Source organism: Domibacillus sp. F004 (assembly GCF_057814295.1).
Genome location: NZ_JBVATB010000006.1, coordinates 57,672 through 115,342 on the forward strand (window position 1 = coordinate 57,672; position 57,671 = coordinate 115,342).

Annotated in this window: 57 protein-coding genes, 3 pseudogenes and 3 riboswitches (2 of these 63 cut by a window edge); of the genes and pseudogenes, 37 read left to right on the forward strand and 23 right to left on the reverse strand. The window is 40.3% G+C overall.

Features of this window, described 5'->3' with window-relative positions; translation table 11 throughout:
• Together ACZYRN_RS14715 and ACZYRN_RS14720 are read left to right on the forward strand one after the other, a co-directional pair.
• Positions 1-676 carry the 3' portion of an SDR family NAD(P)-dependent oxidoreductase gene (locus ACZYRN_RS14715; protein WP_488912371.1) on the forward strand. Its footprint begins 95 nt before the window's first position, so only the last 676 of its 771 coding nucleotides appear in the window; its start codon lies beyond the left edge, outside the window; its stop codon occupies positions 674-676.
• A gap of 127 nt (positions 677-803) precedes the next feature.
• A complete protein-coding gene (locus ACZYRN_RS14720) occupies positions 804-1,757 on the forward strand; it encodes a zinc-binding dehydrogenase (RefSeq protein ID WP_488912373.1) in 954 nt (317 codons plus the stop codon).
• 575 nt (positions 1,758-2,332) lie between these two features.
• Here the strand turns inward: ACZYRN_RS14720 and ACZYRN_RS14725 are convergent.
• Positions 2,333-3,718, reverse strand: a complete 1,386-nt coding sequence (locus ACZYRN_RS14725) for a purine-cytosine permease family protein (RefSeq protein ID WP_488912374.1) — start codon at positions 3,716-3,718, stop codon at positions 2,333-2,335.
• Positions 3,719-4,115: 397 nt separating this feature from the next.
• Here ACZYRN_RS14725 and ACZYRN_RS14730 point away from each other — a divergent pair, with 397 nt between their 5' ends.
• Positions 4,116-4,298, forward strand: a complete 183-nt coding sequence (locus ACZYRN_RS14730; protein WP_488912375.1) for a hypothetical protein — start codon at positions 4,116-4,118, stop codon at positions 4,296-4,298.
• 396 nt (positions 4,299-4,694) lie between these two features.
• Here ACZYRN_RS14730 and ACZYRN_RS14735 read toward each other — a convergent pair whose 3' ends face one another.
• A complete protein-coding gene (locus ACZYRN_RS14735; RefSeq protein WP_488912377.1) occupies positions 4,695-4,952 on the reverse strand; it encodes a hypothetical protein in 258 nt (85 codons plus the stop codon).
• Positions 4,953-5,109: 157 nt separating this feature from the next.
• Between ACZYRN_RS14735 and ACZYRN_RS14740 the strand changes: the two genes are divergently transcribed.
• Together ACZYRN_RS14740 and ACZYRN_RS14745 are read left to right on the forward strand one after the other, a co-directional pair.
• Entirely contained in the window at positions 5,110-5,502 is a 393-nt protein-coding gene (locus ACZYRN_RS14740) for a hypothetical protein (RefSeq protein ID WP_488912379.1), read from the forward strand.
• Between the two features lie 75 nt (positions 5,503-5,577).
• Positions 5,578-6,255 (forward strand): thermonuclease family protein, encoded by a 678-nt coding sequence (locus tag ACZYRN_RS14745; RefSeq protein ID WP_488912381.1) that lies wholly within the window; start codon positions 5,578-5,580, stop codon positions 6,253-6,255.
• A gap of 50 nt (positions 6,256-6,305) precedes the next feature.
• On the opposite strand, the gene ACZYRN_RS14750 is transcribed toward ACZYRN_RS14745, so the two are convergent.
• Genes ACZYRN_RS14750 through ACZYRN_RS14760 form a run of 3 tightly spaced genes read right to left on the reverse strand, consistent with a single transcriptional unit; the run spans position 6,306 to position 8,309 of the window.
• Positions 6,306-6,869 carry a DUF3267 domain-containing protein gene (locus tag ACZYRN_RS14750; protein ID WP_488912382.1) on the reverse strand — a complete coding sequence of 188 codons (564 nt, stop codon included), beginning with the start codon at positions 6,867-6,869 and terminating at the stop codon, positions 6,306-6,308.
• 37 nt (positions 6,870-6,906) lie between these two features.
• Positions 6,907-7,506: a class I SAM-dependent methyltransferase gene (locus ACZYRN_RS14755; protein WP_488912383.1), complete on the reverse strand. Its 600-nt coding sequence runs from the start codon at positions 7,504-7,506 to the stop codon at positions 6,907-6,909.
• Positions 7,503-8,309: an arylamine N-acetyltransferase family protein gene (locus ACZYRN_RS14760; protein ID WP_488912384.1), complete on the reverse strand. Its 807-nt coding sequence runs from the start codon at positions 8,307-8,309 to the stop codon at positions 7,503-7,505. The genes ACZYRN_RS14755 and ACZYRN_RS14760 overlap by 4 nt, the downstream gene beginning before the upstream one ends.
• A 73-nt stretch (positions 8,310-8,382) precedes the next feature.
• On the opposite strand from ACZYRN_RS14760, the gene ACZYRN_RS14765 reads away from it, so the two are divergent.
• The 9 genes from ACZYRN_RS14765 to ACZYRN_RS14805 all read left to right on the forward strand — a co-directional run bounded on the left by ACZYRN_RS14765 (position 8,383) and on the right by ACZYRN_RS14805 (position 16,468).
• A complete protein-coding gene (locus tag ACZYRN_RS14765) occupies positions 8,383-9,375 on the forward strand; it encodes a zinc-binding dehydrogenase (protein WP_488912385.1) in 993 nt (330 codons plus the stop codon).
• Positions 9,376-9,421: 46 nt separating this feature from the next.
• A riboswitch (TPP riboswitch) is annotated at positions 9,422-9,527 on the forward strand.
• Positions 9,528-9,609: 82 nt separating this feature from the next.
• Positions 9,610-10,905, forward strand: a complete 1,296-nt coding sequence (locus ACZYRN_RS14770) for an acetylornithine deacetylase (protein WP_488912386.1) — start codon at positions 9,610-9,612, stop codon at positions 10,903-10,905.
• A complete protein-coding gene (tenA, locus tag ACZYRN_RS14775) occupies positions 10,892-11,566 on the forward strand; it encodes a thiaminase II (protein ID WP_488912387.1) in 675 nt (224 codons plus the stop codon). The genes ACZYRN_RS14770 and tenA overlap by 14 nt, the downstream gene beginning before the upstream one ends.
• Positions 11,559-12,320, forward strand: a complete 762-nt coding sequence (locus ACZYRN_RS14780) for an ABC transporter ATP-binding protein (RefSeq protein ID WP_488912388.1) — start codon at positions 11,559-11,561, stop codon at positions 12,318-12,320. Before tenA ends, ACZYRN_RS14780 begins: the two co-directional genes overlap by 8 nt.
• Positions 12,317-13,060 (forward strand): ABC transporter permease, encoded by a 744-nt coding sequence (locus ACZYRN_RS14785; RefSeq protein WP_488912389.1) that lies wholly within the window; start codon positions 12,317-12,319, stop codon positions 13,058-13,060. The genes ACZYRN_RS14780 and ACZYRN_RS14785 overlap by 4 nt, the downstream gene beginning before the upstream one ends.
• On the forward strand, positions 13,057-14,073 hold the full coding sequence (locus ACZYRN_RS14790) for an ABC transporter substrate-binding protein (RefSeq protein WP_488912390.1): 1,017 nt from the start codon (positions 13,057-13,059) through the stop codon (positions 14,071-14,073). Before ACZYRN_RS14785 ends, ACZYRN_RS14790 begins: the two co-directional genes overlap by 4 nt.
• Positions 14,074-14,145: 72 nt before the next feature.
• A complete protein-coding gene (locus tag ACZYRN_RS14795) occupies positions 14,146-14,835 on the forward strand; it encodes a phosphoribosylaminoimidazolesuccinocarboxamide synthase (RefSeq protein WP_488912391.1) in 690 nt (229 codons plus the stop codon).
• Positions 14,836-14,856: 21 nt separating this feature from the next.
• Positions 14,857-14,985 (forward strand): hypothetical protein, encoded by a 129-nt coding sequence (locus tag ACZYRN_RS14800; RefSeq protein WP_488912392.1) that lies wholly within the window; start codon positions 14,857-14,859, stop codon positions 14,983-14,985.
• A gap of 151 nt (positions 14,986-15,136) precedes the next feature.
• Entirely contained in the window at positions 15,137-16,468 is a 1,332-nt protein-coding gene (locus ACZYRN_RS14805; RefSeq protein WP_488912393.1) for a DUF2252 domain-containing protein, read from the forward strand.
• A 164-nt stretch (positions 16,469-16,632) separates the two neighbouring features.
• On the opposite strand, the gene ACZYRN_RS14810 is transcribed toward ACZYRN_RS14805, so the two are convergent.
• The 4 genes from ACZYRN_RS14810 to argJ all read right to left on the reverse strand — a co-directional run bounded on the left by ACZYRN_RS14810 (position 16,633) and on the right by argJ (position 19,092).
• Complete coding sequence (locus ACZYRN_RS14810) at positions 16,633-16,947, reverse strand: DMT family transporter (RefSeq protein WP_488912394.1); 315 nt, start codon at positions 16,945-16,947, stop codon at positions 16,633-16,635.
• Positions 16,944-17,297 carry a DMT family transporter gene (locus ACZYRN_RS14815; protein ID WP_488912395.1) on the reverse strand — a complete coding sequence of 118 codons (354 nt, stop codon included), beginning with the start codon at positions 17,295-17,297 and terminating at the stop codon, positions 16,944-16,946. Before ACZYRN_RS14815 ends, ACZYRN_RS14810 begins: the two co-directional genes overlap by 4 nt.
• Positions 17,290-17,853: a TetR/AcrR family transcriptional regulator gene (locus tag ACZYRN_RS14820; RefSeq protein WP_488912396.1), complete on the reverse strand. Its 564-nt coding sequence runs from the start codon at positions 17,851-17,853 to the stop codon at positions 17,290-17,292. Before ACZYRN_RS14820 ends, ACZYRN_RS14815 begins: the two co-directional genes overlap by 8 nt.
• Positions 17,854-17,943: 90 nt before the next feature.
• Positions 17,944-19,092: a bifunctional glutamate N-acetyltransferase/amino-acid acetyltransferase ArgJ gene (gene argJ / locus ACZYRN_RS14825; RefSeq protein ID WP_488912397.1), complete on the reverse strand. Its 1,149-nt coding sequence runs from the start codon at positions 19,090-19,092 to the stop codon at positions 17,944-17,946.
• 167 nt (positions 19,093-19,259) lie between these two features.
• Between argJ and ACZYRN_RS14830 the strand changes: the two genes are divergently transcribed.
• Complete coding sequence (locus ACZYRN_RS14830; protein WP_488912398.1) at positions 19,260-19,718, forward strand: N-acetyltransferase; 459 nt, start codon at positions 19,260-19,262, stop codon at positions 19,716-19,718.
• 292 nt (positions 19,719-20,010) lie between these two features.
• Here ACZYRN_RS14830 and ACZYRN_RS14835 read toward each other — a convergent pair whose 3' ends face one another.
• The gene (locus tag ACZYRN_RS14835; RefSeq protein ID WP_488912399.1) at positions 20,011-20,898 is read right to left on the reverse strand and encodes a LysR family transcriptional regulator; all 888 of its coding nucleotides are present in this window, start codon (positions 20,896-20,898) and stop codon (positions 20,011-20,013) included.
• A 126-nt stretch (positions 20,899-21,024) separates the two neighbouring features.
• Here ACZYRN_RS14835 and hutG point away from each other — a divergent pair, with 126 nt between their 5' ends.
• The 8 genes and pseudogenes from hutG to metE all read left to right on the forward strand — a co-directional run bounded on the left by hutG (position 21,025) and on the right by metE (position 29,483).
• A complete protein-coding gene (hutG, locus tag ACZYRN_RS14840; RefSeq protein ID WP_488912400.1) occupies positions 21,025-21,996 on the forward strand; it encodes a formimidoylglutamase in 972 nt (323 codons plus the stop codon).
• Positions 21,993-23,186, forward strand: coding sequence for a sodium/glutamate symporter (gltS, locus tag ACZYRN_RS14845; protein ID WP_488912402.1), 1,194 nt, complete (start codon positions 21,993-21,995; stop codon positions 23,184-23,186). The genes hutG and gltS overlap by 4 nt, the downstream gene beginning before the upstream one ends.
• Positions 23,187-23,439: 253 nt before the next feature.
• Entirely contained in the window at positions 23,440-24,912 is a 1,473-nt protein-coding gene (locus ACZYRN_RS14850) for an alpha-amylase (RefSeq protein ID WP_488912403.1), read from the forward strand.
• 56 nt (positions 24,913-24,968) lie between these two features.
• Positions 24,969-25,072: riboswitch (SAM riboswitch) on the forward strand.
• A gap of 48 nt (positions 25,073-25,120) precedes the next feature.
• A riboswitch (cobalamin riboswitch) is annotated at positions 25,121-25,309 on the forward strand.
• Between the two features lie 211 nt (positions 25,310-25,520).
• Positions 25,521-25,724: pseudogene (locus tag ACZYRN_RS14855) on the forward strand (DUF7010 family protein); the annotation flags it as partial.
• 19 nt (positions 25,725-25,743) lie between these two features.
• Positions 25,744-25,938 carry a DUF7010 family protein gene (locus ACZYRN_RS14860; RefSeq protein WP_488912404.1) on the forward strand — a complete coding sequence of 65 codons (195 nt, stop codon included), beginning with the start codon at positions 25,744-25,746 and terminating at the stop codon, positions 25,936-25,938.
• A 97-nt stretch (positions 25,939-26,035) separates the two neighbouring features.
• Entirely contained in the window at positions 26,036-26,935 is a 900-nt protein-coding gene (locus ACZYRN_RS14865) for a LysR family transcriptional regulator (protein WP_488912405.1), read from the forward strand.
• A gap of 99 nt (positions 26,936-27,034) precedes the next feature.
• Positions 27,035-27,204, forward strand: a pseudogene (locus ACZYRN_RS14870) (5-methyltetrahydropteroyltriglutamate--homocysteine methyltransferase); the annotation flags it as partial.
• A gap of 17 nt (positions 27,205-27,221) precedes the next feature.
• Positions 27,222-29,483, forward strand: a complete 2,262-nt coding sequence (gene metE, locus ACZYRN_RS14875) for a 5-methyltetrahydropteroyltriglutamate--homocysteine S-methyltransferase (protein ID WP_488912406.1) — start codon at positions 27,222-27,224, stop codon at positions 29,481-29,483.
• 83 nt (positions 29,484-29,566) lie between these two features.
• Here metE and ACZYRN_RS14880 read toward each other — a convergent pair whose 3' ends face one another.
• Both ACZYRN_RS14880 and ACZYRN_RS14885 read right to left on the reverse strand, forming a co-directional pair.
• Complete coding sequence (locus ACZYRN_RS14880; RefSeq protein WP_488912407.1) at positions 29,567-29,878, reverse strand: DMT family transporter; 312 nt, start codon at positions 29,876-29,878, stop codon at positions 29,567-29,569.
• The gene (locus ACZYRN_RS14885) at positions 29,878-30,234 is read right to left on the reverse strand and encodes a DMT family transporter (protein ID WP_488912408.1); all 357 of its coding nucleotides are present in this window, start codon (positions 30,232-30,234) and stop codon (positions 29,878-29,880) included. Before ACZYRN_RS14885 ends, ACZYRN_RS14880 begins: the two co-directional genes overlap by 1 nt.
• 237 nt (positions 30,235-30,471) lie before the next feature.
• On the opposite strand from ACZYRN_RS14885, the gene ACZYRN_RS14890 reads away from it, so the two are divergent.
• Together ACZYRN_RS14890 and ACZYRN_RS14895 are read left to right on the forward strand one after the other, a co-directional pair.
• Complete coding sequence (locus ACZYRN_RS14890; protein WP_488912409.1) at positions 30,472-32,379, forward strand: sigma-54 interaction domain-containing protein; 1,908 nt, start codon at positions 30,472-30,474, stop codon at positions 32,377-32,379.
• Positions 32,376-32,568, forward strand: a pseudogene (locus ACZYRN_RS14895) (hypothetical protein); the annotation flags it as partial. The gene ACZYRN_RS14890 and the pseudogene ACZYRN_RS14895, both read left to right, overlap by 4 nt.
• Positions 32,569-32,687: 119 nt before the next feature.
• On the opposite strand, the gene ACZYRN_RS14900 reads toward ACZYRN_RS14895, so the two are convergent.
• From ACZYRN_RS14900 to ACZYRN_RS14915, 4 genes are all read right to left on the reverse strand, one after another.
• On the reverse strand, positions 32,688-33,518 hold the full coding sequence (locus ACZYRN_RS14900) for an STAS domain-containing protein (protein ID WP_488912410.1): 831 nt from the start codon (positions 33,516-33,518) through the stop codon (positions 32,688-32,690).
• A gap of 226 nt (positions 33,519-33,744) precedes the next feature.
• A complete protein-coding gene (locus tag ACZYRN_RS14905; protein ID WP_488912411.1) occupies positions 33,745-35,394 on the reverse strand; it encodes a glutamine--tRNA ligase/YqeY domain fusion protein in 1,650 nt (549 codons plus the stop codon).
• 78 nt (positions 35,395-35,472) lie between these two features.
• The gene (gene putP / locus ACZYRN_RS14910) at positions 35,473-36,939 is read right to left on the reverse strand and encodes a sodium/proline symporter PutP (RefSeq protein ID WP_488912412.1); all 1,467 of its coding nucleotides are present in this window, start codon (positions 36,937-36,939) and stop codon (positions 35,473-35,475) included.
• Positions 36,940-37,053: 114 nt separating this feature from the next.
• Positions 37,054-37,383, reverse strand: a complete 330-nt coding sequence (locus ACZYRN_RS14915) for a hypothetical protein (RefSeq protein WP_488912413.1) — start codon at positions 37,381-37,383, stop codon at positions 37,054-37,056.
• Between the two features lie 141 nt (positions 37,384-37,524).
• Here ACZYRN_RS14915 and ACZYRN_RS14920 point away from each other — a divergent pair, with 141 nt between their 5' ends.
• Positions 37,525-38,145, forward strand: a complete 621-nt coding sequence (locus ACZYRN_RS14920) for a DNA-3-methyladenine glycosylase (protein ID WP_488912415.1) — start codon at positions 37,525-37,527, stop codon at positions 38,143-38,145.
• A 36-nt stretch (positions 38,146-38,181) separates the two neighbouring features.
• On the opposite strand, the gene ACZYRN_RS14925 is transcribed toward ACZYRN_RS14920, so the two are convergent.
• A complete protein-coding gene (locus ACZYRN_RS14925) occupies positions 38,182-38,391 on the reverse strand; it encodes a hypothetical protein (protein ID WP_488912417.1) in 210 nt (69 codons plus the stop codon).
• Between the two features lie 94 nt (positions 38,392-38,485).
• Between ACZYRN_RS14925 and ACZYRN_RS14930 the strand changes: the two genes are divergently transcribed.
• Complete coding sequence (locus tag ACZYRN_RS14930) at positions 38,486-39,628, forward strand: DEAD/DEAH box helicase (RefSeq protein WP_488912418.1); 1,143 nt, start codon at positions 38,486-38,488, stop codon at positions 39,626-39,628.
• A 52-nt stretch (positions 39,629-39,680) separates the two neighbouring features.
• On the opposite strand, the gene ACZYRN_RS14935 is transcribed toward ACZYRN_RS14930, so the two are convergent.
• A complete protein-coding gene (locus ACZYRN_RS14935; RefSeq protein WP_488912419.1) occupies positions 39,681-40,361 on the reverse strand; it encodes a Dph6-related ATP pyrophosphatase in 681 nt (226 codons plus the stop codon).
• Positions 40,362-40,547: 186 nt separating this feature from the next.
• On the reverse strand, positions 40,548-42,104 hold the full coding sequence (locus ACZYRN_RS14940; protein ID WP_488912420.1) for an ABC-F family ATP-binding cassette domain-containing protein: 1,557 nt from the start codon (positions 42,102-42,104) through the stop codon (positions 40,548-40,550).
• Positions 42,105-42,233: 129 nt separating this feature from the next.
• On the opposite strand from ACZYRN_RS14940, the gene ACZYRN_RS14945 reads away from it, so the two are divergent.
• Both ACZYRN_RS14945 and ACZYRN_RS14950 read left to right on the forward strand, forming a co-directional pair.
• Entirely contained in the window at positions 42,234-43,277 is a 1,044-nt protein-coding gene (locus ACZYRN_RS14945) for an STAS domain-containing protein (RefSeq protein ID WP_488912421.1), read from the forward strand.
• 111 nt (positions 43,278-43,388) lie between these two features.
• On the forward strand, positions 43,389-44,714 hold the full coding sequence (locus ACZYRN_RS14950) for a hemolysin family protein (protein ID WP_488912422.1): 1,326 nt from the start codon (positions 43,389-43,391) through the stop codon (positions 44,712-44,714).
• Between the two features lie 118 nt (positions 44,715-44,832).
• On the opposite strand, the gene ACZYRN_RS14955 is transcribed toward ACZYRN_RS14950, so the two are convergent.
• On the reverse strand, positions 44,833-46,521 hold the full coding sequence (locus tag ACZYRN_RS14955) for a methyl-accepting chemotaxis protein (RefSeq protein ID WP_488912423.1): 1,689 nt from the start codon (positions 46,519-46,521) through the stop codon (positions 44,833-44,835).
• A 198-nt stretch (positions 46,522-46,719) separates the two neighbouring features.
• On the reverse strand, positions 46,720-48,900 hold the full coding sequence (locus ACZYRN_RS14960; protein WP_488912424.1) for a GDYXXLXY domain-containing protein: 2,181 nt from the start codon (positions 48,898-48,900) through the stop codon (positions 46,720-46,722).
• Positions 48,901-49,306: 406 nt separating this feature from the next.
• On the opposite strand from ACZYRN_RS14960, the gene ACZYRN_RS14965 reads away from it, so the two are divergent.
• The 6 genes from ACZYRN_RS14965 (at position 49,307) to ACZYRN_RS14990 (ending at position 52,711) form a co-directional block, all read left to right on the forward strand.
• The gene (locus ACZYRN_RS14965; RefSeq protein ID WP_429822004.1) at positions 49,307-49,483 is read left to right on the forward strand and encodes a hypothetical protein; all 177 of its coding nucleotides are present in this window, start codon (positions 49,307-49,309) and stop codon (positions 49,481-49,483) included.
• A gap of 22 nt (positions 49,484-49,505) precedes the next feature.
• Entirely contained in the window at positions 49,506-49,691 is a 186-nt protein-coding gene (locus tag ACZYRN_RS14970) for a hypothetical protein (protein WP_488912425.1), read from the forward strand.
• Between the two features lie 20 nt (positions 49,692-49,711).
• Complete coding sequence (locus ACZYRN_RS14975) at positions 49,712-49,849, forward strand: winged helix-turn-helix domain-containing protein (RefSeq protein WP_244886863.1); 138 nt, start codon at positions 49,712-49,714, stop codon at positions 49,847-49,849.
• Between the two features lie 31 nt (positions 49,850-49,880).
• A complete protein-coding gene (locus ACZYRN_RS14980) occupies positions 49,881-50,210 on the forward strand; it encodes an IS630 family transposase (protein ID WP_488912426.1) in 330 nt (109 codons plus the stop codon).
• A 2-nt stretch (positions 50,211-50,212) separates the two neighbouring features.
• Positions 50,213-50,509 carry a hypothetical protein gene (locus ACZYRN_RS14985; RefSeq protein WP_488912427.1) on the forward strand — a complete coding sequence of 99 codons (297 nt, stop codon included), beginning with the start codon at positions 50,213-50,215 and terminating at the stop codon, positions 50,507-50,509.
• Positions 50,510-50,776: 267 nt separating this feature from the next.
• Entirely contained in the window at positions 50,777-52,711 is a 1,935-nt protein-coding gene (locus tag ACZYRN_RS14990; protein WP_488912428.1) for a primary-amine oxidase, read from the forward strand.
• A 111-nt stretch (positions 52,712-52,822) separates the two neighbouring features.
• Here the strand turns inward: ACZYRN_RS14990 and ACZYRN_RS14995 are convergent, their stop codons facing one another.
• Positions 52,823-55,012, reverse strand: coding sequence for a DNA topoisomerase III (locus ACZYRN_RS14995; protein ID WP_488912429.1), 2,190 nt, complete (start codon positions 55,010-55,012; stop codon positions 52,823-52,825).
• A 318-nt stretch (positions 55,013-55,330) separates the two neighbouring features.
• Here ACZYRN_RS14995 and ACZYRN_RS15000 point away from each other — a divergent pair, with 318 nt between their 5' ends.
• A complete protein-coding gene (locus ACZYRN_RS15000; protein WP_488912430.1) occupies positions 55,331-55,579 on the forward strand; it encodes a CPCC family cysteine-rich protein in 249 nt (82 codons plus the stop codon).
• A gap of 323 nt (positions 55,580-55,902) precedes the next feature.
• Entirely contained in the window at positions 55,903-56,811 is a 909-nt protein-coding gene (metA, locus tag ACZYRN_RS15005) for a homoserine O-acetyltransferase MetA (protein ID WP_488912431.1), read from the forward strand.
• A gap of 158 nt (positions 56,812-56,969) precedes the next feature.
• On the opposite strand, the gene ACZYRN_RS15010 is transcribed toward metA, so the two are convergent.
• Positions 56,970-57,671: the 3' portion of a carbon-nitrogen family hydrolase gene (locus ACZYRN_RS15010; protein WP_488912432.1), read on the reverse strand. 75 nt of this gene lie beyond the right edge of the window; only the last 702 of its 777 coding nucleotides appear in the window; its start codon lies beyond the right edge, outside the window; it ends in the stop codon at positions 56,970-56,972.

Below are 57,671 nucleotides of genomic sequence, written 5' to 3' on the forward strand. Positions count from 1 at the left end.
AACCCTTGTGGATTTAAATGAAGCTGCTGTGAAAGCGGTTGCAGAGGAACTTAACTTAGGTGAAGATCGCGTCCTGACATTAAAGGCAGATGTTTCAAAAGAAGCAGAAGTAAAGAATTATGTTGAGCAAACTGTGACAAAATTCGGTCGCATTGATGGATTTGCGAATAATGCAGGGGTTGAAGGTCCAGCAAAAATTTTAGAAGAAATTACAGAACAAGATTTCGATTTTGTATATAACATTAACGTAAAAGGTGCTTTCTACGGTTTAAAATATGTAATGCCAATTATGAAACAGCAAAAAGCAGGTTCGATTGTTAACACTGCTTCCGTAGCAGGATTAATTGGTTCGCCAAATATGATGCTGTACAATTCGTCGAAACATGCATTAATGGGTATGAATAAAGTAGCGGCGTTAGAAGCTGCTCCATATAATGTACGTGTGAACACAGTAAACCCAGGAGTTATTAATACACAAATGATGCGTAATATTGAATCAAAAGTTGCACCAGGCGCAGCAGAAGCAGCACAAGCAGCTTATAACGATGCAGTGCCAATGAAACGCTATGGTGAACCTGAAGAAGTAGCGAACGTGATCGCGTTCTTACTTTCTGATGAAGCTTCTTATGTTAGCTCATCTTCATTCACTGTTGATGGTGCATTATACAACGTTTAATTCATTGAATAATGAGTGCATGAAGCTGGCTCAAAAGCTAGATTGCACTGAAATATTAAGAGCTTATTTTTTGAATTATTAATTAATCCAATATAATAAAATAGTAAAACAATTTGGAGGCGATAGTATGAGAGGTTGGCAATTTACAGGTACAAATATTCCACTAGAATTGATTGAAAAAGAAGATCCAAAAGCGATTCCAGGTCAAGTTGTTATTGAAGTGAAAGCTGCTGGTCTATGCCATTCAGATGTTGCAGCATTACAAGATCCAGGCTGGATGCCACTTTTCCCTAATGGTCCGGTTATTATGGGGCATGAGTTTGCAGGGGTTGTTATTGAAGTGGGTGAAGGTGTTGAAGATATTAAAGTAGGAGACCGCGTTGGCGTTAACCCAATGGATAGAGCAACAAAAGTAACTGCTGGGTACAACTATGATGGAGGGTATGCAGAAAAAGTGCGTGTTCCTGCACATCAATGCGTAATCATTCCTGAAGGCGTTTCATTTGTAGAAGGGGCAGCTTCAACAGATGCTGGAATCACAGCTTATCGTGCACTTTTCAGTATTGGACAAGCAAAAGAAGGTACAAAATTAGGAATTATCGGTATTGGTGGACTTGGTCAATTTGCTCTACAAATGGCACAAATTAAAGGTTGCGAAGTGTACGCTACAGATGTCTCTCCAGAGGCTCGAAAACTTGCTGAAGAACTAGGTGCTAATAAAGTTTACGACACGATTCTTGATATGAAAGAAGCGGAATGTGACGTCATTGTTGACTTTGCTGGTTTCGGACAAACAACTACCGATGCACTAGAAGCTATAAGACCACAAGGAACAGTTGTAATTGTTGGTATGGGTAAACTAGAATCTAATATTAATACTTATTTAATGATCACAAAAGAAATTAAGCTTTTAGGAAGTAATGGCGGGTCAGTAGAAGACTTAAAAGGTGTATATGATTGCTTCGCTACTGGGAAAATGAATCCAAATCTTATCACAATCCCATTTGAAGAAGTTGATAAAGGTATAGAAAAACTAAAAAATCACGAAGTAAAAGGCCGCTTAGTAGCTGTATTTGAATAAATGTAAGTTTTCTTTGTAATAAAGGCAGAGGTTGAGACTAAACCCGCCAGCACTCATGTGTTGCCACATACACTCCGCACATGTGGAGGCAGTAGCTGTTCTAACATTGTAATGGTAAAATCTATGGATTAAAAGGTGTATATAATCGCAACTATGAGCCTTAGGAATTTTTTGAGGGTGAAAAGAATAGTCTTATTTGGATTGTAGGAATTAATCAGGGATTCAATGAGGAGCAATGAAATTTTAATTCGTTATATCCAAAAATTGATCGAAAAGGAAGCACGAAACAATGGAATAAGGATCTGAATTTTCCAGTAGGAGCAACTTTAGCTAATCTATTAAGTGCGGCAATTGCTTATTTAAGACAAGACAGGGGGGAGGTATCCTCCTGTCTTTTTTAACTAAGCAAGAAGAGTAGAGGAAAAGCAATACACCTATATTAATTTATAAAAACCTGCTTCATTATCATTTTTCCCTGTCATAAAACACGAATCATGGTTACAGTACCTTGAAAAGATTTAAAATTTATCATTGTCATACCTTAATAAAAAGAAGTCCATATCAAATAAAAATTCTTATACAATATAATCTTCCTTAGGGATATCATTGGGCTCGTTTTGGGTGTAATATTTCCCTTTTGTAAAAAACGCCAAAAGTACTGTGAGTACAGCTGCCAGAATCGCGGCAAAGAAGGCGGCCGTACTTTGTAGAAACGTTCCCATATACCCTAATGCAGCAATGGTTCCTAATCCGCTTGATACGAGCAAAGACACGACTCCAACGGGATTCCATTTATACAAATACTCCTGTCGGGCTTCATAATAACCGGGTCCGATCTTTAATAATTTTTTCACAAATATGGCGTCACTGACTAATATGGCCGCCCAGGCTAAGAGAAAGACTCCCTGGAATGTCATGACTGTATCCAAATGATCCACGATGCCGCCCAGCATTAAAGCGATCGCAGATATCCCTGTTACAACAACCCAAAGCCGTCTGCTCGGTGTAAAATTAAAGACATTTTCAAAGAAGCTGGCCAGTGATAAGGAGCCGCTATATATATTTGTCACGTTAATTCTCAGCTGAGTTAACATGGTGAATAATACGCCGCCGATCCCAAGAAGCAGGACGATGTAAACACCTGGATTTGGCTCGCCTAGACGAACACCAAACCATATACCGAGGCCGCCCATGATACCAAAACAGAAAATCTGTGGAATAAATCCAATCGCCACTGATCCGACCTTAATATCTTTCGGTTTAAGGAAGCGGGCGTAGTCCGAAGCTAGAAGGGCTGTCAGGCCCATAATCCCGTGATGTATGCCGATGCAAAGCAGCAAGGCCTTTCCTCCGACTTGAACGCCATCCGGCAGATAGGTCCAAAAATGCCCTTCGTATAATGAAGGTGTATAGATTGATACAATAATGGCAGCTACTAGAAAAATAACGAAAATGGGTAAAGACCACTTTTGCAGCTTATCCAGTTGTTTTATACCAAACCAATTCAAAGGGATAACAATGGTTCCGAAGAAAACAATTAGCACCCATTCTGGTATGACGGGGAAGAAGGTATGAACAGCAGAAACTAAAATTAAGCCTTCAAATGCACAATACATAATGAAGTTTGTTGCATAAATGAACGAGGTTAACGATGCGCCTATATAACCGAATCCGCCGCCTCTAGATAATAAGTTGACGTTCATACCGGATTTTGCCGAAAGATACGCAATGAATGTTCCTAGTATACCGGCAACGATGATCGCGTAAATGGAGGATATGATGGCATTAATGGCTCCGAATTGAAGCGCCATAACACTTCCCATTTGAAAGTAGAAAATGGCTGTTGCTATGCCAAAGGTAATGTTGGTTATACTTAACCAACCCATATTCCTTTTTTCTCGTGGCACCCTATCTAATGAATAATCATCCTCCACTGCTTCTGCCGCTTTGTGATCTTCCATATTATCAACTCCGCTTTATGTATAATTTGGTAAGCTGTCTTCTGCCTTTTGATCACAGATACGTATCCTGCTTCTATTCCTTTCTTGCCTAAACCTTAGAAATAATGGCATATACTCCGAGAGTGATGAAATGTTGACGATATCTTCAGATACATTAAAATCGAAAACAGTATGAAAAATGATTATTTCATGTATCAGGATGGAATTTCATATCCTCCCTACGTACATAATAATTATAATCTCTCCTATATTGTTTGAAAAAAATCCTTTTCCTTAAAAAATTAATTACGGATTTTTTATTATTAGACATTTTAAAAAGATGGTTACTGGCACCTTAACTCATGACGTATATTTCTACCTTCAATTCTTATACTAAAGAAAAGAAGGAGGGATACTTATGGCGAAACGGACTAAGAAAAATGATGCGGAGCAAAAGAATAAAAAAGGATTTGACTCCAGCAAAACAGATTCAGAATTTGGCAAAGAATTTGGCAGTGCAAATGCTAATCGTGCTCACAAAGAAAAGGCGAAAAAAGAAAGAGCATCCAAAAACCAAGGGGAATGGAACGGAATGCATTGATGTAACTTTGCGGTTCCTGATAACAAAAAGAAAAAAAGCCCTCATTTCCGAACGAGTACAGTCATTCGGAGGTGAGGGCTATTAATAATGAATAAGTAACTAGTGTGTTTGTTTATTCTTGCGATTGTTTGCGGCAAAGTGCTTTTGCACGAAACGCGGCTGATACTTTAAAGGTGGAAATTGAGTGAATGTTTTAAGAAGCATTTGATTTAATTTCCGCCATGGTTTACATAGTTTCTTGTGTAATCTGAGTAGTTATTACACCTGGAAAATTTCTTTTAAAGATTTAAAAGAATACATAAATTCATTCAGGTTCATTTAAGGGGAATGACAAATGAGAATTTTATGGGAAAAGATGAAGGAAATTCGTTTAAAATAGCAATCATAGACCGATAATCACGGTTTGTTCATACGTTCTAATTGTTGCTGTAAAGAGACCATTTGCTGCTGTAGCTGTTCAAGCTGCTGTTCAACGCTGCTATAATGAAGCATTTGCCGTTGCTGTGCTTGTTTTTCTTCTATCTGTTCTTCCGCTTCTTGTTCAAGTGCGATCCCTTGACCAAGAAGGGAGATAATCTCCCCAATCATAACGAACCATTGCCCGGCATATTGTAAAATATCAGCGAATTGATCGTTATTCTGTTCATTCGTCATATTGGACCGCATCCTATCCGGTTTATTTTCATTACTATAGATTATGCAGATTGGCGTTGAATGTCATTGGATTGGATGTGCAAGGAACAGAAGGAAATTAACGTCTTTATACCAAAATAATGTATAATAGAGAAGACGGAAAAGGAGGTATTTTTTTATGGGGATGTTAACAGTAAAAGAGCAAGTACTTCTTGCGTATTATGTCCAATACTACTTAGAGAACAAGCCAGATGTGATGTATGAATTACATGAGCGAATGAGCGAGAACATGGAACCAGCCACCTATGAAATTGCGATGAATGATTTGTTTGATAAAGGGCTTATCAATGGTCTTGAGAAAATTCGTAAATATGATGAGACAGACGGGTATATAATTAGACCGATGATCACGAATGAAGGTGTTTTATATATTAACAATGTACTTGGTATTCAGCCGTATGCAAGCGATGGGAGCAAGTTAAAGTACGTAAAAAACAGCCTGCTAACAAGCAATCTTGCGTTAACGGTACCTGTCATTGCAGAGTACATCGAAGAGTCTGTGAGCGAATAACCGCCTTTATAGGCGGTTATTTTAATGGTTTTAATGTTAAAATGTAAGAAGAAACGGAAGAAAAGAGGAAAAAGTGTGAAGCGATTTACATATGTGACAGCGGTCATAATGAGCAGTCTTCTTGTTTTATCCGCTTGTACGGAACAAGATGTCACTGATTTACTTGAAGTGACCGATGATGTGCTGACAGCGATTGAAAAGGAGCAGAGCCAAGAAGAATCAAATAAAGTCGATAAAGAAGAGCCAGTGAATGAATCAACAAATCTATTAAAATCGAAAGGTACGATAGATCCTATTCCAGCTACACTTGTCAGACCTGTGGATGGTGATACAGCCGTATTTGCCTTTGATGCGGATAACGATGGGAAAGAAGAAGAATTCAGTGCCCGTTTTTTGTTAATTGATACACCGGAGACGAGGCATCCGAAGCTTGGGAAGCAGCCTTTAGGCGACGAGGCGAAAGAACGGACGGCACAACTGCTTAAGCAGGGGGAAATTACACTTGAATTTGATGTTGGCCAGCGTCTAGACAAGTATAGCCGAATACTCGTTTATGTATATGTAGACGGGAAAAGCGTGCAGGAAACGCTTCTTGAAGAAGGAATGGCAAGGGTTGCATACGTGTATCCACCGAATACACGCTACCTGGATGAACTAGAAGCGAAACAGAAAGTCGCTAAAAACAAAGGCATCGGTGTATGGTCCATTGACGATTATGTAACGAATCAGGGATTTAATTCGGACAAATCATAAAGGCATTTACCGAATGTAAAGTTCATTCACTCATAACCAAAGCCCTTCTGTCAGTTGAATACAGATGGGTTTTGGTTATACACATATAACTTCGGTTCATTTATATCATCAATAATAAAGGCCTCTTTTTTAATTTTCCGCAGCTGATTGTACATTGAAAAATCACCGGCTGCACCGCCAATTAAAAAAGCGGCGGCAATCATGAGAACGGAGCTGTTTAAGCATATGCCGATAATAAATGGCAGCATACCGGTCATCCAAAATGGAAGCAATAATGCTTTTTTCATTGCTTTGTTCACAATTACTTTTTTCGTGCCGGCGTATGCAATACCGAGCTCGCGGTTAACGCCGTACACGAGGTCGCTTTTTTTGCATTTCCCCCAGATCATAAAGCCGATCAAATGGCACACTTCATGTAAAATAATTAGTGCGGTATACAAAACCACCCATAAACAGAAATTCCAGAATGAAATGTCAAATCCACTTTCTAAATGAAAGAAAGCCATCAAAGCAGCACCAACGATTATGGCCGCGACTGTAATAATAAGCGCTTGAATGTGTATTCTTTTTATATTAAATGTAATTGTATGATCTGGTTCATACGGTAAATTCATGTCAGCAACACCCTCCTGCGGAAACAACGTTGAATCATTATTGAGGCTTTTGCAATACACATTGAATGACATGGCTTGTGCCCTGGTGCAGCCGGCCTTCGTTCCGTTCCGCTTCGCCGGTGAAAAAGTATTTACTATACCAACCCTCAAATTCTTTCAGTATTTGAGCAGGTGTGCATAACAAATCTATCGTCCGTGGTCCGCCGGATTTAAAACGAAGCTGATCCGTTGTAAATAATTCAGCAATATACAGGCCGCCAGGTTTAATAGATTGTTTAATACCTGCCATAGTCCGGTTAAAAACGGGCTTAGGAAAGTGGCCGAATACATGAATGATAGCATCCCATTTGTTTTCTGGCCATTCAGCGTCGGTAAGATCACGGAGTTCCGTATTTACAACGACGCCATTCTCTATTGCTAGTTTCTCCGTTTTATCGATGCCGGACTGTGCATAATCCCATGTGCTGACTTTGAAGCGTTTGCCGGCTAGGAAAACGGCGTTTCGACCTTCGCCTTCAGCAATTGAAAGAACTTCACCACCTTTTTTAATGAATGGAGCGGCAGTTCGGATAAATTCATTCGGTTCTTTTCCATATACATATTCATCTGCTTTAAAGCGCTCGTGCCACCTATTCATTTATGCTCGCCTTCTTTACTTTCGTTACTTTGTTCATCATGAAATTCCGTAATTGCATATAACTCGGCTTCTTTCACAATAGATGGCGAGCAGTAACGGGTGACTGCTTTTAAAAAATCATCGTCATGTTCAAATTCAACTATTTTTTCTGATCCGTCCGTCCGTTTCAAACGAAGCCGATCCCGTGAGATTGAAAACGTTCCGCCATCTATAATGCCGGCGATCACCGGAGCTTTTGTAAAAGTCGATCGCTCATCGTAGTGAATCTTCTCCTTCATTTTCGTTAATTCGTTCCAGTTCATAGGCTCAGGAGAAAAACCATAACGTACAATCCATTCATCGTTTACGAGCTGTTCCATCGCCAATGTGCCTTTTTCTGTCGTAACCGTCCGAAATCTGAATGTCCCGGCTGGTGATGACACAGGTTCACCGTCCAGTAAAAGTGGAGAAAGCGGCAGCCGGTTACCGAAGCCGCTCTCAACAAGATAAAGGTATCCATCTTGTTTCAGCAATACAGTCGCATGTGTATGATCAATTGCCCAAACCCCTTCATTTTTAACGGTGCCGGTCATGAGCTGTACGTCAAAACCGAGCTTTTTTAACGTTAAAAATAACAGAGCGTTCAGTTCATAACATAAACCTCCACGCTGATTGTCGATTAGTTTCTCTTTCAGGAATTCTGGCGTGATTTCCTGTTCATATTTATTTAAAACATCTAGGTTTTCAAAAGGAAACAATTCTGCAAAGCGTTTCAAGATAAACGAAAGATCATGCCCTGTGAATTGTTTGAAAAATGAATCCATTCCGCTTCAATCCTTTCAAATTATGATTGATATGTTAAAATTATAGCACAGGGACTTAATTGGAGGGGATATTATGAAAGCAGTCGTTCACGAAGGACAAGCAGGAATGGCAGGGCTTACATACCGTGAGATGGAAGAAGGATTGCCAACACGAGGAGAAGTGAGGGTGAAATTAAAAGCAGCGGGATTAAACCATCGTGACCTGTTTGTTTTGCATCGGCATAAAGAAAACGAGCCGCCGCTCATTATTGGATCGGACGGAGCGGGTGTCATTGATGCAGTCGGCGAAGGGGTGACATCTGTTCAAGTGGGCGATAAAGTCATCATTAACCCGGGTCTTGGATGGAAGGAAAACAGCGATGCACCGCCGGAGGGCTTTGAAATTGTCGGCTTGCCGTTTCATGGCACATTTGCGGAATCGATCGTTATTCCAGCTGAAAATGCTGTCTTAAAACCGGCGCACCTGTCATGGGATGAAGCAGGTGTATTATCACTTGCGGCACTGACAGCATACCGGGCGCTCTTTACTCGTGGCCAGGTAAAAGAAGGCATGAATGTTCTCATTCCTGGTATTGGCAGTGGTGTGGCAACCTTCCTTTTACAGTTCGCAAAAGCAGCAGGTGCCCGCGTTTTTGTTACATCCCGTTCGGAATCAAAACGGCAAAAAGCAATGGAACTTGGTGCGGATAAAGCGATCGATTCAGAAAGTGACTGGGCAGAAGCGCTGGGCAATCAAAAAATGGATCTCGTCATCGAATGCGTTGGTGCAGCGACATTCAACAAATCGCTCAGCCAGCTTCGTAAAGGCGGGACAATTGTTACATTTGGGGCTTCTGCAGGCGACGAAGTAACGTTTAACTTGCGTGCATTCTTTTACGGCCAATTCAACATGCTTGGTTCGACAATGGGCAGTGGGGAAGAGCTTAAGGAAATGATTCAATTCATCGAAAAGCATACGTTACATCCCATTGTGGATCAAGTATACCCGCTTGCTCAATTTGAACAGGCGTTTACACGCATAGACAAATCGGAGCAGTTAGGAAAGATTGCATTTGCCATTGAATAAATTGCTTTAGTGTGATAAAACTACTAATGAGTTTAAATTAAATAGGAATCACCGCTGGGGGTGCTCATAATGGAGCTGAGAGAGGCGAACTGCTTTAACCCTTATAACTTGAACCGGATAATGCCGGCGTAGGGAAGAGGTGTCGAATCGTTGTATCACTCTATTATAACGTCATCACATCCGTTTCTTCCCTGCGAAGAGACGGATTTTTTATGTTTCGGAAAGGATTACACTATGGAGATAATACACAAATTACATAAGGAGATCGATGAACGAAAAGATGAATTGATCGATCTGCTAAAAACATTGATATCGTTTAAAACACCGGCGCCGCCTGCGAGAAATACAAGTGAGGCACAGCAATTCATGGCCGACTTTCTTACAGAACGAGCGTTTAAGATTGATAAGTGGGATGTGTATCCGAACGATCCCAATGTTGTGGGTACGCTAAAAGGCACAGACAGCGGAAACTATCAAAGTCTGATTATTAATGGTCATATAGATGTAGCGGAAGTTAGTCCTGATGAAAAGTGGGAAACGGATCCGTTCACACCGATTGTGAAAGACAGCGCGATTATTGGACGAGGCGCTGCCGATATGAAAGGCGGCCTTGCTGGGGCACTATTCGCGATTCAGCTGCTGCATGAAGCAGGTATTCAACTCCCTGGCGATCTAACATTTCAGTCGGTTATTGGTGAAGAAGTTGGTGAAGCGGGTACGCTTGAATGCTGCAAACGTGGCTATACGGCTGATTTTGCACTCGTCGTTGATACGAGCGACTTACATATTCAAGGGCAGGGCGGCGTCATTACCGGCTGGATTACGCTGAAAAGTGAGCAGACGTTTCACGATGCGACGCGCCGGCAAATGATTCATGCGGGTGGCAAGTTGATGGGTGCCAGTGCGATTGAAAAAATGATAAAAGTGATCAATGGTCTGCAAGAATTGGAGCGTCATTGGGCAGTCATGAAAAGCTACCCGGGCTTCCCGCCTGGCACGACAACAATTAATCCAGCGGTGATTGAAGGAGGGAGGCATGCGGCATTTATCGCTGATGAATGCCGTCTTTGGATTACTGTTCATTTTTATCCGGATGAAACGCATGAACAAGTGGCGAAAGAAGTGGAAGACTATATTCGTAACTTAGCGAAAGGTGATCTTTGGATGCGGGAAAACCCGCCGATTTTTGAATGGGGAGGCACATCTATGATTGAAGAACGCGGTGAAATATTTCCATCGTTTGAAGTGGATCCTAATCATTCAGCTGTTCAATCACTTATTCAATCCCATGCATCTGTTTTCGACGAAAAACCGATTGTCGATGTGTCACCATCTGTTACAGACGGCGGCTGGCTCGGTTCATCGGGGATACCAACAGCCATTTATGGACCCGGTTATTTGCGTCATGCTCATGCGGTAAACGAGCAGCTTGCGGTTAACGAACTCATCGACTACACGAAAGTAATGATTCAATTTATTTATGATTGGACGAATAAGAAAAAGGAGAAAGAAATCAATGAAATTCAGTGAACAATTACATGAAAAATTGCAGCCGATATGGCGTCAAAACCACGATCATCCTTTTGTGAAAGGAATAGCAGACGGTACGCTTGATCCGGAAAAGTTCCGTTTTTACATGGTACAGGACTATTTGTACTTAATTCAATATGCAAAAGTATTCGCACTTGGTGCCGTTAAGGCGGATGACCTTCATACAATGGGCAAATTCGCGGCGCTCCTAGACGGAACATTAAACGAAGAAATGGCACTCCACCGGCAATACGCGGCCCGATTCGGTATATCAGAAGGAGAGTTAGAGACTGCCAAACCGTCGCCTATCACCCTTGCCTACACACACTATATGCTGCATGCGGCTCAGAACGGTACACTTGCAGAAGTGATTGCGGCTGTTCTCCCATGTGCATGGAGTTACTGGGAAATTGGCAAAGAACTTTATAAGATCCCAGGTGCCGCGGCCCACGACCTGTATGGGGAATGGATTCACATGTATGCGTCAGAGGAATTTGGCCAAATGGCACAATGGTGCATTGATCTTTTAGATGAGCATACAGTTGGTAAATCAGCAGCGGAACTTGCGAAATTAGAAGAAATTTTTTTAAATACAACCCGTTTTGAATACATGTTCTGGGATATGGCATATAACGGAGTGATGTGGCCCGGCGATGCGTAAACCGGTGCTCGAATTCCGAGATGTGTCTTTCTCATACGGTGGCAAAAAACCGATACTTGATCATCTTAATATGACCATTTACGACCATGAATTTATTACAATCATCGGTGCAAGCGGCTCGGGCAAAAGTACGATGTTTCGTCTCATTACCGGGCTTGAAACTCAAAGTGAAGGTACAATTCTGATCAATGGTGAAAGTCATCAAAATCGCCATGGTAAAGTCGGCTACATGCCGCAGAGAGATTTATTAATGCCATGGCGGACAGTGATGGACAACGCTGCCTTGCCTTTAGAACTTAGCGGTATGAACAAAAAAGATGTACAAAAACTCATTTTACCTCTTCTAGATGAATTTGGATTAAGTGGCGTTGAAAACAAATTCCCTGGTGAGTTATCCGGTGGAATGAAACAGCGCGTCTCGTTTTTACGCTCAATCTTAACAGGCTCAAATGTTCTGTTACTTGACGAACCGTTTAGCGCACTCGATGCGATTACACGGCTGTCGATGCAGGAATGGCTTTTAGATCAGTGGGCAAAACGTGAAAAAACAATATTGTTCATCACACATGATGTGAATGAAGCGCTCTTTTTATCAGATCGCATTTTCGTGTTTCAAGAAGCACCGGTGCACAAGTTACAAGAAGTCATCGTACCATTGGGCCGTCCGCGGTCATTACGAGATTTAAACGATTCGGCTGTTTTGAAATGGAAAGATGAATTAATTGAACAGCTGCGAAGAGGGGTGACCATATGAAACAGTATCTCCCGGCGGCTGGTCTTATTGTCTTCCTTCTACTTATTTGGGAAGTGGTCGCTCGTTCAATTAATTTACTGTTCATCTTGCCATCGCCGTCAGGAGTCGTTTTGAAGCTGTGGGAACTGAAAGAAGTGCTGCTGCTTGATCATCTGCCATCGACGCTTGCGATCATTTTAATTGGCCTTGCGATTTCGATTGTGCTTGGTGTCGGGCTTGCAGTGTGGATGAATATGAGCAAAATTGCGGAACGTGCATTTTACCCGATTATTATTTCATCGCAAATGATACCAACGATTGCAATCGCGCCGATTTTTATTATGTGGTTTGGCTATTCCATTTGGAGCAAAGTAGTCGTAACAGTGCTGATTACGTTTTTTCCGATTACAGTCAGCACGTTTGACGGGTTGAAATCGAGCAGTAAAGAGCTTCGTGAATTGCTTCTCACAATGGGGGCAGGGAAAAAAGAGATTTTCTTTAAACTGCAAGTTCCGTCTGCCAAGCCGTATTTTTATTCTGGATTAAAAGTAGCGGTCACCCTTAGTGTGATCGGGGCAGCGATCGGTGAATGGCTTGGTGCACAATCCGGGCTTGGCTATTTTAGCCGAAGAATGATGACGCAGTTTGATGGAGCAGCCGTATTTGCACCGATTGTCTTATTATCGGCTGTCGGCATTATATTGTTTGTTATTGTAAAAATTCTTGAAAATAAATCATTAAAATGGAGGAAAACAGAATGAAAAAGTGGATGAAACCAGCAGCCGTAATAATGACAGCAATGATGCTTTCAGCATGTGGCGGTAACACGGGGGAAGAAACAGAACCATCAGGCGGAAGTGAGGAAAAGCTGAAAGATGTTAGTATTATGCTTGACTGGTATCCAAATGCCGTGCACAGCTTTTTGTATGTCGCGGATGAAAAAGGATATTTTAAAGAAGAAGGCATTGATCTTGATATTCAATTTCCGGCTAACCCGACTGATCCAATTAATTTAGCCGCATCTGGACAAGTGACGCTTGGCATTACCTATCAGCCGGATGTGATTGTGGCACGGACAGAACAAGGAGTCGGTGTGAAGTCAGTTGGCGCTATTGTACGCGAGCCGCTCAATCGTGTTGTGTCGCTTGCGGAAAGCAATATTAAATCACCGAAAGATCTGGAAGGAAAAACAGTTGGTTACACAGGCATTCCGCTAAATGAATCAATTGTGCAGACGATGGTGAAAGAAGATGGCGGCGATCCATCGAAAGTGGAATTGATCGATATTGGGTTTGAACTTAATTCAACACTCATCAGCAAAAAAGCGGATGCTGTTGTCGGTGCATACATTAATCATGAAGTGCCGATGCTTGAGTTTGAAGGATATCCGACAGCGAACTTTGATTTAACTGAATACGGCGTGCCGTCATTTTATGAATTAATTGCTGTGACAAGTGATAAAACGTGGGAAGAAGATCCGCAGTTAATTGAAGCATTCTGGCGCGCAGCAGAAAAAGGATTTAATGACATGGAAGCGAACCCGGATGAAGCATTGAAAATATTAATGGACAATCAGGAAAAAGAGAATTTCCCGCTTGAAGAAAAAGTGGAAAAAGAAAGCATGGATATTTTGCTGCCAATGATGGCATCGGATAAAGGCTTTGGTTATCAGGAAAAACAGCCGTGGATCGATACAGCAAATTGGATGAAAGAAAATGGATTGATTAAAAAAGATCCAAAGATAGAAGAGCTATTCGTCAACATGCCAGAATAAAATCTTTTTTCCGAAAGATATCTCTTGTATAATGAAAATTGTTCGAAATTTTCCGATGAGAGGAATGGCAAAATGGAGCGTATTTATACGGGTAAAACGAAAGATGTATTTAAATTGGAAGATGGCAATTTTTTATTAAAATTTAAAGATGATGTGACGGGCGAAAACGGTGTTTTTGATCCGGGTGCAAACACGGTCGGTTTGACAATTGAAGGTGCTGGACAAGCCGGCCTTCGTTTAACAAAATTCTTTTTTGAAAAACTTCAGGAAAAGGGCATTAACACACATTATGTCGATGCGGACATTGAAGAAGCGACGATGACAGTCAAACCGGCGAACGTGTTTGGCAAGGGACTTGAAGTCATTTGCCGCTACCGGGCAGTAGGCAGTTTTCTTCGCCGCTACGGCGCGTACGTAACAGACGGACAGGAATTGGATGCATTTGTTGAAGTAACAATTAAAGACGATGAGCGTGAAGATCCGCCGATTACAAGCGATGCACTTGATATGCTCGGTATTTTGACGAAAGAAGAATATGCCGTGTTAAAAGAGCAAACACAAAAAATTGGTGCCGTTGTGAAAGAGGAATTAGCGAAAAAAGGGCTTGATTTGTATGATATTAAATTCGAATTTGGCCGTGAACAAGGAACAGATACGATCTTGTTAATCGACGAAATTTCCGGTGGAAATATGCGTGCATACAAAGATGGGGAATATATTGAGCCACTCAAACTTGAGCAGTTAATGCTTGCTGGCGAATAAAGAAAACAGCCTGACCGAAATATGGTTTTCGGACAGGCTGTTTTCTTTTATAACTTGCGCCCGATTGCACCGGAAGCGGAAAAAGCACGTCTCGATATTTTGGAACTATCATGGAAGGATGAAACACGTAAGGGCGGGATTTTTAATTGAAATCCGTATATTTGAGCACAGCTATAATTGTCCATCACCTATCTGAAATTTAGTTTTCAGTCTAGTCCTCCTCACAAGTGCATATTTTTAAGCCGTGTTCTTTTTTTGTTATGATAGAATGAAAAGGATGAGATGGAGGAGGGAGATAAAGATGATTGGAAACTGGGTGGATGAGGTACAGAAAACGCGGCGAGCGCTTCGATCGAATATACTTGAAACAGTGCTCAATGAATTTGATGCGCGTATTACTGGATTAAATCATGAAAAAAGAAAGCATAAATATAGACAAATGACAGAAAATCCATTTCGCTTCTTCCGTGGAAGTGCATACTTATTTTATTATGATGTGACGAAAATTCCATTTTCTTTTCATACACCGGATGATAAACCTACTTGGATTCAAGGAGATATGCATATTGAAAATTTCGGTGCGTTTCAAAATAGCCAAGGTGACATTGTATATGATGTAAATGACTTTGACGAAGGCTATTTAGGCTCGTATGTTTACGATTTGCTGCGCATGACTGTGAGCATTGCCTTGTACTGTGAGCAGTATGGTTTTGAAAATGAGGAAGAAAGGATGCAGATATTTCTCGAATCATATTACAAACAGCTGAAAAAGTTTGTGAAGGGAAAAGAAGATCCGGTTACCTTTTTTTACACAGCAAGGAACACGAAAGGACCGATTCGGGAAGTGCTGAAAAAATTAGAGAAGCGTGATTCAGCACGTCTCCTGGAGCGCTGGACGGTAAAAGAAGACGCTACACGTGTATTTGAGCTGTCTGAAGAGTTTGTGCAAGTAACGCAGAAAGAACGAGAAAAAATCGAAGCGGTTTGGCCAGACTATATTGAAAGTCTAGATCCAGAAGATCGAAAAAAAAGCTTGTTTTATGATATCAAGCATATTGTTCGCAAACAAGGTTCCGGTACTGCGTCTATTGGACTCGATCGCTATTATATTTTAATAGAAGGAAAACAGGACTGCGATCAGCAAATGGATGACATTATTTTGGAAATGAAAGAAGTGCGCGCACCTGTCCCGGCGTATTTTGTTCCATATAATGAAGAGTTCTGGGCAAAATACAGCCATCAAGGGGAGCGTGTTGTTACAACACAAAAAGCAATGCATCATTATGATGATCCGCTGCTGGGCTATGTGACGATTGATAACCAGCATTTTTATGTGCGTGAACGGTCGCCTTATAAAAAAAGGGTAAAGCCTGAGAATATTGGAAATGTAAAAGAATTCGATCAAGTACTCGATATATTTGGCGGTATTACAGCTAAGATTCATGCCCGCGCAGATGCCGATGTTGAACATGAACTGCTTGCTTACCATAGTGAGGAAGAAATTTTAAAGGCGATTGGAGACGATTACGATGCATTCGCGGCACAACTCATCTTTTTATCAAACGCCTACAAAGAACAAGTTAAACAGGACTATGTATTGTTTTGTGGCTGGCTTAATTATAAGTTTACTTGATACTCCTGCCTTTAAAGATGAATTTACAGCTTGTTCGTGCCATCTGCCGCATATTCGCTAATTGTTCTAAGTGAGTGACAGAAATCTTATTTTCTTTAAAAAATAAGAAAAAGCTGTCCGAATACAGACAGCTTTTTATAAGAAACTCACGTACATATATTTATTTAGGAGACTACTTTTAATCCAACGACAGACATAATAATGATCGCAATAAAAGCTAAACGTTTTGCATCACGTGGTTCATTGTAAATAAGCATGCCAATAATCGTGCTGCCGACTGTACCAATTCCCGTCCATACTGCATAAGCTGTCCCCATTGGAATTGCTGTCATCGCAACGGATAAAAAAACAAGACTAAAACTGAAGCCGCCGATAAGAACGACCCACGACAGCACATTTTTTCGTGCGTTTATCATCGACATGCCGGTCACACCGGCTACTTCAAACAGCCCGGCTAGAATTAACAGAGACCACATCATGAGACAGACACATCCTTTTCGTCCTTTTCATCCTTTTCAGCTGTCACGACCTTTAATCCAATAATACCGATGACTAGTGCAGCAATCAATGCAATTTTTATCCAGCTTACGGGTTCCCCAAACATCGTCATTTCAAGAATGACTGCGCCGGCAGTGCCAATTCCGACGAAAACGGCGTATACGGTCGTCGGGGGCAAGTGACTTGAGCAATAAATGAGCAGCCAAAAACTGGCCGTTAACGCGATCATTGTTAATATCCACTCAATAAAATTGTCGGCATACTTCAGTCCGGCTACCCAGCCGACTTCGGAAAAACCCGCTAGAAAAACAAGAAACCATTTATTAGTCATGTTCGTTTCTTCCTTTCTTAATACTGCTCCAAAAAAAGCGCCACGATACATCAAGGCGTTTTTCTGTGCGTTCACGGCTTCCATAACAAAGCTCAACTAAAATACTATCAAGAATAATTGTATACATCGCTGCCGCGTCGGCAACGTCAATGCTTCGGATTGTTCCCGCTGCAATTCCATCTTGCAAAATGTCTTTTGATATTTCTTCCAGGGTATCTAAATAGTCATAATACCGTTTTAAAATATCTTCTTTTAAATGGTCCGGCGGAAAAAATGAGCTCGTAATTAAAAAGCGAAATAACGCATCATTCGCATGCCGTTTTACATAATAGTCGAGAAGGTTAAAAAGAGAAGATTGTTCCTGCAAAATATGCAGTTCAGTTGCAAAAGTATCGTCAATAAGTGTTAAAAACAAATGTTCTTTGCTTTTAAAATGGGCATAAATAGACGGTTTTTTAATTCCTACAAGTTCACTGATTTGTGCAAGGGATGTTCCCGCATATCCATGCTCCGCAAAGAGAGCTGCCGCTGCTGTCTTAATCTTATCTGCACTCAAAAAAAACACCTTCCTACCGTTCGTTAGTTTTAATTTAACAGCCTTTATGAAAAAAAGCAATTAAAAAAACCGCGTAGTGCGGTTTTTTTTTTAAGTCGTATATTCACCATTAATTTTCACATACTCATACGACAAATCACAGCCCCATACGGTTGAAGTTCCTGGGCCGTCACCGAGTGAAATTCGGATCAATACTTCATTGTTTTTTAAATAATCTTCCAATTCAGCGCGTTTATCTTCCATTGGCATTCCATCTTTAAATACGTATACATCTGCAAAAGAGACCGAGACAGCATTCGTATTTAGTTTATCGTTTGAGTTGCCGATCGTCGACATAATACGGCCCCAGTTTGGATCTTCACCAAAAATGGCTGTCTTTACAAGTGGTGAATTAATAATTGATTTGCCTATTTTTTTCGCTACAGCGTCGTCATCGGCACCAGTCACCTGCACTTCAACTAATTTTGTCGCCCCTTCACCGTCACGGGCAATTTCTTTTGCAAGATCAATGCACAGCTCTGTTAAAACAGACTCAAATTCCACGAGGTCTATGTCTCCAGCGAGTCCATTTGCCATGATCACAACCGTGTCACTGGTGCTTGTATCACCGTCGACTGATACGCTATTAAACGAAACATCAACCGCACGTTTCAGCATTTTTTGCAAATGAACGGGTTCAATTTTGGCATCCGTCAAAATATAGCTGAGCATTGTCGCCATGTTCGGTTCAATCATGCCAGATCCTTTTGCCATCGCAGAAATGGTTATATTGCCAACTTGTCTCGTGCGAAATTTCGGATATGTATCTGTCGTCATAATCGCTTTAGCTGACTGCTCAAGTCCATTTTCGGTTAACTGATTTTTTAAGCCGGGAATGGCTGTCAATATTTTCTCAACCGGGAGCGGTACACCAATAATCCCTGTTGAAGAAGGAAGGACATCGTGTGGATGAATAGCCAGTTCTTGTGCGACAGCCTCTGTTACTTTTCGCGCATCATCAAGCCCTTTTTTGCCTGTTGCCACGTTTGCATTTTTGCTGTTGACAGCAATCGCCTGCAAATATCCGTCCGCAATACTTTCTTTGCCGATTACAATTGGTGCCCCACAAAACTGATTTTTCGTGAACATCGCAGCTGCAGAAGCACGCACGTCTGAAAATAAAATAGTGAAATCAAGTGTATGATCTTTAATGCCGGCATTGATCGAGCATGATTTAAAGCCTTTTGGAAAAGTATTCAAATGAAATCCTCCTAGTCACAATATAGTGGTTTTATTATACAACGTAACATTGATATACGGGAAGAGTATTTGAATAAATATTCAAATTAAATGAATAATAGACTTGACATATGTGTGAAAGGAAGTAAAATATAAAGATAACTTAAAGAAGGAAAGGGTGAGAAATCATGATCGAAGTACGCAAAGCGGTGCTGGCTGACGTGGAGCAAGTATTTGAACTCGTGAATCAATATGCAAATGAAGGGCTGATGCTGCCACGAACGTACGATTCACTTGTATTAAATTTACAGGCGATCGTTGTCGCAGAAGAGGACGGTGAGATCCTAGGCATTGCCAGCCTTGCAATACTAGGTCATGATCTCGCCGAAATTCGTTCGCTCGGTGTAAAGGAAAAAGCAAAAGGACGCGGCATTGGAAAAATGCTCGTCGAACGAGTTGTCGAAGAAACAAAAAAAATAGGCATACCGAAGCTTATTTCGCTTACGTATCAAGTCGCCTTTTTTGAAAAATGCGGTTTTGAAGTCATTCAAAAAACAGAAATGCCGCAAAAAGTATGGACGGATTGTGTCCATTGTCCAAAGTTTCCAAGCTGTGATGAAATTGCGATGGCAATTAAAACAGCATAGTGATCAAGAACGGCTTTCCTGCATTGAGGAAGCTTTAGCTTGTAGACAGAGTCTTTATTTTAAAGACAAAGTCTGCAGGCTTTTTTATATAATTGGAGAACTTACAAAATTAGTTTAGCTCCCGCTTACCTTGCCCAATCATGAATCTTTTCATTAAAGGCAACGAGCAATACTTGGTCATGAACTAAATATGTGCGAGGAGTTGCTTCTGGCTTAACTCTCTAATGCCCAGCCGGGAGAGTTTAATTGCCATTAAACTAAACAGCTGCTGTTTGGTAAATATCAAAAATGATTACGATGTGTGAAAAAAACCACGAATCTCTTTGCAAAATGAGTGAACAAATGGAGGGAGGTAGCGACTTTTAAAATAAGCGAGATAAACCGTTCTCTGGAGTTCATCGGAATCAATTTGACGTGTGCGAATAGCTGGGAAATGAGAATAATTAATGTAATTTTCTGGAATTATTGTCACGCCAAGCCCTTCCTCCACTAAACTACAAATTGTTTCGAAACGCTCACTTTCATACATGACATTTGGCTCCGCGCTTTCTTTCTCAAACGCATTCAAAATATCCTGCCTTGTTTGAAAACCAATTGTACTAATAATAAACGCTTCATTTTCCAAATCCTTCATGGATATAGTCTTCTTTTCTCCTAATGGATTTTTTTCATGTAAAAGGAGAACAAGCCGTTCCCGGTAGATTGGGATGGTGTTTACATCCTGATGGATGATCTGCTGGTTTGTGATAACAATATGTGTTTCATAATCAAGTAACGATTTTTGTACTACCTCTCTTCCAAGCACTTCACTTAATTGAATTTGGACTGACGGATAGCTGCGTTTAAATTGAAGAATCACTTTTGGCAGCCAATGCTTCGCTGATTCGATCATCCCAATTGAAAGTTTTCCATTTCCAATTTCCTGTATCTCTTCCATCTCTTTTTGTAAGCGGTCATACTGTTTTAAAAACTCAACAGACCGCTTATACATCACTTCTCCTGAATCAGTTAAACGCAAGCTTCTCGTGTTTCTTTCCAAAAGTGGAAAGCCGATTTCATTTTCAAGTTTCATTATCGCATTGCTTAATGAAGGCTGTGAAAGATGAAGCTTTTCAGCTGCTTTGGAAAAATTCTTCTCATTTACCACGGCGACAAAATAACGCATTTGACGGAAATCCATTTAACCACCTCATATATAGTTAATAACTATTAATTTATAATTTTATTATATTATAAATTATAAATTACACGCTATATAATATAAAAAACAGCTACTTTATCTGTATTTTCAGAAAGGAAGATAATAATGTACGAATTGCCGAATCAAGACAACTGGAGCGGACGAATTGATCATCTGCAAAAAAAAAGCTCTTTCCGTATTCATCAAGTCGTTAACATGCTTGATATAAATAACGTGTCCGCAAAAAAGAAAGCGCATACTAATTGTGCTCTTATCGGTTTTCAATGTGAAGAAGGTGTTAGAAGAAACAAAGGCCGGATTGGTGCAGCGAAAGCGCCTGATGCGATTCGACGTGAATTGGCTAAACTGCCTTGGCATGGATTAGATGAATCTTTTTTATTAGATGCTGGAAATATAATCTGTCAAGATGATCAACTTGAGCTTGCTCAACAAGAAGTTGGAAAGTGCATCACCACTTTATTGAAAGAAAAAAAAACACCGATTATTTTAGGCGGAGGCCATGAAACCTTTTACGGTCACTATCTTGGGGTCAGACAATTTATAGGTCCGGAAGCTTCACTTGGCATGATTAACATCGACGCCCATTTTGATTTACGTCCATATGATGATCAACCTTCATCTGGCACTATGTTCAGACAAATTCTTGACCAAGATCAAGCTTGCCACTACTTAGTACTTGGTATCCAGCAGTACGGTAACACGAAAGAACTATTTGATACAGCTGATCGATATTCATGCCAGTATATTTTAGAGGAAAAACTGACAAATGGCCTGACCACGGAGACGGTATCAGCCATTGAACAATTTATAAATGAACATGACTACGTTATGTTGACGTTATGCACAGATGTTATAAGTGCGGCTCATGCACCCGGAGTTAGCGCTCCCTCGGCATTTGGTCTTATTCCTTTCGTTGTTCGCTCGCTCATTCGACATGTGGCTTCGAATAACAAAACATTATCGTTTGATATTTCTGAGGTAAATCCAGATTTAGATGAAAATCAACGTACGGTCAAACTGGCCGCTGGTTTGGTCAATGAAGCTATTCTTTCATTTCAAAAGGAGGAAAAAAAATGACCATTGAAATCAATCAAGTGACGACCATTTTCTTAGCCATCGCTTTACTCGTTCTCGGTTCATTTATTATCAAGAAAATTCCGTTTCTTCAAAAATTTTGTATTCCAGCACCGGTTGCAGGGGGCTTGTTGTTTGCCATAATCGTGACTGCATTAAAAGCAAGTGGACTAGTCGAATTAACACTAGATACCTCACTGCAAAGCTTGTTCATGCTCACCTTTTTTACAACAGTCGGTCTTGGCGCAAGCTTTAAGCTCATTAAAATGGGAGGGAAATTACTTATTATTTATTGGCTCGCCTGCGGGTTTTTAGCTTTAATGCAAAATGTAATCGGCATTTCGCTCGCTTCCGCATTAAACATCGATCCATTACTTGGCTTAATGGCAGGTGCTATATCGATGGAAGGCGGACACGGCGCTGCAACCGCATTTGGCACCACCATAGAAGAGATTGGAGTCAATTCTGCTTTGTCTATAGGCTTAGCTGCTGCTACATTTGGACTTGTAGCAGGTGGTCTTGTGGGGGGGCCAACTGTAAAATATTTAATTTCCAAGTATCATTTAACTCCATCTGAGACAGAAGTGGCTGCGGAAGCTCTCCCTCAAGAGAAAGCAACTGCTGACATTCATTCAAACCTATTCATTATGCAAATTTTGCTCATTACGTTTTGCATGGCTGTTGGTACTTATCTAGGTGACCTATTTTCAGTGCAAACTGGTTTTGTTTTACCAAACTACGTAGGGGCAATGTTTGTCGCTGTTATCGTTCGAAATGTGATGGATCACTTTAATAATGACGTGATTGATATGCGTTGTGTTAACTTAATTGGCGATGTAACACTTGGTATCTTTTTAACAATGGCACTGATGAGTATTAAATTGTGGGAAATTGCTGATCTCGCACTGCCTATCTTAGTTATCGTCTTTGTCCAAGTTGTTTTTATTATTCTACTTGGTATTTTCGTACTCTTCCGTTTGTTAGGGAAAGATTATGATGCGGCTGTTATGGTTGGCGGCTTTACGGGGCACGGACTCGGTGCTACGCCTAACGCGATGGCGAATATGTCCGCCATTACACAAAAATATGGACCTTCACGTAAAGCGTTTCTCATCGTTCCTATTGTTGGCGCGTTCCTTATCGACGTATTCGCCGTCCCTATTATTATTACCAGCATCAATTTATTTCATTAACTGCCTACCTATTGCTTATTCCCTGACAATCCCTTCAGTCTGTAGACAAAGCCTTCATTTTAAAGGCCGATGTCTGCAGGCTTTTTTGCATAATAAAAACGATAAGATCTTCTGGAGATTTATATGTTATCGAAAAAGCTAAAGGGGGCGTGTCCGAGGCAGCCTATTTTTTGTGTGGACTGGTCGTTTTTTATGAAAATTGGGTATAAGTAAGTTATACAGTTTTCACATGCAGATGACGGGAGAGAGGCAAATGGAACGTAATCGTACAATGATGCAATTTTTTGAATGGCAGCTGCCAGCGGATCAAAAGCACTGGAGGCGCCTTAAGGAACGAGCAAAGGAATTAAAAGAAGCAGGAATTGGTGCTGTATGGGTGCCACCTGTAACAAAAGGCCAGTCCGACAAAGATACTGGATATGGCGTGTACGATTTTTATGATCTCGGTGAATTTGATCAAAAAGGAACGATTGCGACGAAATACGGAACGAAAGAAGAGCTTGAACAGGCAATTAAAGCATGTCACGATGTAGGCATACTTGTATACATCGACGTTGTCATGAACCATAAAGCAGGTGCGGATGACAAAGAAACATTCAAAGTCGTTGAGGTGGATCAGAAAGACCGGAAAAAAATTATTTCAGAAAAGCCATTTGATATTGAAGGCTGGACGAAATTTACATTTCCCGGACGAAAAGGCAAATATTCTGATTTTGAATGGACATTTGAACATTTTAACGGTACGGATTATGATGCAAAAGAAGACCGGACCGGTATTTTTCGCATTGAAGGCGAGCATAAAAAGTGGAATGAAAATGTCGATGATGAATTTGGCAATTATGATTACTTAATGTTTGCGAACATTGACTATAATCACCCGAAAGTGCGTGAAGAAATGATCCGATGGGGTAAGTGGATGGCTAAAACGCTTAATTGTGACGGCTACCGCTTGGATGCCATTAAACATATTGATTATGAATTTATTGATCAATTTACGAAAGAAGTACAGGATGAGCGAGGCAAGGATTTCTTTTTCGTCGGCGAGTTTTGGGTACCAGAACGGGATGAATGTGAACATATGATTAAAGAAGCAGACGGCCGTATTCATTTGTTTGACGTACCGCTTAAATATAATCTATACGGTGCCTCACAGCAAGGTGCGAAATATGATTTGAGGGAAATATTTAAGGGAACGATCGTTGAAAACTACCCGCAAAACGCAGTTACATTCGTTGATAATCATGATACGCAGCCGGGTGAATCGTTGGAATCCTTTTTAGCGGACTGGTTTAAACAAAGTGCTTACGCATTGATGTTGCTTCGTAAAGATGGCTACCCATGTATATTTTACGGGGATTACTACGGCGTTGGCGGAGAGAAACCGATCGAAGGCAAAAAAGAAGCGATTGATCCGTTATTATATAGTCGATTACATAAAGCATATGGTGATCAGGAAGACTATTTTGACCACCCGAATACAATTGGCTGGGTACGGCGCGGTGTTAAAGAAATTGAACGTTCAGGCTGTGCTGTTGTTATTAATAACAGTGAGGAAGGCGGAGAAAAAAGAATGTTTGTCGGGAAAGAACGTGCCGGAGAAAAATGGGTTGATTTTGTGAAAATACGTGAAGACATTATTAAAATTGCTGAAGACGGGTGGGCAACATTTCCAGTTAACGCAGGCAGTGTTTCCGTCTGGGGACTTCCTGATAAAGATGTCGAATAATGTTGACACAAAAAATGGTCATGATAGAATCTTCATAATCTTTTGAAAAGGGGATATTCTTATAAAGAGCAGCGGAGGGACTGGCCCGATGAAGCTCGGCAACCATCAGAAATGAAAGGTGCTAATTCCAGCAAAGCATCATCGCTTTGGAAAATGAGAGGTTTATGTTGAAACAAACCTTCCTGTTTTCGAATGGGAAGGTTTTTTGAATTTAATACAAGCATATGGTGAAATGCAGCATTTTAGCATTTCTTAAAAGGGAAGTCCGGTGAAAGTCCGGCACGGTCGCGCCACTGTAATGGGGAATTTTTCGTATAACCACTGTTTCATTTGAAATGGGAAGGAACGAAAAATGCTGAACCAGAGTCAGGAGACCTGCCATATGTACGCACTTGTTATGCTCTACGCGTTATAGAGAGGAGTGGTCGAAAATGATGAATGCCAGGGTGTATGATAATCTCAATCCCGGTTGATTTATATTCAGCTCTCTTTCTGTTACAGAAAGAGAGCTTTTTTATGAAGATCACCACATTTTGAGGGAAATCATCTTAGGGGATAGCTAATCGAATGTAAAGGGAATTAAAAATGAATGATCCGCAAGAAATAAAAATAGGATCGCCTTTTTGCTGTCTGCAACCATTGTTTGGACGATTATCACAATCGTATTCCTACAATCAATGGGCACCAATGAGAAAAACATTTTTATGTTATTTTCAACAAATATAATGTTTCCATTCGCTGTCCTCATCTCAAAGATGATAAAAGTAGATTGGCAAGCAGACGGCAACCCTTTAGGTGATTTAGAATTGTATTTAAATTTAGCGCCAGCTTATGTATTTCCCCATTATATTTTGGACATTTGGAAAAAGTCCTCACGATATGATTCTGTTTTTCGCTATTATACCAGGCACGCATTTATTCCTATTTGGCTGGTTTTACAATACAAAAGCTTATTATATAATGGCCCCTGTCATCCCTGTATTCATTATGGTCATTGGATGGACAGTCGACAGCAGAAATTTATGATTTATTCCTTTTACTATGGTTCTACTCTTCTTACTCTTAAATATATAGCTTTACATAGACTATAAGAAAAAGTGCAAAGAAAAGGAGGATTGAGCAGATGACATTGCAGCAACTGAAATATGTGATTGAAATTGTGCTATCCGGCTCTATTAATGAAGCAGCCCGGCGTCTGTTTATGTCACAGCCGAGCTTATCAGAAGCGGTGAAGGAGCTTGAAAAAGAACTGGGTATCGATATTTTCATCCGCACTTCTAAAGGCATCACACTCTCAACCGACGGGGCTGAATTTCTCGGGTATGCACGGCAAGTTGTCGAACAAGCCGAGCTGCTTGAAAATCGCTATTTTAACACCGTCCCTTCCCGGCAGCTGTTTTCCGTTTCCACGCAGCATTATGCATTTGCAGTCAATGCTTTCGTTGAAATGATCCAAAAACATGGAGCCCTTGAATATCAATTTACACTGCGGGAAACAAGAACATATGAAATTATCGAAGATGTCAAAAATTTGCGCAGTGAAATTGGCATTTTGTATATCAGCTCGTTTAACGAGAAAGTGATGAAGCAAATACTGAAGGAAGAAGGCTTGGATTTTCATCCGCTATTTGAAGCAGAGCCGCATATTTTTGTGAGTTTCCAGAACCCGCTTGCCCAAAAAGCATCAGTGACACTAGAAGAGTTAGAAGCGTATCCGCGCCTTTCATTTGAACAGGGAGAATTTAATTCTTTTTATTATTCAGAAGAAATGTTCAGCACGATCCCTCACCTAAAAAGCATTCAAGTAAGTGATCGGGCAACTTTGTTTAACTTGCTGATCGGGCTGAATGGCTATACGATTTCCACCGGTATTTTAAGTACAGATTTGAATGGCTCCGATATTGTCTCTGTACCGCTTGATGTAGATGAAACGATTTCGGTCGGCTGGATCGTTCATAAAAAAACGCGGTTAAGCCGAATGGCTACGCTCTATTTGCAGGAATTAAAAGAGATTATCGGCTAATACGCCACTCCTTGATATAGCTTTTCGTTATAACCAACTATCAATATTAACAGTTAGCCTATATCCTTTCCCCGGTGCTATGATACATCCAAGAACAACATGACAGTACAGACAAAAACAGCTCCATTTCGATTCGATATTGTCGGGAGCTTTTTACGCCCCGAGACATTAAAAGAGGCACGAGCGAAATTTGAAAAAATGAAATCACAGCCGATGAGCTGAAAAAAGAGGAAGACGCGGAAATCCGCAAGCTTGTCGAAAAACAAAAAGAACAGGAGTGAAGAAAATGAACAATTATTTAACATCCGTATTGGGCTACCCGCGTATTGGAGAAAGAAGAGAATGGAAACGGTCCATTGAAAAATACTGGTCCGGTGAAACGAAACAAACGGATTTTTTGCAGGAAATGAAAGCACTTCGCCTTAGCTATTTACGCACGCAGAAAGAGAAAGGGATCGACGTGATTCCGGTCGGCGACTTTAGTTTTTATGATCATGTCCTTGATACGGCTTCGATGTTCGGCCTTGTGCCGGAGCGTTTTGAATACGATGGAGGCAGTGTATCGCTTGATCTATATTTTCAAATGGCACGCGGGTCAAAACAAGCTGTAGCTATGGAAATGACCAAATGGTTTAATACAAACTATCACTATATCGTTCCAGAATTAAACAAATGCACGCCATCGCTTGTGCATAATCGGCCGCTTGACCTGTTTTTAGAAGCAAAAAATGAAGCGGGTATTACAGGAAAGCCTGTGGTCATTAGCCCGTTCACATTTGTGAAGCTAGGAAAGGGCTATACGCCAGAAGAATTTGGATCCACTGTTTATGCGCTGCTGCCGCATTATGAAGAAATGATTCGTGAGTTAAGTGAAGCAGGTGCTGATTGGATTCAAATTGACGATCCATCGCTACAATTCACGCTGACAGAAGAAGAAAAAGAAATTGTTACAAATGTATACGATGCTCTTTCAAAAGCGAAAGGAACGAGCCGCCTTCTTATTCAGACGTATTTTGATTCAATCGATGACTACACGTTTGTCACGTCATTGCCAGTTGACGGGTTCGGGCTTGATTTTGTTCATGATCGGGGAGGAAATGCATCAAGCATTGAAGAAAACGGGTTTCCGGAAGAAAAAGTTCTTTTTGCCGGTGTGATTAACGGACGAAATATTTGGAGAGCGGATGTGCGTGAACAGTGGGAGCTGCTAAAATCACTTACAGCCCATACGAGTGAAGAACGTCTAATCATACAGCCATCATGCAGCCTTTTGCACGTGCCGGTTACGACAGAATCGGAAGCGAAAATGCCTGAATTTCTAAAAGAGGGACTCGCGTTTGCGAACGAAAAGCTGGATGAACTTCAATTATTGCAATCAGCGCTTCGTGAAAAAGAATTGCTGAATTATGTAGCACCTGTTATTCCAGGAAGAGATAGTGTTCACGTTCAAAAAGAAGTGAAGCAAGCGGAACTTGATACAGGAGACAGGTCACGTCCATTTGCTGAACGACAAGTGTTACAGCGTGAAAAGTTCCAGCTGCCTTTATTACCGACAACGACGATTGGAAGTTTCCCACAAACAACAGAAGTAAGGAAAAAACGTCAGGAATGGCGTAAAAATGAACTATCAGCAGCTGATTATGCGTCGTTTATCAAACAGGAAACGAAAAAGTGGATTGACATTCAAGAAAAGCTGGATCTCGATGTTCTCGTTCACGGTGAGTTTGAACGGACGGACATGGTTGAATTTTTTGGTGAAAAGCTGAAAGGATTTTATTTTACACAGTTTGCCTGGGTGCAATCGTACGGCTCACGTTGTGTAAAGCCACCGGTTATTTACGGGGATGTTGATTTTATTAATGAGATGACAGTAAAAGAAACCGTCTATGCACAGTCTTTGACAAGCCGTCCTGTAAAAGGAATGCTGACAGGGCCGGTGACGATTTTTAACTGGTCATTCGTTCGTGAAGATGTGCCAAAGGCGACCGTGATGAATCAAATTGCGCTTGCTCTTCGGAAAGAAGTAAAAGCACTTGAAACACAGGGCATCCATATGATTCAAGTGGATGAACCGGCGATCCGAGAAGGGCTTCCGTTGAAAAAACGAAATGAGCAAGAGTATCTTAATTATGCGGTCAAGGCATTTAAGTTATCTGTCTCAACGGTGGAGCCAGACACGCAAATTCACACGCATATGTGCTATTCTGATTTTGAAAAGATCATTGACAGCATTTCCGCGATGGATGCGGACGTTATTTCAATTGAAACGTCAAGAAGCCATGGAGAGCTGATCAGCGCATTTGAAAGCTATCACTATGATAAGGAAATAGGGCTTGGTGTTTATGACATTCACAGTCCGCGGGTGCCGCTGAAAGAAGAAATTATTCAAAATATTAATCGTGCACTGCGTGTGCTTGACCCGAAACAATTTTGGGTCAACCCGGACTGTGGGCTAAAGACACGAAAAGAAGAAGAAACAATCGCTGCCTTGAGCGTGATGATCGAAGCGGCAAAAGAAGTGCGTGAACAAATAAAAGCCAGCGTTTAATGAAAAAGGTTCCTGCATCCGCAGGAACCTTTTAGCCTGCAGACAAAAGCTTCATTTTGAAAGCGATTGTCTGCAGTTTCCTTTTAAACGGTTAATTTTAAGCCAACCGCAGAGATTAAAATAACTGCAATGCATAGTATTCTTGTCCAATCTCTTGATTCACCAAATAAACACATTCCTAGTATGGCAGAACCAACGGTGCCAATACCTGTCCAAATTGCATAAGCCATTCCCATCGGGATTTCTTTCATTGCATAAGATAACATCAGAAAGCTCAACCCAAAGGAAAGAATCATGTAATAAAGAGCATACTTTTGTTTTTCGCCTAACTTTTTAACATTTAATACTCCTATTACTTCAAAACATCCTGCTGCTACTAATGCTAACCAAGACACTAGGCAATCTCCTCCTGTTTTTTAAATTCTAATGAGTCTTCCCTGCCGCTTAATACTTTCAATCCGATAACGCCGCCTAGCAGCGTAGCAATAAGTAAAAGTTTAACCGGACTAAAAGGTTCTCCAAACACGGCCATTTCAACTAAAACGGTACCAGCTGTTCCTATTCCAGCAAAAACTGCATACAGTGTCCCTATTGGTAAACTTCTTGAAGCAATCGTTAGCAAAAAGAAACTAACCGTGATAGTAATAACGGTCATCAACAATTCGAAAGCGTTACTCGAATGCTTTAAACCAGAGACCCACAAAATCTCTAACGCTCCTCCTAAAAAGACAAATAGCCAATTTCGGTTCATCTTAATTCACCTTTCTTTCAATTAAATTGAATTTATGTTTTCTTAAATAGGGCATTCCCTATTCAGAAGATCCCCCCTTATAAAACTATTAATTTATATAATGCAAGCTTTGTGCCAAAAAAAACCTCTATATAACAGTGCTAGAATAATTACAAAAATTCATTTTTGTAATTTTAATTCAATAGTAAAATCGGTATACTAGCCTTAATCGTGTTTATAAATAAGGAGATGCAGAAAATGAAGAAAAGTTACTCTAGATCATTCTCCTCATTAACAGTAGCTAAACAGAAAGCTCAAGCTTATAAATCAATGCTGCTGTCCATATACGACGAAGTTATAATTACCGATCCTAACGGAATTATTATAGAAAGAGCGGGAGAAGTTAAGGGGTTATGGGAAGCTTATCAAGATAAGATCATCGGCAAAAATCTGTTTGAACTCGAAACAACCGCGTTTTTTGATGAACCTTCGATACAAACCTTATTGAATCAACATAAGATGTCCATTATTCAAACTTCCTGGCATGAGAAAAAAATACTGGTGACAAGTTACCAACTGAGTTCTAGTAATACTGGGAATTTAATAATGTGGGGAATCAAAAACATGACAGAAAATAATTCCCTTGACATGGAAGATTCAGAAGGGAAAGACACTGGTCCTATTAAAGCAAAAAATCTCTCAACCCCTCTTGTCGTTCACAGTCAAAAAATGTTAGATGTACTCCACATGGCCCAAATGGTTTCTAATGTTCCATCAACCGTCCTTTTACTGGGAGAATCGGGAGTAGGAAAAGAAATGATTGCCAAAGCCATTCATGAGATGGGGCACCGGAGAGCACAGCCATTTATAGCAATTAACTGTGGAGCTATTCCTGAAAATTTATTAGAAAGTGAATTGTTCGGATATGAGGGAGGGGCATTTAGTGGGGCAAGAAAGACCGGAGCTTCCGGCAAGTTTGAACTCGCTAATCACGGGATCCTCTTTCTAGATGAAGTTGCCGAACTGCCTCTCAACCTGCAAGTGAAGTTACTGCGGGCTCTCCAGGAAAGAGAAATCACACCGTTAGGAGGCTCCAAGCCAATAAAACTGAACATTCAAGTGATTGCTGCTACTAATAAATCACTTGAAAAAATGGTCGAAAGCGGAGAATTTAGAGAAGATCTTTATTATCGTTTAAATGTGGTTCCTATAGAAATTCCTCCATTAAGAGAGAGAGTGGAGGATATCCCTTATTTAATTTATCATTTCGTTCAAAAATATAATCAATTATATAACAGAAATGTTCAAATCTTGCCTGATGCCATTGAAATCCTTTCTATTTATAATTGGACCGGAAATGTTAGGCATTTGGAGAATGTTATTGAGCGTATTGTTGTCACTAGCAGACATCCCGCAGTAGACGCCATTGCTGTTCAAAAGAGTTTGCCATGGAAGACAGAAAAGATAAAAGAGCCACCCGTTTTCAAGCACATTATGCCCTTACAAGAGGCGATTGATCTTGTTGAAGAGCAATTAATCAATATGGCGATGGAGCAATATAAATCAGTCAAACTTGCTGCTAAAGTGCTCGAGTTAAGTCAGCCAACAATGAGTAGAAAATATAAAAAAATCCGTGAAAAAATACAGCAGGCAAATCTTTCGCCATCTAATAAGAGGAGAATTCTTGAAGAACAATTGGATAAACAATTACGTTCCATAGCAATTGTTACTGCCGCCATTATTCATCCTGAAGAAATTATCCAATTGGAAAAAAATATTTCTCCTTCAAATCCTGCCTATCAGAAATTACAAAAAAAATTCACAACGATCCGAGAACAAGAGGGAAGCATAGAGTGGATGTACATCTTTAAATTTATAGACAGTAAAAGTATGCTCCATCTTGTAGCTGATGAGGGTTTTGTAATAAAACCTGGAGAACTCTATAAAGGACCGCCTGAGATGATGGATGTCGCGTGTGCAGCGATGAAGGGAAAAGTGGGAGTAACACCATTGTATGAAGACATTTACGGAGAATGGAAAACTAGTTTCGCTCCCATATTTGATCAAACTGGGAACGTCATTGCCCTAATCGGATATGAATACAGCAAATCATATATCAACTCTGAAATTAAAAGATTAGGGAAAATATTAAATATTATCATATAGACACTGATGTTATTTCAATTGAAACGTCAAGAAGCCATGGTAAGCTGATCAGCGCATTTGAAAAGCTATCACTATGAGAAGGAAATAGGGCTTGGTGTTTATGACATTCATAGTCCGCGGGTGCCGCTGAAAGAAGAAACAATTGCTGCCCTGAATGCAATGGTCGAAGCGGCAAAAGAAGTGCGTTAACAAATAACAGTTTCTGTATCGGTTCAATTTTTAGATAATAGACACTATAGAAAAAGCCCCCTTTAAGGGGGAAACATGGAATTTCTGCGACGGAGTATAGTAAGACATCTAGACTTCGTTTATATTATTATGTATTCTTTTAATGCTTGCTGCAGGGTGCCCAGTGTTTTTGTCTTATGATCAAATGAAACTCCCAGATGTATCATTTTCCTTACGACATCTGCTCTTAATCCTGTAATGATCGTCTCACATCCCATAAGGGAAGTGCCATCGATAATTTTCATTAAATGGTCAATGACCTCGATTTCCATATCGGCGATTCCTGATAAATCTATAATCAAAGTTTGAATGCGAGATGTTCCAATCTCAGTCAGAACCTTTTCCTCAAGGGTTGAAGTTCGAAAAATATCAACTGAGCCAATCAAAGGCAAAATACAGACAGAGGCATTGAGCGGAATGAGGGGAACTGATAAATTTTCAACCAACTCTCTATGAGCTGAGATCAGAGAATCCTTATATGTAGAATAACTAATAAAAAAGGTATTTAAAAATGTATCTACTAGAGTATTAATTTCCTGTTCCAAACGGAAAAAATTCAAATCTGCAGATTGATCTAGTGAATGTAAGTCGTTATAGTCTTCTATAAATCTCCATATAGTTCTACGGATGGCTTGTACCCACTCTAATTTGAAAGATAAGGTGAGGGAATGAGTTGCCCATGCGATTCCTTCTTTTTTCGCAAACAATTGAAGTTCTTTTCTTTTCCCATCAATAATATAAATAATCAGCTTATTGGCATTATTGACAAGGTCAATATTGCCAACGGCTAAAATTTCTTCGATTTTATCTTTTACATTGACAGCCTCTGCTAATAACATCTTTTCAAATTTCTGGTTGTTTTTTTTGAAAAATTCTTTTAGTTCACCTAAATGGTAAAAATCTGTTTCCATTTTCTTATCCCCCTTTATATACACAACGCCCTAAAAATCTTATCCCCCTTTTTTTCATTAAGTAAACCGTAAATATCATATTTTGAAAATTTTTTGGATATCTATCCATTTTCTTGAAAAAATTAGTTGAAAAAACGCACCTATTAGATATATCTAGTAGGTGCGTTTTTGTTCTTATATATTTGTCTTAATTAATTTAAATACAACCAAAACAAAAACCTTTTTCTTATAATTTAAACGAGCTTTTTAGTGAAACGATACGGTTAAAGACGGGTTTCCCAGGTTTTGAATGTTTTGGGTCTACATTAAAATATCCATGGCGGAAAAATTGCAGCTTTTCTTGTGCTTGAATGTTTTCTAAATTTGGTTCAATAAAACCATTGATTACTTCAAGCGAGTTTGCGTTGACATGATCTAAAAATGTTTTGTCTTCTGATTCAGCCATTTCTTCATCAAGAATGAGCGGTTCATATAAACGGAATTCCGCTGGTACTGCATGTGAAGCATCGACCCAATGAATTGTACCTTTTACTTTACGGCCAGTGAAGCCCGAGCCGCTTTTCGTTTCAGGATCGTATGTGCAGTGAATTTCTGTTACATGGCCATCTGCATCTTTAATGATGTTTTCACATTTGACAAAGTACGCATGCTTCAATCGAACTTCATTTCCGGGGAATAGGCGAAAATATTTCTTCGGCGGCTCTTCCATAAAGTCTTCCTGCTCAATATAAATTTCGCGGGAGAACGGAATCTTTCGCATGCCCATCTCAGGATTTTCAGGATTCACTTCCGCATCAAGCCATTCAACTTGTCCTTCGGGATAGTTCGTAATGACCAGTTTCAAAGGACGAAGAACGCCCATCGTGCGCGGTGCTTTCAATTTCAAATCTTCCCGAACAAAATGATCAAGCATAGCTGAGTCAACTGTACCGGATCCTTTTGAAACTCCTGTTTCTTTTACAAAGTCACGGATTGCTTCTGCTGTAAAACCACGGCGGCGCATGCCAGAAATTGTCGGCAAGCGGGGATCATCCCATCCGTCTACAAAATCGCCATCAACAAGCTGCTTCAGTTTGCGCTTACTCATTACCGTATTTGTAATGTTTAATCGGCCAAACTCAATTTGCTGCGGCTGATTTTCCATTTCGCATTCACGTACAACCCATTCATAAAGAGGACGGTGATCTTCAAATTCAGTCGTACAGAGAGAATGCGTTACACCTTCAATGGCATCCTCAAGCGGGTGTGCGAAATCATACATCGGATAAATGCACCACGCCTCTCCCGTATTATGATGAGATGTATGGGAAACACGATATAGGACGGGATCACGCAAATTTAAATTTGGTGACGTCATATCGATTTTTGCACGGAGCACTTTGCTGCCGTCCTCAAATTCTCCATTTTTCATACGGTCAAATAAATCAAGGTTTTCTTCTTTTGTACGGCTGCGATACGGGCTTTCTTTTCCGGCTTCCGTCAAAGTGCCTCGGTATTCGCGGATTTCGTCCGCTGTTAAATCATCGACATACGCAAGCCCCTTTTGAATAAGCAGGACAGCACGCTTATACATTTCATCAAAATAATTCGATGCAAAGCGAAGTTCATCCCATTCATAGCCAAGCCACGAGACATCTTCTTTAATTGAATCAACGTACTCTTGGTCTTCTTTTAACGGGTTTGTATCGTCAAATCGTAAATTTGTTTTGCCGTCAAAATCGTCTGCAAGCCCAAAGTTGATAACGATTGATTTTGCATGCCCGATATGAAGATAACCGTTTGGTTCTGGTGGAAAGCGCGTAATAACGTAATCGTGCCGTCCAGATTCCACATCTTGTTTAATAATCGTTCTGATAAAGTTGGATGATTGTTCCAAAGTGAGACCAGCCTTTCTTTATTAAAGTCATGTATGCTTATTATATTTCACTGACAGCGTGAAAGAAAGGCCCGGCCATTAATCTTTCATTTTCTCAGTAAATTCATCAAATCGTTCGGTCGTTTTCTGTGCTGGTTTTGTCAGTAAGCTTATAAGAACAATGGCTAGCAGAGAAGCAGCGAAGCCAGGGATAATTTCATACAGCGTGTCTGACAGTTTAAATACATCCGCCCAAACGATTACCGTCACTGCACCGGTCACCATGCCGGCAAACGCACCCCATTTGGTCATACGTCTCCAAAATAGGCTCAGTAAAATCAACGGGCCAAATGCAGCGCCAAATCCGGCCCAAGCATAGCCGACGAGTGCTAGGATTGTGTCATTTTGCTCCCAAGCAAGGGCGAGACTGATAACGGAAATGATGAATACAGATACCCTTCCTAAAAAGACAAGCTCTTTATCAGATGCATTGCGGCGGAAAAATGTTTTATACAAGTCCTCTGTTAGAGAACTGGAAGTGACGAGCAGCTGTGATGAGATCGTGCTCATTACTGCTGCTAAAATGGCAGATAAAATAAAGCCAGTTATGAGTGGGTGAAGCAAAATATTCCCGAGTTCAATAAAGATCGTTTCCTCATCAGCAATTGTCAATCCATTTATTGAATAATAGGCTATACCTAAAAATCCTGTCAGCATTGCACCTATTAAAGAGAAAATCATCCAGCTCATGCCAATCCGGCGAGCCTTTTTTATATCTTTTCGAGATTTGATAGCCATGAATCGGACGATGATATGCGGCTGGCCAAAGTAGCCAAGACCCCAAGCAAACAGAGAGATGATCCCGAGAAGACTTTGACCTTGGAAAATGTTAAGCATGTTCGGATCAATCGACCGTACTTCTGACACGGCTGTACTGAATCCTCCAATTTCGATGAGCGTTACAATAGGCACTAAAATAAGAGCTGTCACCATGATGATACCTTGAACAAAATCGGTCCAGCTAACTGCTAGAAATCCGCCGAATAACGTGTATGCGACAACAATTCCTGTGACGAGAAACAAACCAGCATGATAATCCATTCCAAACGTTGTATTGAATAATACCCCGCCGGACACCATACCGGATGATACGTAAAATGTAAAGAAAATTAAAATAACGAGCCCAGAAATAAGGCGGAGCATTTTAGAGTGATCATCAAACCGATTTTCTAAAAAGCCAGGAATCGTAATTGAATCGTTCGCGATTTCGGTATAGGTGCGTAATCTTGGGGCGACATACAGCCAATTTGCCCACGCGCCAAGCGTTAAGCCAAATACAATCCAGGATGAGCTAATCCCGGTTAAAAACATTGCGCCAGGCAGTCCCATTAAGAGCCAGCTGCTCATGTCCGATGCGCCGGCAGATAATGCTGTCACTGCGGGACCGAGACCACGGCCTCCAAGCATGTAATCTGTTAAATTGGAGGTTTTCTTATATGCTAACCATCCAATAAGCAACATGGCTGCCATGTAAATGACAATTGAAACAATTAGTAAATAATCCATTAAGACATCCTTTCATTTTTAAAACGTAACGGTACTTATTATAACGAAAATAATTTCTTTGTAAAAAAACAGGAGCATCTGACCGGTGTCAGCTGCTCCATCGTTCCTATTATATCAAGAGTTCGCCGTTTTTTTATTTTTTGTTGAATCAACGGCGGTCTTTGCAAAAAACTTCGCATTTTCAGGAATTTGTTTCGTTTCATTTATGGTCGATGTAACCGCCTGCTTTGCATGATCTACATCGGCTATAAGATGTTCTTGATGAACTTTCAATTCATCTGTTTCAGACTTAATTTTATCTGCTTCAGTTTGAATGCGTGTTTGTGCTGCTTTTAACTGATCGATTTTCGGCTTCATTGATTTGAATGAGCCAAGTGCCGAAATACCGAAATAAATAAGTGCACCTATTACAATTGCAAGACTGATCCAGCCGATCCATTCCATACGAAAAACCTCCATTAAAATCTGTTCTTTTTCTTACTTTACCCTAAATCAAAGAACTTGTAACAAAAAATGAGGGGAAAATAAGGGAAGCAGGTTAATGAAGTGGGAAAAAGGTAAAATGATAAAGAGAGGTGACATGGAATGAAACAGATAAGTGAAGAGGGAAAAAGAGGTATAAACAAATATAAGCCAGTAGGCAGCGGTTTTTTTGAACAGCCTACGCTTACACTGGCACGGAACTTACTCGGCTGTCTGCTTGTAAAGGAAATGGAGGAGGGGGTTACATCCGGTTTTATTGTTGAAACAGAAGCGTACCGCGGGCCGCTTGATAAAGCAGCTCATAGTTTTAATAATCGACGGACGAAGCGAACGGAAGTAATGTTTGCAGAAGCAGGGCGCGTATATACGTATTTGATGCACACGCATTGTTTAGTAAATGTTGTAAGCGGAGAAGTAGATGTGCCGGAAGCGGTACTCATTCGTGCGGTGGAGCCGTATGAGGGCATTGATCTTATGTTTAAGCGGAGAGGCGACACGACGATGAAAAATTTGACGAGCGGACCAGGGAAGTTAACGAAAGCACTCGGTATTAACATGACCGATTATGGGAGACGCTTTAATAAACCGCCAATTTATATTGCTCCAGGGTTTGCACCGGCTGATATTTCGATAGGCCCGCGTATTGGCATTCCGAATAGCGGGAAAGCAAAAGACTACCCGTGGCGGTTTTGGGTGACGGGAAACGCCAATGTATCACGTTGAACGTATAAAAGGGTAAAGGCAGCAAAAGGCTGCCTTTTATCCTGGAAATTTTTTTTCGCTCGACGATGAGTTTTTCGTGTGGTGTTTATTTTTCTCATCGAACTGCTCGATTTTTAAATCTTCAAGTGGAATGGAATCTACAGTTTGTTCTTCCTGAAATTTATCATAAATGCTTTCTTTGTCTGTTTCGAGCTGGTCAGGGTTATCCATCTTTCCTTGATCGCGTTTTTTTACCAATTTTTTCACCTCAAAAGGAATCATTTTCTTTATATTAGCCTTAATTTGTTATTGTGAAACATCTGAAAACAATAGATAATGAAAAAAACGAGAAGGAGCCTTTATGTCAAATCAACTACCATTTTTATCATTATTACAGCCATTTTTGCAAGAAGCATGGGAAAAAGCAGAGTTTAAGCACCCGATGCCCGTGCAAGAAAAAGCGATTCCATTGTTGCTTGAAGGACGCGATGTGATCGCGGAATCACCTACAGGAACAGGAAAGACACTTGCGTATGTATTGCCGATGCTGAACAAAATTGATCCGAAACGTCAGCAAGTTCAAGCGGTCGTCATGGCGTCATCAAGAGAATTAATCATGCAAATTCAAGAAGAAATCCGCACGTTTGGCGGGGGAGTCATCACGTCAGCGGGCATGATTGGCGGGGCAAATATTAAGCGTCAGACGGATCGTTTAAAAAAACCGCCTCATATTGTATGCGGGACACCGGGTCGATTACTGGAGCTCATCCAAATGAAAAAACTCAAAATGCATGAAGTCAAACTGATTGTATTAGACGAGGGTGATGAACTTTTCACAACGGCGCTAGCCGAGCCGGTTCAATCCATTATTAAAGCATCGCTGAAAGACCGTCAGCTTGCTCTGTTTTCTGCGACATTGCCAGCGGCGGCAGAGAAAAAAGCGAAAGAAGTCATGAACGATCCAGAAGTGGTGAAAATTTCAAAAGAAAGTTTACCGGAAGAAGGAAATGTCCGCCATCTTTATTTCACGTGTGAGTGGAAAGAAAAACAGCAAATGATTGAAAAAGTGATGCGCGCATTTGAACCGGAGCGGATGCTTGCGTTCATTAAAGACATTACAGACGTGAATGTAATGTCAGAAAAGCTTGCGTATAAAGGTGTAAAAAATGGCGTGCTGCACAGTGAGCTTAGAAAAGAAGAGCGTGTTAAAGCGATTCGAGAATTCCGAAATGGCAAAGCGCCGCTATTATTTGCGACAGATGTCGCGGCTCGCGGCCTCGATGTCAAAGGGCTCACTCACGTTTTGCATTTTGAGGCGCCGCACAATTCCCGTGAATATACGCATCGCTCTGGTCGAACGGGACGTGCGGGAGGAGACGGAACGATCATAACACTTATTACGAGTGAGTTTCAGGAAAAAGAATTAAAGAAAATGGCTAGACAAATCGGTATTGAACTTGAAAAGTATGAATTTTATAAAGGGAAAGCAGTCCCTGCCAAATAAACAAGGAACGTGCCGGCCTCGGCACGTTCCTTGTCTGCTAATAAATGATACTTTACTGCATCATGCCGCTTTTCAACAATTCTATGTCAAGACGGAATGATGCATCAGTTTCGATTACATCGCCTGTTTTTAGAGCGATCGGTGTTTTAAAAAGAGGGCCGTCATATACAAATGTATGAAACTCGCCATTTTCGCCCAGTGGACAGCAATCCGTTTTTGCAATATCCTTTGCGAATGAATCATCAAGCATCCGGCCAAGAAACGAAGCCTCTATTACATCACGCCGCACGCGAATGATCATCGCTTTATAGCCAGTATCGATAAACCGCTTCAGCATCCGTGCACTTTCTGATTGTTTGCTCTGGAGTGGAAATATGGATTTAACACCGGCTGCCGCTGCCACTTTTTCTCCCCATTCAATATGACCATCGAGATAAATATCACCAAACGCGATACCATCAAGCATAAATTTATCTTTCAACCGTTTCAAATCAGCAATAAAATCATCTGTATAATGATCGTACCGGCACCGGATAAAATGAATCGGAATACCAAGTGATTCGCTTTGTGCTTCGATCAATTCCGTTTTTTCATCATGCCCGAATGTGCGTCCTGTTTCAATTGGGACAGTCGTAATGAGACAGACGACGTCAACACCCTGTGTTTTTAGTAAGTGAAGTGCCATCGTGCAGTCTTTGCCGCCGCTCCATGACAATGCATATCGTTTTCCCATAAATTTAATTGCCTTCTCCCTCCCGTGTTGGTCTTATACTGTGTTTCAATTTCGTCGCGGACCGCATCATAATTTATTGTACATTCTATGTACCTCCTAATGCATTTTCATCAGTGTATCGAAAATGAAAAAGAGGAAGTGTCAAATAATGTCTAAAACATGTAAAACACGTAGAAAGACCTGTTATTAAAAGACTTTTGTCGTCCATGATTCGCCATTCCAAATGTCTGTCACAATGTCTTGATAAAATTCAGGTTCATGTGAAATAAGGAGGATGCTTCCTTTAAAGGCGTTCAGTGCCCGCTTCAATTCTTCTTTTGCATCAATGTCAAGGTGATTGGTCGGTTCATCGAGAACAAGAACGTTGGACTCCTGATTAATTAATTTGCACAGACGAACTTTTGCTTTTTCGCCGCCGCTTAACACAGAAACTTTACTTTCAATATGTTTCGTCGTTAATCCGCATTTAGCAAGTGATGAACGAATTTCATATTGCGTAAATGAAGGGAATTCGGCCCACATTTCTTCAATACATGTGTTGTTATTGCTTGTTTTAATTTCTTGCTGGAAGTAGCCGATCAAAAGATTTTCACCGCGTTCCACTTCACCAGAAACCGGCGGTATTTCACCGAGCAGGCTTTTTAAAAGCGTCGTTTTCCCGATCCCATTTGCGCCAGTTAGAGCAATTTTTTGCCCGCGTTCCATGCGTAAGTTCAGTAAGCTGGAAAGAGGCTCGTCGTATCCAATCACAAGGTCGCGCGCTTCAAAAATAAGTTTACTGGGTGTCCGTCCTTCTTTAAAACGGAATTCTGGTTTCGGGCGTTCAGAGGCCAATTCAATAACGTCCATTTTATCAAGTTTTTTTTGGCGTGACATCGCCATATTACTTGTTGAAGCACGCGCTTTATTACGGGCAACGAAATCCTTTAAGCCCGCAATTTCCTGCTGCTGCTTTTTAAAGGCTGCTTCAAGCTGTTGCTTTTTCATTTCATATACTTTCAAAAATTCATCATACGTACTGGCATAGCGGTTCAATTCTTGATTTTCCATATGATAAATTAAATTAACAACACTATTTAAAAACGGAATATCATGTGAAATGAGTACAAAGGCATTCTCATATTCTTGTAAGTAACGCTTTAGCCATACAATGTGCTGTTCGTCCAAATAGTTTGTCGGCTCATCCAAAAGTAAAATGTCTGGTTTTTCGAGAAGTAATTTTGCGAGCAATACTTTCGTCCGCTGTCCGCCGCTCAGATCATGAACATCACGATCAAGGCCAATGTCGTCGAGGCCGAGACCGCGCGCTGTTTCTTCAATTTTTGCATCAATAATGTAAAAATCATTATTTGTAAGAATGTCTTGCATCGTACCCGTTTCTTCAAGCAATGTTTCGAGTTCTTCTGGTGAAACATCTCCCATTTTCCCAAACAGTTCGTTCATTTCGGTTTCGATATCGAATAAATATTGAAACGCTGTCCGGAGCACGTCGCGAACAGTCATCCCTTGCATTAATACTGCATGCTGATCAAGATAGCCGACACGGACATTTTTCGACCATTCAACTTTCCCTTCATCCGGCTGCAATTCGCCGGTAATAATATTCATAAACGTTGATTTTCCTTCCCCATTTGCGCCGATAAGGCCTATATGCTCTCCTTTTAGCAGACGGAAAGAAACATCATTAAAAATGACACGATCGCCGAAACCATGGCTTAAGCGGCTTACTGATAAAATACTCATTGTTTTCAAAAACCTCGCGTTCTTTTTCTTATTAGTATATCATTTTGATTAAAAAAACGGAGGGAAAACTGGTGAACAGCAAGTACTCAATGTAAAATAGGTGTTAGAAGGAAGTCAGGAGGGGTTCTTTTGAAAGAAAGAGAATTTAACCAAGAAATAGGGAAGACCAATTTTCATTGGAATTTAGATGAGGGTCTATTTCAATTTGATAATGAGGACGTTGTCTTATTCTGGACAAAGTCAGAACTAAAAACGTTTATTGATACGATTGAAGAAGTGACAGGGACGGAGTCTGTCCGGGTAGTACTTGAAACAGCAGGTTACCGGTCAGGGAAAATTATTAGCAGCTTCTACGCTAGGGGCGGTAAAAGTATGCAAGAAGTGCTTGAGTCATTGCCTGATGTTTACACCGCTACGGGTTGGGGAGCAATGGAATATAAACACCTCTGTTTAGAAGAACGGCGTGTGATACTATCCATTCATAATGACTGGGAAAGCAAAGTTGTCCAAGCGCAAGGAAAGGGAGATCAGCCCGGCACCTTTATTGGCGGTCACTGGGCGGGTATATTAACGGGGCTATTTGGAGAGACAATGTGGTATAAAATTAATGATTACATTCTATCAGAAGCCGGTTCTTATAAAGAAATTGAACTGTATCCATCCCCAATAACACCGACTGAAAACATTTTTGAATATACTCAGTCGCAGGAGCAGCAGAAGATTATGCTGCTTGAAGCGATGGTAGAAAATCGGACAAGGGAACTGAAAACGATCATTCGTGAACTGTCTTCCCCTATTATTCCTGTTCTGGATGATATTCTCGTTACGCCAATTATGGGCAGGTTTGATCAAGAGCGAGCTGATGATTTAATTGAAAAAGTTTTACAGGCTATTGTGGATCGTAAAGCGAAGATCCTTATTTTAGATGTCACAGGTATTAATGCGATGGACTCCCTTATTTTAAGTACACTTGAAAAATTGACACAGTCCATCCAATTAATCGGTGCGGTACCGATGGTGGCAGGTATTTCCCCTGAACTTGGGATGGAGATGGCATCAAAAGGCATTTATTTAAAAGAATTAAAGTGTTTTGCGACCTTGAAACACGCTATTCACTACGCAAATGCGCTTGAGGGAATACATATTATTAAGAAAGAAGATGAATCACTTTAAAAATATGACAAGAGTTTGTTATGATAAATAAAAATAAGGGTATAGAAATACAAGTTATTTTCTGCCCCGGGAGGTGAGGGGAAAAAACGGCTTGTCTGTTTTTTCCACATTTTGATATTAGTCAATTTATTGTTATTTGCCCTGCTCATCGTGCTGACTGGCTTTTTCGTTGCAACGGAATTTGCCATCATTCGCGTGCGTCCGTCACGTATTAATCAGCTCGTTGAAGAAGGGAATAAACGGGCAATTGCAGCACAAAAAGTAACATCCAACCTAGATGAATACTTGTCTGCCTGTCAACTTGGTATTACGATTACGGCACTTGGACTTGGGTGGCTCGGAGAACCGACGGTTGAGAAAATTTTGCATCCAGTGTTTGAACGATTTGAACTGGCGGAATCTGTTTCAAGCGTTTTATCATTTTTCATCGCCTTTGCTCTCGTGACGTTTTTACACGTTGTTGTCGGGGAACTGGCACCGAAAACAGTCGCGATTCAAAAAGCGGAATGGGTCACATTAACATTCTCTCCACTCATCATTGTTTTCGATAAAATCATGTACCCGTTCATTAAAGTGCTGAATGGATCAGCCCGTGGCTTAGTCGGTCTTTTTGGCTTAAAACCGGCATCTGAACACGAAATGGCCCACTCTGAGGAAGAGCTGCGTATTATTTTGTCCGAAAGCTTTAAAAGCGGTGAAATTAATCAGTCTGAATATAAATATGTTGATCGTATTTTTGAATTTGATGAGCGTGTGGCTAAAGAAATTATGGTGCCGCGTACAGATATGATAACGTTATCAAAAGATTTAACATGGGATGAAATTACGTCGATCATTCAAATCGAAAAATATACGCGTTATCCGGTTGATGATGGTGATAAAGATAATATTCTCGGCATGGTTAATATGAAAGAACTATTATCGTATTATTTAAATCGTGACAGCGATCGAAGTCGGCCGCTTGAAGAGTTTGTGAAGCCGGTCATTCGCGTGATTGAAACGATAGCTATTCACGATTTGCTGCTAAAAATGCAAAAAGAGCGCATTCATATGGCCGTCTTAATGGATGAATATGGCGGTACTTCAGGTCTTGTAACTGTTGAAGATATTTTAGAGGAAATTGTCGGTGAAATTCGAGATGAATTTGATGCGGATGAAAAGCCGGAAGTACAAAAACTGGGGGAAAAACATTACCTGCTGAATGCACGTGTGCTGATTTCAGAAGTAAATGATTTGCTTGGTACTCATTTGTCTGATGAAGAAGTCGATACGTTAGGCGGCTGGGCATTAACAGAAAACATTGATGTGAAGCTCGGTGATTCGATTGAACAGGATGGATATGAGTTTATTATCCGTGACGCTGACGGCCATCATATTCATGCCATTGAAGCGAAAAAGACAAAAGCAAAATCGGAAGAACAACCGGTAAATGAATAAAGAAAAAAGAGCTGCGGATGTTTTTGCAGCTCTTTTTTTATGGAATTGTAAATATTTGTATTATGTGTATGTGGATAGTATAAACAATTAATGGTAAAAACCCGCTCATAAAACGTTATTAAACGTTAAATTGTCCGACAATCTCATCCAGTTCCTGAGCGACTTTACTCATTTCAGTAGAGCGATCGGCGACTTCTTCAATAGCTGCAGAGGTTTGCTCAGCAGCGGCTGATACATCAACAGTCGTTACTTCAATGTCACGAATCGATTCGGCCAGGTGTGTAATCAATTCAACGATTCGGTCTGATTTGGCAGCCTCTTCATTGGTTAAAGTCGACACTTCGCTAATTTCTTCGGCTGTTTTTGAGACAGCTGTTAAAATATCTGTAAGCGATTGAGATGTGAATTGAACCGTTTTGTTTCCTTCTTCAACGAGGTTAGTACTTTCAGTCATAGACGAAACAACATGCTGAATATTACCGGTGATATCTTTGACCAATTTTTCAACCTGTAATACTTCTTCATTCGATTGTTCCGCAAGCTTGCGTACCTCTTCGGCGACAACGGCAAATCCTTTACCATGATCACCGGCCCGGGCTGCTTCAATAGAGGCGTTTAGTGCAAGTAAATTCGTTTGTCCAGCAATATTGGCAATGGTGCCAGCGATCCGGTTGATTTTTGCAGTGGATTCATTCAAGTGTTGAATGGTCTGCCCAGTTTCAATAGAAGACGTTCTAATTTTGTTCATATCCCGGCTAATATCATCTACACGGCTGCGGCCTTCCTCTGCTGTTGCTATCGTCCTTTTTGAATTATCAACACTTGTATCTGCTTTTTGTTTCGCAGTTTGAATCAAGCTTGCGAGCTCGTCTAAAATATGGGTGGATTGTTCCGCATTCATCGTGCCATCTGAAATAGAAGATGCGACTTCACTCATGTTAGAAGATACTTGCTGAACAGAGACTTTCATTTCATTTAAAGATTCCGCTGTTTCAAGTGAGTTGCGTGTTAATTGACCGGATGTTGTTTTGAGCGTACCAATCATATGTTTCAAGTTAGCCGCCATGAAGTTTAATGTGCGAGCAAGATCGCCAATTTCATCGTTGCTTTTACTATGTGTGTTTTCAACTGACAAATTGCCATTTGCAATTTCTTTCGCCTGTGTAATAAGCGCCGAAATTGGCTTTGTTTTGCGGCGAATAAGAATAATTGTCACAATGGACGCCACAATCATCGGTATTAAACTAATTAAAATGCCATCTTTCACTACATCCCATGTCCGATCCGCCACAATCGATGCATCAAAATCAATGACGCTGACCGCGACAATTTCATTATCCAAATAGATCGGAGCATAGCCGGATAACCGATCCATGCCGCCATATTCGTAAATTTTTGAGTAGGTCGGATGACCTGTATCTATTAACATATCAATGGCTTCTTGATCGATATAAAAAGAATCGCCAGGTTCAAAGCCTTTTTCTTTTAAATGATCATCAAGTGCTAGCAGTTTTCCATTAAAGTCGACGATATACTGTGTTTCGAATATAGATTTATGTTCTGTCGTCCAATTCAGCTGTGAGCCGACCTTGTCCATCGTTTTCTCATCACCAGATAAAATAGATTCTATATCTTCTGGTTCGATTAAACCTATTGTAATATTAGCGCATCCATATGCTTCAATTCCTGCTGCTTCATATAATTTATCATATGCTGTTTTATACGTAGCAATCGATGTAATGAGAAGCATCGTAATGATAATGCCGATGATAATTGTTCCGAGCTGCCATGTAACTGTTTTTCTCATGTGAATTCCCTCCTGATTGCAAGCGATATCATTTTACAGTTATACCATATAAACAGGGAAGAAAGATACAGAAGATGTGAAGGTTTTGGAAATAAAAAATTGCTCACAGACGTAACAATCATCTGTGAGCAATTTAGAATATTTAATTTATAATATTTAAGAAAGTACAGCATTCCTTCTTAAAAGAGTATAAAATTATTATTCTAACGTTTCCAAAATTGCATCGCCATTTTCGGCAACACGGATGATGGCATGCGTTTTTTCTTCCCACTCGGCACCCGATTTTTCAGGAATAAAGAAATGCTCAATACCGAGTGTCAACGTTTCAGCACGGGCCTTTCCTTTGATCGCTAATGCATCTTTCGTTCCAGTAGGTGTAAAGCTTGATGCTGTATAGACTGGGATGGTTTGCCCTTTATATTCAACCGTTTCGGTTGATTTTTCTAGCAAAACATCTACCTTTCCATTAGGAAGAGAAGGGGTTTCTTTATAATAGTGTTCGCGGTAATTTACCTGGATTTCATAATTCAATTGCACATAATCGCCCTGTAACATTGAACGCGGATCAATCGGCGCAAGTTCAAGTGCGACTATTTCCCCATTTTGAAGGAGTTGCTCTTTTTGCCAAACTGTGAATAATAAGAAACCAGATTGAATAGCGATAACCATTGTAAATGCACTAATACTCCATTTCTTCACATTAACAGGTACAGTCTGTTTTCGTCCCCATACATACCAGATAGCAAAAAAGATTATGCTAATAAGAAAGAATGTAAGTGATTTATGAAGAAGAAGCCAGGCGTATTCATAATATTTCCAAATAATAAATCCGATAAATGCTGCCCAAGCTGCCCACCTGTATAATCTTGTTCCAAGAATCGGACGAAATAAGTGCCAGCAAATATAAATGAGAAAGAGGACATGAAGTAATAAGGAGTCCCAGCCATCTTCTGTTAAGGAATAAAGCATAAATGCAATTGACAGCCAAAAAGCGGCAATTCCGATCGGGTGCTTCTTTAAGATGAAAAATGCACAGGCATTCAAAACACCGGCTGTGAATAAAATCCATGTACTTATTGAAAAATCTACACCATTGTCTATGAGCAGATGGATGATCCCGTATAAAAGAGCACCGTTAGCGGAAAGATAGTATAAAATAGCTTCTTTTTTCTTAAATAAAAGAACAGTCAGTACGATAAATGGTAGTAAGATTAAAAATGCTGGCCACGTTGCTTCCCACTCGGATACAACAAACAAGAAAGCAAAGACAAGTCCAGTAATTTGCAATGTTATCCGAACAACAAGCCAAGAGTCTTTTCGAACAGCGAGCCCTGCTCCAATACAAAGAACAGCAAGAAGCAGAAAGCTGTTTGACATATCGCCGCTAAAACCAAAGATCAGCGCAATAAAAGAACTGAGGGATGAAACAGCAATAATGGTCCCGATAAATGCGAGAACACCGGTTAATAACGATATGGTATAGCGAACCCATTTCCGGTCACCCGTTTCAGAAGCTGTTTTCAGTTTTCTTAACACGAAAATACTAAAGGCGAACAGGATAAATAACATAGGAAATCCAGCGTAAAAAATGTATTCTCCCATAATGCTGAACCATATATAAAAGACATTCCAGACGATATAGAGGCCAAAAAATAACAGATGGATGGCAAGCTCAAACGGGTGCTGTTTGCGTGCTTTCATAAAGGCTTTCCAGAAAAAAATGATAAACACAATGTATAGCAAGTGAAGCAGCATAAAGATAAAGGTGTATTCCACATCATCTGTAAATAAGTCATAAACAGCATGTGAAATGAGTAAATAAAGTGCACAATATTGCGCTGCAATAAGTGATAAAAAAGACAACTTTTGTTCATGCAATTTTAACCAAAAAAAGTAAATTCCGATATGCAGCGCGATCAAGCCGGTATACAGAAGGAGCTGCTCGCCTGTTGTATATGTCATAAACGTTCCGGTGGGATATAATTTCATCCAAATGGTCAATTCAAATAATAAGAAAGCCAGCCAGTAAAGCGGACGATAGCGTGTAAGTAACGCTAAAATGACAGTTGGGATGAGTGTAACAAAGAAAAGTACATACGAATCTGCATGTGAATTGTACATCTGTCCGACAAGCGCAACGGCCACAGCGAATGCAATAACTGATAGAAACAACCACCAGTTTCCAAGGTAAGAAAATGTTTTGCTTCGTCTGTAAATAAGTGCTGCACCAGCACAAAAAAGTAGTATAGCAAGGCTTAAGCCGCCTTTCACCGCACGATCAAATTCCGGCCAGTTCGAGGCGAAAAAATAGACGACAGATGTAATGAAGAAAATAAGACCGAGTAAATAGGGAATATCTCCTCGCTTTTGCGCAATCATCAGAAAAACCTCCATTCATGTTGTGTAAATTATACTACAAATAATCTCAATAAATCCTTTTCTCTGTACTTCACTTCCCGTTTTAATCTATGTTATAACACTTGTCCTTTTTCATTATATTATTTCAGGATAATAATATGGTGTAATAAGCGAAAGCAACAAGCAGAAAGGAATGTTAGAATGAGTAAAACAGTTGTACTTGCAGAAAAGCCATCTGTTGCCTGTGACATCGCCCGAGTCCTCGGATGCAGCAAAAAAGGGAATGGGTTTTTAGATAGAAGCAAAATTGATATCTAACATATTATATAAATCAAACTTAATCCTTCGGCGTGTTTAGGCAGCCTACTTCTTTGTCCATACTGCTCCTAAAAGAACGGACAAAGGAGCGAGGAAAATGTGAAAAGGATTGACGATTACTAATGACCACGGCTGGACACTGGAACAGCTGAAAGCCTATGAAAAAAAGATAAAAAAGGCTTCTATGGTCAAGCGGGTGACTATGATCCTACTTATTATGGAGGGCTATTATGCGATGGAAATCTCCAAGCTGCTGCATGTCCACCAGGATACGATTTCCACCTAAGTCAAAAAATTCAATCAGGGGGGTGAAGGCGCTGCTTCACCGCGGATCCTCACCGGGAAAACCTCCTCTATTGTCGCCGGATCAAGAAGCTGAAGTAAAACGGATGATCGAGCACAGCACACCGGCTGAAGAAGGCCACGGCTGTGAATCCAGCTGGGATACACGTATTTTGAAACATGTCTTGGACGAAAATACTCTATTGCGATGACCCGTATGGGAATTGGCAAGATGCTGAAACGCTGGGGATTCAGCTACACACGTCCGACGTATATGTTAAAACGCGCGAACGGCAAGAAACAGGAAGCTTTTCAAAAAGAGCTGGCCATGATAAAAAAACGCGTCAGACAAGTTAGTCTTTTTATATGAAGATGAAAGCCATATCCGCGATTAACAGGCTTTGCGCTCCACGTGGAGTCCCAAAGGAAAACAAAAACAGATTCCGACTTACGGCCACCATGCGTCTGTCAGCTTGTTTGGCTGTGTGAACGTTCAAAATGGCGAATTCTTGTGTATGGAGAAAGAACAGTGCAATGCGCAGACGTTTTTGGCATTTCTCCGTTATATTGTAGGGATGCATAAAGACCGGCATATCGTCATGATCCTAGATAATGCCCGGATTTTATCATGCCAAACTCTTGAAACCTTTTTAGAAGCGAATGAATACCGTCTCACGCTGCTTTTCCTGCCGCCGTACTCGCCACAGCTCAATGCCGTGGAGCGTATTTGAGGGTGGCTGAAAGGAAGCGTGATCGTCAATCGGTTCCACGCCACCCAAAAAGAGATCCGCGCATCGATCCGTTCATTTATGGAATATCTGGACACATGCCCGGAGAAGGTACTTCAGCGAATTGGATCGTTAGCCATGTTGAAAAATTGAGTTGTACTTATATATTTACTATTCCTATTTTGGAAAGAGGGGGAAGAATAGATAGAATTGTCTTTGATGATGATTTTTATGTTCTTATTTGGCTAATTGGAGCTGTGATACTATTTAAGGTTCTGATGCGAATAATTGGAGAAATATAAAAAGGCGAAAAGTTTCTTAGTAGAATCTGGTCTTAAGCAGCAAATCCAAATAGTTGATGGATGAACTTCACTTGATTTTGGAAAGAATGGCTAGGTTAGAAAATAGCAAAAGTTGTGGGGTTTTTTCGGACTTTTTGTATAAATTTCTCATAATTGGTTAAACTGTTACTGACGAGAGTTTCCTACTACTTGGTAGTGCCAATGAATTGAACCTTAAAGTCACTTGAAAAGTCAGCATTGTTTTGTAAATAAAAGGGAGGATATTACATGAGCAATCAAGAACCATTGAAGCAAGTGGGGCATCCATTAGAGCCTCTTACAACCGGTGAAATTATAAAAGCGGTTGCTATTGCAAGAAAAGAAAAAGGACTAACGGATGCAGCTCGATTTGAGCAAGTTGGTTTGTATGAGCCTGAAAAATCAGTTGTGTTAAACTTCAAAGAAGGCGACCCAATTGTACGTGAAGCTTTCATGATCGTTTTAGACACAGCAGATAGCCAAACGTATGAAGGTGTTATCTCTCTTACAGATGAAAAAGTTATTTCATGGACACATGTTCCAGGCGTTCAACCTTCATTCCTTTTTGAAGAATATGCTGAACTTGAGGAAACGGTGAAAAAAAATCCTGAATTCCATAAAGCGCTTGAAAAACGCGGCATTACGGATCCAAGTCTGGTTATGGTTGATCCTTGGTCTGTTGGATACTTTGGTGTTGAAGAAGATGAAGGAAAAAGACTTGCTCGTGCACTTTGCTTTGTGAAAAAAAATGAAGGCGATAATGCATATGCTTATCCTCTTACAGGTTTATTGCCAGTCGTCGACTTAAGTACGATGAAAGTTGTCAGAATCGAAGACTCTGGAGTAAAACCGATTGCGCCTATGGATGCAGAATATAAACCTGAACGAACTGATAAAATCCAAGTACGGACAGATTTAAAACCGTTAGAAATTACACAACCAGAAGGCCCAAGCTATGAAATTAATGGTCATAACATTAAATGGCAAAAGTGGGATATCCGAATTGGTTACACAGCTCGAGAAGGACTCGTTCTTCATACGGTAGATTATGAAGACAAAGGAGTAAAACGCCCAATCCTCTACCGTGCAGCTTTATCAGAAATGGTTGTACCTTACGGGGATAATAGTCCAGCGCATGACTGGCAATGTGCGTTTGATGCTGGTGAATACGGAATTGGTCAATTAGCCAACTCATTGGAACGCGGTTGTGACTGTGTTGGTCATATCGACTATTTCGATGCGGTTATGGCCACGGGTAATGGTGATATCCATAGAATTCCTAATGCGATCTGTCTCCATGAAGAAGATCACGGAATTGCATGGAAACATACAGATTGGAGAACAGAAGATGTAGAAGTACGCCGTTCACGTCGTTTAGTAATTTCATTCTTTACGACAGTAGCAAACTATGACTACGGATTCTTCTGGTACTTCTATACAGACGGTAAAATTGAACATGAAGCAAAATTAACAGGAATCTTGAATATTGGTGTGCTTGAGGAAGGTGAAATACCAAAGTATGGATCACTGGTTGCACCACAAATCAGTGCGCCGATTCACCAACATATCTTTAATTACCGTATTGATATAAATGTCGATGGACAACAGAACTCTGTTCAAGAATTGAACACAGTAGCGTCGCCGCCAAATTTCCAAACCAATCGCTATTTAAATTCATTCCATGCTGAAACGACAACATTCAAAACAGAACTAGAAGCTCAACGAAGAATGAATCTTGAAACAGCAAGAATATGGAAAATCATTAACCCTAATAAGAAAAACTTTGTAGGTGAGCCAGTAGGTTTTGAACTTGTACCTGGTGAAAATGCGTCTCCATTCTTACATGAAGAATCAAGTATCGTGAAACGTGCTGGATTCATTAGAAACCATTTACACGTTACGAAATTTGATCGTGATCAAATGTATGCTTCTGGAAAATATCCGAACCAAAATAAAGGCGGAGATACTCTAGAACATTGGGTAAAAGAGAACCGTAATATTGAAAACGAAGATATTGTTGTTTGGTATAATATGGCCGTTCATCATATTGTGCGTCCTGAGGATTGGCCAGTAATGCCAACTCACTATATCGGATTCATGTTGAAACCGCATGGTTTCTATGATGGAAATCCAGCGTTGGATCTTCCACGTCCAGCAGCAATCAAAGGCACTAGCTGCCATTAATAACTAAAAGTTGATTGAAAAGGGGAATTGGCATTAATTCCCCTTTTCGCCTTTCATAACTAAAAGCAATTAACCCCTTGAATGTTATTAATTCGAAGGGGTTAATTTTAATTAATCAAATTTCAATCCTTTTAATGCTTCTGCTAGTGCATTGTTTAAAGGCTCTTCTTGTTTCTCTTGTTGTTTTAAATATTTCTGTACAGAACGTTTATCCACTTTTCCGCCAGATTCTTTCTTACGTCTTGCTTCAAAGGCAGATAATTTCTCGCGATATCCACATTTACATGCGAAAATTTGACCTGCACCTTCACCGCGAAGTTCCATTTTCTTTTTGCATTGAGGGCAGCGAGCGTTTGTGATGCGTGCGACATTTTTGCGGTGACCACATTCACGATCTTGGCATACAAGCATTTTGCCTTTTTTTCCGTTTACTTCAAGCATTGGTTTTCCACAGTCCGGACAAGATTTCGTTGAAATATTGTCATGTTTGTATTTTTTATCACTTGCTTTAATGTCAGCAACGATTTTTTTTGTATAATTTTTCATTTCAGAAATAAATACTTCTTTTTTCAGTTTGCCATTTGCAATAGCTTCAAGCTTTTGCTCCCATTTAGCCGTTAACATAGGGGATTTTAATTCTTCTGGAACTAGATCAAGTAGCTGACGCCCTTTTGACGTAATGTGAATATCTTTACCACGTTTTTCAATTAAGAACGAGTTGAATAACTTTTCAATAATGTCAGCGCGAGTTGCCACAGTACCCAAGCCGCCAGTTGATTTTAAAGTGGCTGCAAGTTGTTTGTTCTGTGTATCCATGTATTTTGTAGGGTTTTCCATTGCCGAAAGTAATGTCGCCTCATTAAAGCGTGCAGGAGGCTTTGTTTGACCTGAGGTTTGCACAATTAATTTTATATCTAATTTATCACCTTGTTCGATGCGAGGTAAAATTTGTTCTTTTAAGTCATTTTCTGCATCGTCATCCTCAAATCGATTTTCATATGCTTCTTTCCAGCCATTCGATAAAATGGTTTTCCCTCTAGCAACAAAGTTCTCATTGCCGACTTTCGCACGAAGCGTTAATTGCTCGTATTCAAACGCTGGGAGTAACACGGCTAAAAACCGTTTAACAACTAAATCATAAATTTTGCGCTCTTTATCTGTAAAAGCTGAAAAATTTACATAATCTTCTGTTGGGATAATAGCGTGATGATCTGACACTTTACTGTCATCGACAAATGATTTAGAAGCTTTTATAGGCTTGTTTAAGATCTTGTTAGTTAAAGAACGATATTCCCCGGCTCCACAAGCTTTAAGACGCTCTGGAAGCGTTCCTACAATATCTGAAGAGATATAGCGTGAATCTGTACGAGGATACGTTAATACTTTATGCTGCTCATACAGTTTTTGCATGATATTTAACGTTTCTTTTGCAGAGTAACCAAAAATCTTATTCGCATCACGTTGTAGTTCTGTTAAATCATAAAGGTTAGGTGCAAATGATTTTTTATTTTTTTTGTCAATTTCTATAACTACCGCATCGATATTTCCAAGCTTTTTTACAATGGTATCGACTTTTTCTTTTTCGAAACTGCGGCTATTGCCTTTTGCGTCTTGCCACGTCAGCTTTAAATTATCTGATGTCTGTGCTTCAATGCCATAATAAGTTTGTGCTTTAAAATGTTTAATTTCTTCTTCACGCTGTGCAATAATCGCAACTGTTGGTGTCTGTACACGTCCACAGTTTAACTGCGCGTTAAAACGCGTTGTTAGAGCACGTGTTGCGTTTAATCCGATATACCAGTCAGCTTCAGATCGTGCCACGGCTGATGAATATAAATTTTCATAGGCTTTTCCGGGTTTCAGGTTTGCGAAGCCATCTTTTATTGCCTTATTAGTTACAGATGAGATCCATAAACGCTTAATCGGTTTATTTACTTTTGCTTTTTCAATAATCCAGCGTGCGACTAATTCTCCCTCTCTCCCTGCATCAGTAGCCACAATTATTTCGTTTACATCACTTCTAATGAGTTGACTTTTAACGGAATTAAATTGTTTTCCAGTTTGCTTCATTACAACTAATTTCATGCGCTCGGGAAGCATTGGAAGATCTTCTAAATTCCATGTTTTGTATTTATTATCGTAAGCCTCTGGATCTGCCAGCGTTACTAAATGTCCTAATGCCCACGTAACGATGTATTTATCGCCTTCTAAAAATCCATTGCCTTTTTTCGTACACTTCAATACATTTGCGATATCACGTGCAACCGAGGGTTTCTCAGCGATTACTACACTTTTTGCCATTTATTCGAACTCCTTTACTGACTTTGTACCGTCTAATATACCATAGTTTTAAGTTGGAAAATGTGCAGATGCTTGCTATTTAGCAGACATAATAGACATCGCGCGTTTGAGAATTTCAACTTCTTGTTTTAAACGTTTATTTTCTTTATGAATTTCACTAAATTTTTTAGAAGTAGATGAACCAATTAACACAGCACTTGCCCATGCATTAAAAAATGGCTGTGTTAAAGAGTGCGGTTGTTTTTTGTTCAACTAATAGAGTAGGTTAATTTGTTAATTAATAGTAAAATTAACCGAAAGTAATTTTTGGGGGATTATATGAAATACACATGCCCATGCTGTGGTTATAAAACATTAGATGAAGAACCACCAGGCACATTCGATATTTGTAGTATTTGTTTTTGGGAAGATGATGACATTCAATTTGATGACCCAGATTATCAAGGTGGAGCAAATGAAAAATCTTTGAGGCAATATCAAAAAGCTTTTCTTATGAGACATGTGAATCGACAACCAACAAACAGAGATAAACGGGACTCTAATTGGAGACCACTTCCCAAAAAGTAACTTATTTTCTTTTGGAGAAATATCAACCCTGATGTTTAACAGAGCCTAAAAATTTAAAATTATAAAGAGCAACAACTACTCCTTGTTATTCTCAAAAAATAATAACAAGGAGTGGTTGTTTTTTTTCTTGAAAGATGACTATAATTATTACATTGTCTGCTAGCTGGGAGCTATCGGTTCGAGGCTTTCGCGATGGGAGTAACGAAGATGATACAATAAAAATAATATGCTTTTAGCCGTCGTACCATTTGAGCGAGTGTTTTTCAATGAATGAGTGTCCTCGGCTTTTAATTAGTGAAAATACAAATCAGGGGGGAAACTAAATGCCAATTAACATACCATATCAGCTGCCGGCACGTGAGGTTCTTGAAAAAGAAAATATTTTCATTATGGACGTGGATCGTGCTCAGATGCAGGATATCCGCCCGCTCAATATACTCATTTTGAACTTAATGCCAGAAAAAGAAAAAACGGAAGCTCATTTGCTGCGATTGCTTGGAAATACGCCTTTGCAAGTAAATGTTTCGTTTTTATATACAGCGACATACGAAGCGAAAAATGTAAGTAAGTCACATCTTGAGCAATTTTATACTACACTGGAAGAAGTGAAAAGCCGCCGCTATGATGGACTCATTATTACGGGTGCACCGATCGAGCTGATGGATTTTGAAAAGGTTAACTATTGGCAGGAATTACAGGAAATTATGAATTGGGCAAAAACAAATGTCACATCGACGCTGCATATTTGCTGGGGAGCTCAGGCCGCGCTGTATCATCATTATGGTATTAACAAATTTGAGCTGCCAGGTAAATGTTTTGGAATATATAAACATACAATTACGGATCCAACTATTAAATTGTTACGTGGTTTTGATGACGAATTTTACTCACCAGTATCGCGCTACACAGATGTGAGTCAAGAAGCAATCGAAGCACATGAAGACTTGATTATGCTCGCGTCGTCACCAGAAGCTGGCCCGCTTCTTATGATGTCAAGAGATGCACGTAATATTATGATCACGGGTCATTTGGAGTATGACGCAACTACACTTGCGGAAGAATATGAGAGAGACTGTGCAAAAGGTATTGATATTGCTATGCCGGAAAACTACTTTCCAGATAACGACGTCTCAAAACGTCCACCAAACAAATGGCGCTCGCATGCGCATTTGCTCTACTACAACTGGCTTAACTACTACGTCTATCAGGAGACACCATACGAGTGGAAATGAAAGGGTAAGACTCGAAAACCTGTCCATAGCTGATGGTCAGGTTTTTTTGAAGCAAGTGGTTAAAATATTGCTGTAGTAACTGCAAATGCTAAAAATGATGACAAATGATCATGAATCAATTATAAAGCGCCGCCTATCCAGATAGGGGCGCTTTATAATTAATAAAATGACTCAAGTCTATCTTCGAATACCGGAATGCGGCTTCGGATTTCGTCAATAACATCAAAGTCAATTTCACCAATTAGCATTTCTTCCTCTTCACCGGCTTCCGCAATTACTTCTCCCCATGGCCCAATGATGATCGAATGCCCTGCGAACTGATTATCTGGATCAGAGCCTGCACGGTTGCATGCAATGACATACGCCTGGTTTTCAATTGCTCGGGCAATTAATAGTGTGCGCCAATGATCAACCCGGGCAAGCGGCCACTCTGCTGGTACGAACAGCACACGTGCACCGTTTAATACATGTTTTCGAAACCATTCTGGAAACCGAATGTCGTAACAAATAAATCCAGCCATTTTTTCGCCTTCCAGTTCAAACAGTCCATCCGTATTACCCGCAGCCAAATATTTCTCCTCGTTCATCAGCCGGAACAAATGTAGTTTGCTATACTCTTTTATGACCTCGCCGTGACGATTCACGATGACCATCGTATTTTTTACACCATCCTCTGTTTCGTTTGCAACCGATCCGCCAACGATGTGCATGTTGTATTTTTTGGCTGTGCTAGATAAAAACGCTTTTGTCCGTGTAGCGTTGGCATCAGCGATCTCATCCAGCCGTTGTAAATCATAACCAGTCGTCCACAATTCGGGTAAGAGCGCGATATTACATCCTGCTTCATGTGCTTTTTTCAA

Bases quoted from the DNA above. Each gene is read 5' to 3' on its own strand.
- ACZYRN_RS14900 (WP_488912410.1), bottom strand. From the start codon at position 33,518: ATGGAAACAGATTTTTACCATTTAGGTGAACTAAAAGAATTTTTCAAA.
- ACZYRN_RS14755 (WP_488912383.1), bottom strand. From the start codon at position 7,506: ATGAATAGGTGGCACGAGCGCTTTAAAGCAGATGAATATGTATATGGA.
- ACZYRN_RS14765 (WP_488912385.1), top strand. From the start codon at position 8,383: ATGAAAGCAGTCGTTCACGAAGGACAAGCAGGAATGGCAGGGCTTACA.
- ACZYRN_RS14935 (WP_488912419.1), bottom strand. From the start codon at position 40,361: ATGGGAAAACGATATGCATTGTCATGGAGCGGCGGCAAAGACTGCACG.
- putP (WP_488912412.1), bottom strand. From the start codon at position 36,939: ATGGATTATTTACTAATTGTTTCAATTGTCATTTACATGGCAGCCATG.
- metE (WP_488912406.1), top strand. From the start codon at position 27,222: ATGAACAATTATTTAACATCCGTATTGGGCTACCCGCGTATTGGAGAA.
- ACZYRN_RS14850 (WP_488912403.1), top strand. From the start codon at position 23,440: ATGGAACGTAATCGTACAATGATGCAATTTTTTGAATGGCAGCTGCCA.
- ACZYRN_RS14940 (WP_488912420.1), bottom strand. From the start codon at position 42,104: ATGAGTATTTTATCAGTAAGCCGCTTAAGCCATGGTTTCGGCGATCGT.
- hutG (WP_488912400.1), top strand. From the start codon at position 21,025: ATGTACGAATTGCCGAATCAAGACAACTGGAGCGGACGAATTGATCAT.
- ACZYRN_RS14975 (WP_244886863.1), top strand. From the start codon at position 49,712: ATGCTGAAACGCTGGGGATTCAGCTACACACGTCCGACGTATATGTTA.
- ACZYRN_RS14920 (WP_488912415.1), top strand. From the start codon at position 37,525: ATGAAACAGATAAGTGAAGAGGGAAAAAGAGGTATAAACAAATATAAG.
- ACZYRN_RS14885 (WP_488912408.1), bottom strand. From the start codon at position 30,234: ATGAACCGAAATTGGCTATTTGTCTTTTTAGGAGGAGCGTTAGAGATT.
- ACZYRN_RS14815 (WP_488912395.1), bottom strand. From the start codon at position 17,297: ATGACTAATAAATGGTTTCTTGTTTTTCTAGCGGGTTTTTCCGAAGTC.
- ACZYRN_RS14810 (WP_488912394.1), bottom strand. From the start codon at position 16,947: ATGATGTGGTCTCTGTTAATTCTAGCCGGGCTGTTTGAAGTAGCCGGT.
- ACZYRN_RS14730 (WP_488912375.1), top strand. From the start codon at position 4,116: ATGGCGAAACGGACTAAGAAAAATGATGCGGAGCAAAAGAATAAAAAA.
- ACZYRN_RS14860 (WP_488912404.1), top strand. From the start codon at position 25,744: ATGTATTTCCCCATTATATTTTGGACATTTGGAAAAAGTCCTCACGAT.
- ACZYRN_RS14865 (WP_488912405.1), top strand. From the start codon at position 26,036: ATGACATTGCAGCAACTGAAATATGTGATTGAAATTGTGCTATCCGGC.
- ACZYRN_RS14780 (WP_488912388.1), top strand. From the start codon at position 11,559: ATGCGTAAACCGGTGCTCGAATTCCGAGATGTGTCTTTCTCATACGGT.
- ACZYRN_RS14740 (WP_488912379.1), top strand. From the start codon at position 5,110: ATGGGGATGTTAACAGTAAAAGAGCAAGTACTTCTTGCGTATTATGTC.
- ACZYRN_RS14805 (WP_488912393.1), top strand. From the start codon at position 15,137: ATGATTGGAAACTGGGTGGATGAGGTACAGAAAACGCGGCGAGCGCTT.
- ACZYRN_RS14990 (WP_488912428.1), top strand. From the start codon at position 50,777: ATGAGCAATCAAGAACCATTGAAGCAAGTGGGGCATCCATTAGAGCCT.
- tenA (WP_488912387.1), top strand. From the start codon at position 10,892: ATGAAATTCAGTGAACAATTACATGAAAAATTGCAGCCGATATGGCGT.
- ACZYRN_RS14760 (WP_488912384.1), bottom strand. From the start codon at position 8,309: ATGGATTCATTTTTCAAACAATTCACAGGGCATGATCTTTCGTTTATC.
- ACZYRN_RS14995 (WP_488912429.1), bottom strand. From the start codon at position 55,012: ATGGCAAAAAGTGTAGTAATCGCTGAGAAACCCTCGGTTGCACGTGAT.
- ACZYRN_RS14795 (WP_488912391.1), top strand. From the start codon at position 14,146: ATGGAGCGTATTTATACGGGTAAAACGAAAGATGTATTTAAATTGGAA.
- ACZYRN_RS14960 (WP_488912424.1), bottom strand. From the start codon at position 48,900: ATGATTGCGCAAAAGCGAGGAGATATTCCCTATTTACTCGGTCTTATT.
- ACZYRN_RS14725 (WP_488912374.1), bottom strand. From the start codon at position 3,718: ATGGAAGATCACAAAGCGGCAGAAGCAGTGGAGGATGATTATTCATTA.
- ACZYRN_RS14790 (WP_488912390.1), top strand. From the start codon at position 13,057: ATGAAAAAGTGGATGAAACCAGCAGCCGTAATAATGACAGCAATGATG.
- ACZYRN_RS14785 (WP_488912389.1), top strand. From the start codon at position 12,317: ATGAAACAGTATCTCCCGGCGGCTGGTCTTATTGTCTTCCTTCTACTT.
- ACZYRN_RS14955 (WP_488912423.1), bottom strand. From the start codon at position 46,521: ATGAGAAAAACAGTTACATGGCAGCTCGGAACAATTATCATCGGCATT.
- ACZYRN_RS14915 (WP_488912413.1), bottom strand. From the start codon at position 37,383: ATGGAATGGATCGGCTGGATCAGTCTTGCAATTGTAATAGGTGCACTT.
- ACZYRN_RS14770 (WP_488912386.1), top strand. From the start codon at position 9,610: ATGGAGATAATACACAAATTACATAAGGAGATCGATGAACGAAAAGAT.
- ACZYRN_RS15000 (WP_488912430.1), top strand. From the start codon at position 55,331: ATGAAATACACATGCCCATGCTGTGGTTATAAAACATTAGATGAAGAA.
- ACZYRN_RS14890 (WP_488912409.1), top strand. From the start codon at position 30,472: ATGAAGAAAAGTTACTCTAGATCATTCTCCTCATTAACAGTAGCTAAA.
- ACZYRN_RS14720 (WP_488912373.1), top strand. From the start codon at position 804: ATGAGAGGTTGGCAATTTACAGGTACAAATATTCCACTAGAATTGATT.
- ACZYRN_RS14830 (WP_488912398.1), top strand. From the start codon at position 19,260: ATGATCGAAGTACGCAAAGCGGTGCTGGCTGACGTGGAGCAAGTATTT.
- ACZYRN_RS14835 (WP_488912399.1), bottom strand. From the start codon at position 20,898: ATGGATTTCCGTCAAATGCGTTATTTTGTCGCCGTGGTAAATGAGAAG.
- ACZYRN_RS14930 (WP_488912418.1), top strand. From the start codon at position 38,486: ATGTCAAATCAACTACCATTTTTATCATTATTACAGCCATTTTTGCAA.
- gltS (WP_488912402.1), top strand. From the start codon at position 21,993: ATGACCATTGAAATCAATCAAGTGACGACCATTTTCTTAGCCATCGCT.
- metA (WP_488912431.1), top strand. From the start codon at position 55,903: ATGCCAATTAACATACCATATCAGCTGCCGGCACGTGAGGTTCTTGAA.
- ACZYRN_RS14735 (WP_488912377.1), bottom strand. From the start codon at position 4,952: ATGACGAATGAACAGAATAACGATCAATTCGCTGATATTTTACAATAT.
- ACZYRN_RS14750 (WP_488912382.1), bottom strand. From the start codon at position 6,869: ATGAATTTACCGTATGAACCAGATCATACAATTACATTTAATATAAAA.
- ACZYRN_RS14800 (WP_488912392.1), top strand. From the start codon at position 14,857: ATGGTTTTCGGACAGGCTGTTTTCTTTTATAACTTGCGCCCGATTGCA.